Here is a 57671-nt window from a genome sequence, read left to right as displayed (position 1 = left end):
CCAGGAGCTCGCCGAGGGCCGCGAAGCCGACGTTCGTGTAGTGGAACCGCCGACCGGCCCGGAAGCGCTGTCCCACAGGCGATCCCGCGATGGAGCCTGCCAGCGACTCCCAGTCCCCACCGGGCGTGCGCTCCCACCACGGGCCGTTCGTCTCGGCCTGCACCCCGGCCCCGTGCGAGAGCAGCTGGGCGATCGTGGCGCCGCCCAACCGCGAGCCGGGCACGTGGTCCTCGAACCGGTCGAGCAGGTCGAGCCGTCCGGCATCGCGCAGTCGCATGACGGCCACTGCCACGAAGGTCTTCGTGATGGAGCCCATCCGGTACTGCGTGTCGGTGTCGGCCGGCTGCCCGCCGAGGCGCCCGTCGAGCGTGCCGATGGCGTCGGACCACACGAGCGTGCCGTCACGCACGACGCCGGCGGCGACCGAGGGCAGGCGCCCGCGACGCTGCTCGGCCGCGAGCAGGTGGTGGAGGTGGCGGGCGGTCACGGGGTCGATCTCGCCATCGGTGGCCGGGACGTCGGCGTCGCTGCGCGGGTCGGTGCTCACCCGCTCCAGCCTAGGCCGGGGGTCTCTGGCGTGGCGCAGGCCACCCCGGCAGGATGGGACGGCGGCCCCACGGTCGCCCCGCATCGGATATCTTGACATCAAGATTTATTCGGGGATCCGCGAAGACCGGATCTCGGCACGAACAGCAACCCGAACGGAGCACCCGCGTTGGACTCGACAATCATCTACACGCACACGGACGAGGCGCCCGCCCTGGCCACGGCCTCGCTGCTGCCCATCGTCTCGGCCTTCGCCAAGCAGGCCGGCGTCGAGGTCGAGACGCGTGACATCTCACTCTCGGGTCGCATCATCGCCGCGTTCCCCGACGCCCTGAGGCCGGAGCAGCGGATCGGTGACGCCCTGGCCGAGCTCGGCGCGCTCGCCAAGACGCCCGAGGCCAACATCATCAAGCTCCCCAACGTCTCGGCGTCGATCCCGCAGCTCAAGGCCGCCGTCGCCGAGCTCCAGACCGCGGGCTACGCCCTGCCCGACTACCCCGACAACCCGTCCACCGACGAGGAGAAGGCGGCTCGGGCGGCGTACGACAAGATCAAGGGGTCGGCCGTCAACCCCGTTCTGCGCGAAGGCAACTCGGACCGCCGCGCCCCGGCGTCGGTGAAGAGCTACGCGCGCAAGCACCCGCACTCGATGGGCGCCTGGAGCGCCGACTCCAAGACCAACGTCGCGACGATGGGTGCCGACGACTTCCGCCACAACGAGACGTCTGTCGTCCTGCCTGCCGACGACACGCTGCGCGTCGAGCTCGTCGGCGCCGACGGGTCCACCACCGTCCTCAAGGAGTCGATCCCCGTCCTCGCCGGCGAGGTCGTCGACGCGACGTTCATGGATGTCGCGAAGCTGCGTGACTTCCTCTCCGAGCAGGTCGCCCGCGCCAAGGCCAAGGGAGTCCTCTTCTCGGTGCACCTCAAGGCCACGATGATGAAGGTCTCCGATCCGATCATCTTCGGTCACGTCGTGCGCGCCTTCTTCCCCGACGTCTTCGAGACGTATGCCGGCGCGCTGGCCTCCGTGGGCGCGTCCCCCAACGACGGGCTCGGCGCCGTGCTCAAGGCCGTCGAGGGTCTGCCCGCCGACGAGCGCGCCGAGGTCGAGGCCGCCGTCGCCAAGGGCTTCGAGGACGGCCCGGCCATCGCGATGGTCGACTCGAACAAGGGCATCACCAACCTCCACGTGCCGAGCGACGTCATCGTCGACGCATCGATGCCGGCGATGATCCGCACGTCGGGTCACATGTGGGACCGCGAGGGCGGCGAGCAGGACACGCTGGCCGTGCTGCCCGACAGCTCGTACGCCGGCATCTACCAGGTCGTCCTCGACGACTGCCGCGCCAACGGCGCCTACGACCCGTCGACGATGGGCTCGGTCTCCAACGTCGGGCTCATGGCGCAGGCGGCCGAGGAGTACGGCAGCCACGACAAGACGTTCGAGATCCCGGCCGACGGCACCGTGCGCGTCGTCGACTCCTCGGGCGCAGCGCTGCTCGAGCACGCCGTCTCGGCGGGCGACATCTGGCGCGCCTGCCAGACCAAGGACGTGCCGATCCGCGACTGGGTCAAGCTCGCCGTCACGCGTGCCCGCGCCACGGGGACGCCGGCGATCTTCTGGCTCGACGCCGACCGCGCCCACGACGCGAACCTCATCACCAAGGTGAACGAGTACCTCACCGAGCACGACACCGACGGCCTGACGATCGAGATCATGAAGCCGACCGACGCGATCGCCTACTCCCTCGGGCGCATCCGCAAGGGCGAGGACACGATCTCGGTCACCGGCAACGTGCTGCGCGACTACCTCACCGACCTCTTCCCGATCCTCGAGCTCGGCACCTCGGCCAAGATGCTGTCGGTCGTCCCGCTCATCAACGGCGGTGGCCTCTTCGAGACCGGCGCCGGCGGCTCGGCCCCGAAGCACGTGCAGCAGCTCGTCCAGGAGAACTACCTCCGCTGGGACAGCCTCGGCGAGTTCCTCGCCCTGGCCGTCAGCTTCGAGCACCTCGCCGACGTCACCGACAACGCCCGCGCGCGGGTGCTCGGCGAGACCCTCGACCGGGCCACGGGCACGCTCCTCGACGAGAACAAGGGACCGGCGCGCAAGGTCGGCCAGATCGACAACCGCGGCAGCCACGTGTGGCTGGCCCTCTACTGGGCCCAGGAGCTCGCCCGGCAGACCGACGACGCCGCGTTGGCCGAGACGTTCGGCCCCGTGGCCCAGGCCCTCGCCGACAGCATCGGCACGATCTCCCAGGAGCTCGTCGACGCCCAGGGACACTCGGTCGACATCGGCGGCTACTACCGTCCCGACGCGGCCAAGGTCGCTTCGGTCATGCGTCCGTCGAAGACCTTCAACGAGATCATCGACGCGCTCGCCTGACCGCGTCCGCCCGCAGCACGTGCCCACCCGACTCACGGAGTCGGGTGGGCACGTCGCGTATGCCGCCACGCACGTCGGACGCCGGACGATCCGTGAGCACGGGGCCGGCGGAACGACATACTCCACGACGTCGACTGCTGACGAGAACGCTTGTGACAGTTAGCTGTCCGCGTCGCGCAGGGCGTCACTGGCCTCGGTGATGATGGCCTGCATGGCAGCCGCGGCGGCAACACCGTCGCCGGACTGGACCGCCTCGGCGACGTCGCCGTGCAGGCGGACCGCGAGAGGGTTGGGCGTGGCAGGCATGAGGTCGTGGTGGGTGCGGCCCGCGAGCACCTCGCCGACGACGTCGGACAGCGCTGCGAGCATCTCGTTGCCGGAGGCGGCGAGCAGGGTCGAGTGGAAGAGCTGGTCGGCCACGAGGTAGGCCTCGAGGTCGCCCGACTTCGCGTGCACCGCCATCTGCATGACGGCGCCCATGAGCGCCCCGCACTGGTCAGGGGTCGCCCGGGCCGCGGCGAGCTCGGCTGCGACGGGCTCGACTCCTCGACGCACGTCACCGAGACTGAGCAGCTGCTGCTCACGACCCGGCCCGTCGAGGCGCCAGCGGATGACGCGCGGGTCGAAGACGTTCCACGACGTGCTGGGCAGGACGCGCACACCGACGCGCTTGCGGGCCTCGACGAGTCCCATCGAGTCGAGGACGCGGACGGCCTCGCGCACGACGGACCGGGACACCCCGTAGCGCTCGTCGAGCTGGTCGATGCGCAGCACGGTGCCCGGGGCGAGCTCGCCGGTGGCGACCTGTCGGCCGAGGTCGTCGAGCACGCTCGCATGCAGGGCGGGGCGACGGTCCGTGGGCACGGACCCAGCCTGACACACGGCGGTCGTCATCTGGCCCAGCCGGCATTAAAACCGTTTTAATCGTCATCGTCGCTTGATAAGACGCCCTTGTTGCTGCACCCTAGTGCGAGCGACTCGACGAAGACGTCGTTCGAGCCGGACGAAGGAGTCACGGAGACATGCAGCACCACCCACCTCCCCTGGTCGTCGTCATGGGGGTGTCCGGCTCGGGCAAGACCACCGTCGGCGCGGCCCTCGCCCAGCGCCTGCGCGTCCCCTTCGCGGACGCCGACGACTTCCACCCCAAGGCCAACATCGACAAGATGTCGGCCGGCATCCCGCTGACGGACGACGACCGCGGCCCGTGGCTCGCGACCATCGCCGCGTGGCTCGGTGAGCACGCGGAGAGCGGTGGTGTGGCGAGCTGCTCGGCTCTCAAGCGCGCCTACCGCGACGTCCTCGCAGCCGCGGCGCCCCACGTCTTCTTCGTGCACCTGCACGGCGACCCCGACGTCATCGCCGCCCGCGTCGCCGGCCGGCCCGGACACTTCATGCCCACAGCCCTCGTCGAGTCGCAGTTCGCGACGCTCGAGCCCCTCGAGCCGGGCGAGCGCGGAGCCGTCCTCGACGTCGACCAGCCGGTCGACGACCTCGTCGGCCAGTCCCTCACCCTCATCGATCCTCGCGACCCGGAAGCGACCCGCTCATGACCTCCGACCTGCTCTCGATCCTGCCCGTGTCGGCGCTTGCCGCCGACGACCTCCCCGCCATCCCGGCCGGACGGCTGGTCCCCGCGGCCCTGCTCGGCATCGCTGTCCTCGTGGTGCTCATCGTGCGGTTCAAGCTGCACCCGTTCCTGTCCCTGACGCTGGGCTCGCTCACCGTCGGGGCGGTCGCGGGCGTCCCGATGGCCGACGTGCTCGAGAGCTTCACCAAGGGCTTCGGATCGACCGCCGCGGGCGTCGGCATCCTCATCGCCCTCGGCGCGATGTTCGGCAAGCTGCTCGCCGACTCCGGCGGTGCCGACGAGATCGTCGACACGATCATCGGCCGCAGCGGTCCGCGCACCCTGCCGTGGGCGATGGCGGGCGTCGGCGCCCTCATCGGCCTGCCGATGTTCTTCGAGATCGGCCTCGTCCTGCTGATGCCCGTCATCTTCCTCGTCGCGCGCCGCTCGGGACTGTCCCTGGTCCGCGTCGGCATCCCGGCACTCGCCGGCCTGTCGGCCATGCACGGCCTCGTGCCTCCCCACCCGGGCCCGCTCGTGGCGATCGACGCCCTCAAGGCCGACCTCGGAGTCACCCTCGGCCTCGGCATCCTCGTCGCGATCCCGACGATCGCCGTCGCGGGCCCGTGGTTCGCCCGCGTGGCCGCCCGCTGGGTCGACGTCCCCGCGCCCGAGCTCTTCGAGTCGCGTGAGGCCGAGAGCGGACCGCGTCCGTCGTTCCCCGTCACGCTGCTGACCGTCCTGACCCCCGTCGCCCTCATGATGGGCAAGGCGCTCTCCGACATCCTCACCGCCGACGGCACGGCCGTCCGCACCGTCCTCGACTTCCTCGGCACGCCGCTCATCGCTCTGCTCATCGCCGTGATCCTCGCGATGTTCACGCTCGGCCGCGGCGCCGGCATGGGTCTCAAGGAGGTCGGGTCGTCCCTCGAGGCCTCCCTCGGTCCGATCGCCGGCATCCTGCTCATCGTCTCCGCCGGTGGCGGCTTCAAGCAGACCCTCGTCGACACCGGCATCGGCCAGCTCGTCGCCGACTGGATCGCGCAGAGCGGCCTGTCCGTGCTGCTGCTGGCCTGGCTCGTCGCGGTCCTGATCCGCCTCGCGACCGGCTCGGCCACCGTCGCGACCGTCACGGCCTCCGGCATCCTCGCTCCGCTCGCGGCCGGGATGCCCACGGCCCAGGTGTCGCTCATGGTGCTCGCCATCGGCGCCGGCTCGGTCTTCTTCTCCCACGTCAACGACGCCGGCTTCTGGCTCGTCAAGGAGTACTTCGGGCTCAAGGTCGGCCAGACCATCAAGTCGTGGTCCGTCATGGAGACGATCCTGTCGGTGACCGGTCTCGTCCTCGTCCTGCTCCTCGACCTCGTCGTCTAGCCGACTCGGAAGCCCAGCACACCCACCTGAACCGTCGAGAGGCGCAGACCGTGGCCTCTCGACGGTTCAGGGTTGGGCGGGTCAGCGGATGCGGACGCCGCTGATGGCCCTCGCGATGACGAGTCGCTGGATCTCGGACGTGCCCTCGAAGATCGTGTAGATCTTCGCGTCGCGCGACCACCGCTCGACGGGGTGGTCGGTGACGTAGCCGGCCCCACCGAGGATCTGCACCGCCTTGTCGGTCACGGCGACCGCGACCTCACCCGCCTTGAGCTTGCTCATCGAGCCCTCGGCCGCGGTGAACGGCTGGTTCGTGCGCCCCATCCACGACGCCCTCCAGACGAGCAGCCGGGCCGCGTCGATCTCGGTGCGCATGTCGGCGAGCGCGAACGCGATCGCCTGGTTCTCGATGATCGGCCGACCGAAGGCGACGCGGTCCTTGGCGTAGTCGAGGGCGTACTCGTATGCCGCCCTGGCGATCCCGAGCGCCTGCGCACCCACCGTGGGGCGCGAGATCTCGAACGTCCGCATGGCCGCCTGTCCGCTCGACGCCCCTCCCTCGCGGGCCCGGGCGAGGCGCTCGTCGAGCTTGTCCTTGCCGCCGAGCAGGCACGAGCCCGGCACGCGCACGTCGTCGAGGAAGACGTCGGCGGTGTGCGAGGCGCGCAGGCCGAGCTTGCGCAGCTTCTTGGCGCCCTCGAGCCCCTTCGTGCCGGGCGGGACGACGAAGGCGGCCTGCCCGCGCGAGCCGAGGTCGGGGTCGACGACGGCCGTCACGACGTGGACGTTGGCGATGCCGCCGTTGGTGATGTAGGCCTTCTGGCCATTGAGGATCCACTCGTCGGCGGCCTCGTCGTAGCGGGCCCGCGTGCGCATGGCGCCGACGTCGGAGCCGGCCTGCGGCTCGGTCGTCGCGAATGCCCCGAGCTTCGGGTCGTCGGCGTCGCCGTAGCACTGCGGCAGCCACTCGACCATCTGTTCGGGGGTGCCCGAGCCGTAGATCGCGGCCACCGCGAGGGTCGTGCCGAAGATCGACATCCCGATGCCCGCGTCACCCCAGAAGAGCTCCTCGTTGGCGAGGTTGATCGAGATACCGGTCGGGTCGGACCAGCATTGCGCCAGGAACTCGAAGCCGTAGAGGCCGTTCTTGGCCGCCTCCTGGATGACCGGCCAGGGCGTCTCCTCCCTCGCGTCCCACTCGGAGGCGGCCGGGCGCACGACGTCGGCGGCGAAGCCGTGCACCCAGTCGCGCAGCTCGGTCTGGTCGTCGTTCAGGGCGAGCGAGAACTCCACCACGACGTGCCTCAGGCCTTGGGGATGTCGAAGAAGTTCGCGATGTTGGCTGCGAGACCGAGGTCGCCCTTGGCCTTGATCTTGCCGGTCATGAACATCATGACCGGGTTGCCGCTCTTGGTGATGACCTTGGTGAAGTCGACGGGCGACATGGCGAGCGACAGCGTCGAGTCGCCGTCGTGGCCGGGCACCGACGTGCACGTGCCGTCGGCAAAGCGCACGGTCCACTCGTCGGCGCCGCCGTCGGGACGGCCGGTGATGCTCCAGTGCGTCGTCGCGGTCGTCGATCCGGCGCGGTCGGGGCGGAAGAGCTCAGGCATCCGACGGAAGATCGCGTCGACGATCGGGCCGCGGTTGGCGCTCTCCATGACCTCCTTGACGTCCTTGTCGGACATCTCCTTGACGATGCGGATGAACTCGCCGGGCTCGACGGCGGCGAGCTCGTCGGCGGTGGCGGTCGTGAAGTCGATCTCGGGCATCGGGGGTCCCTCCGGAGGAAACGGCATTGTTACCGCGAGTAGGTTACCGGACGGTCACCCGTCGAGGAACCAGCCGGCCACCATCCCGTCGGGACGGCCGGGCTCGATGTAGTGCTCCCACGCGAAGGCCACGGCGAACATCTCGACCGGCATCTGGAGCATCCCCTGGGCGTCGGACTGGCTCGCGTGCGCCTTGAGCGCCGAGCGCTTGACCTCGAGGAACTCGCTGACGTCGCAGGCCCAGTGCAGCTCGCTCTCGAGGCTGCCGAGGGGGTTGCCGTCGTCCATCGGCTGGCTGGGGTCCCACTCCCCCATGTCGAGGCCTGCGGCCATCGCGGCCTGGTGCGAGCGGATCATCGCGTCGCGGTTCATCGAGCCCTCGAGGTAGCGGGGCGTGCCGGCGAGCTCGGCGGCACGCTTCGTCACGGCGTGCACCTTGACGTGGTCGGGGTGGCCGTAGCCGCCGTGCCAGTCGTAGCCGACGACGACGTCGGCCGCCTCCTCGCCCAGGACGGCCGCGAGGCGCTGCGCCGCCTCCTCCGTGTCGGCCCGGGCGAAGCTCTCCTCGTGGTCGTTCTGGGCCCACCCGGTCATGCCGGAGTCGGCGTAGCCGAGGAACTCGACGCGATGGGTGCCGATGACGGCGTTGGAGGCCGCGGCCTCGGCCCGGCGCCGCTCGACGACGGTCTCGCCGTCGGCCAGGTCGTCGGGGGCGTCGCCGTGGTCACCGTTGGTGGCGACGACGAGCACGACGCGGTGGCCCTCGCTGACGGCCCGCGCCATCGAGCCGGCGGACTGCGAGGCCTCGTCGTCGGGGTGGGCGTGGACGAAGACAACGGTTGACATGGGATCAGCCTCTCACCGCGGGCCGACGTTCCCGTCACCAGCGCCACCGGGCGCGACCGGCAGCGTGTAGACGACGTAGCCCTCGAACGTCGCGACCTCGTCGTAGAGCCGGCGGGCGACGGCGTTCGACTCGTGGGTCTGCCAGTAGACGCTGCCACAGCCGTGCTCGCGTGCCCAGTCACGCACGGCCGCGATGAGGGCGCTCGCCACGCCGCGACCACGCACCCCCGGGTCGGTGAAGAGGTCCTCGAGGTAGCAGAGGTCGGGCTCGCTCGAGCTGGGGTGCACGAGGAAGTGGGTGATCCCGACGAGCTCGCCGTCGAGCCATGCCCCGAGCCCGTGCAGTCTTGTGTCAGAGGCGATCTCGCGCCACGCCCGGTCGTATGCCGTCTGGCCGAGCTCGCGCTCGTAGAAGCGGATGTACGCGCGGAAGAGCGTCTCCCACCGGTCCCGGTCGGTGGGTTCCAGACGTCGGGTGTGGATCACGACCCGACGCTAGCGCGACGGCACCGTCCCCGGCAGGGCCACCTCACGGCATACGCGATGAGCCGACTCGAGTGAGCGCCAAACCACACTCGAGTGAGCACGCGGTCACAGACGAGCGAGCGCCCCACCCCACGAAGGTGGGACGGGGCGCTCACTCGAGTGGGACGGAGCGCTCACTCGACGTGGTGGGTCAGGCCTTCTTGGCGGTGGCCTTCTTCGTCGTGCGCGTCGTCGCCTTCTTCGCGGTCTTCTTCGCGGTCTTCTTCACGGCGCGCTTGCGGGTCGTCGGGCCCTTGGCGCGCTTCTCGGCGAGCAGCTCGAAGCCCCGCTCCGGCGTGATCGCCTCGGGGTCGTCGTCCTTGCGCAGCGTCGCGTTGGTCTCACCGTCGGTGACGTACGGACCGAAGCGGCCGTCCTTGACGACGACGGGCTTGCCGCTGACGGGGTCGGCGCCGAGCTCCTTGAGGGGCGGGGCGGCCGCGGCACGACCGCGCTGCTTGGGCTCGGCGTAGATCGCGAGCGCCTCGTCGAGCGTGATGTCGAAGAGCTGCTGCTCGGTCGTCAGCGACCGCGAGTCGGTGCCCTTCTTGAGGTACGGGCCGTACCGACCGTTCTGCGCGGTGATCTCGACACCTTCGGCGTCGGCACCGACGACGCGCGGCAGCGAGAGCAGCTTGAGCGCCGACTCGAGGTCGAGCGTCGCGAGCTCCATGTCCTTGAAGAGCGAGGCCGTGCGCGGCTTGACCTTGGCGGCCTTCTTGGCCTTGGGCTTGTCGGCCGCGGCGGCGTCGTCGTCGTCGATGACCTCGGTGACGTAGGGCCCGTAGCGTCCGGCGCGCGCGATGATCTCGCGGCCGGTCTCGGGGTCCTTGCCGAGCACCTTGCCGTCGTCGGCGGCGACCTCGAGCAGCTCGCGCGCCTTCTCGGGCGTCATCTCGTCGGGCGCGATGTCGTCGGTGATCGTCGCGCGGCGCGGCGTCGACGGCACCTCGGCGCCGTCCGCGACCTCGCCCGTCGCGAGGTCGACGCCCGCGGGCACGAGCTCCTCGACGTAGGGGCCGTAGCGGCCGACGCGCACGACCATGCCGTCGCCGATCGGGATCGTGCTGATCTCCTTGGCGTCGATCTCGCCGAGGTCCTCGACGAGGTTCCGCAGACCGGCGGCCGAGGTGGCCTCCTCGCCGAAGTAGAAGCGCTTGAGCCACGCGACGCGACCCTCGTCGCCGTTGGCGATGCGGTCGAGGTCCTCCTCCATCGAGGCGGTGAACTCGTAGTCGACGAGGTTGCCGAAGTGCTCCTCGAGCAGCCGGGTCACGGCGAAGGCGAGCCACGTCGGCACGAGGGCCTGGCCCTTGGTGAAGACGTAGCCGCGGTCCTGGATCGTGCCGATCGTCGAGGCGTACGTCGAGGGGCGGCCGATGCCGCGCTCCTCCATCGCCTTGACGAGGGTGGCCTCGGTGAAGCGGGCGGGCGGGCTCGTCTCGTGGCCGTCGGCCTCGGCGCGCACGACCTCGAGCGGGACGCCGGCGCTCAGCTTGGGCAGGCGACGCTCCTCGGCGGCGGCGTCGGCGCGGGCGGCGGACTCGTCGTCCCGGCCCTCCTCGTAGGCGGCGAGGAAGCCCTTGAAGGTGATGACGGTGCCGCTCGCGCTGAACTCGACCGACTGGGCGCCCTCGAGCGCCGTGTCGACAGCGAGCTTGACGGTGGCGGTCGAGCCGCGGGCGTCGGCCATCTGCGAGGCGACGGTGCGCTTCCAGATCAGCTCGTAGAGCGCGAACTCCTCGCCGCGCAGCGACCCGGCGACCTGGGCCGGGCTGCGGAAGCGGTCGCCGGCGGGACGGATGGCCTCGTGGGCCTCCTGCGCGTTCTTGACCTTCTTCTCGTAGCGGCGCGGGCTGTCCGGGACGTACTCGGCGCCGTACATGTCGCGGGCCTGGCTGCGCGCGGCGGTCATCGCGGCGTCCGACAGCGTCGTGCTGTCGGTACGCATGTAGGTGATGTAGCCGTTCTCGTAGAGCCGCTGCGCCACGCGCATCGCGTTCTTGGACGACATCCGCAGCTTGCGGGACGCCTCCTGCTGGAGGGTCGAGGTCGTGAACGGGGCCGACGGGCGGCGGGTGTAGGGCTTCTCCTGGACGTCGGTGACGCGCGCTGTGAGGGGCAGGCACGCCTCGGCGATCCGGGTCGCGAGGGCCTCGTCGAGGTGGACGACGCCCTTGCCGGTCAGGCGGCCGTCGTCGGCGAAGTCGCGACCGGTGGCGACGCGGACGCCGTCGACGGACGAGAGGCGGGCCGTGAACTGCTGGCTCGCACTGTCGGGGGTGAAGTCGCCCTCGACGTCCCAGTAGGAGGAGCGGACGAACGCCATGCGCTCACGCTCGCGCTCGACGACCATGCGGGTCGCGACGGACTGGACGCGGCCGGCCGAGAGGCCCTGGCGGACCTTGCGCCACAGGACCGGGCTGACCTCGTAGCCGTAGAGGCGGTCGAGGATGCGGCGGGTCTCCTGGGCGTCGACCATCGCGGTGTCGATCTCGCGGGTGTCGTTGACGGCCCGCTGGATCGCCTCGCGGGTGATCTCGTGGAACACCATGCGCTTGACAGGGACCCGCGGCTTGAGCGCCTCGAGCAGGTGCCACGCGATGGCCTCGCCCTCGCGGTCCTCATCGGTGGCGAGGTAGAGCTCGCTGGCGTCCTTGAGGAGCCGCTTGAGCTCGGCGACCTTCTTCTTCTTGTCCGGGTCGACGACGTAGTACGGCTCGAAGCCGTTGTCGACGTCGACGGCGAACTTGCCGAACGGGCCCTTCTTCATGTCGGCCGGCAGCTCGGAGGGGTTCGGCAGGTCACGGATGTGACCCACGGACGCCTCGACCTCGAAGTCGCCTCCGAGGTAGCCGGCGATGGTCTTCGCCTTGGCGGGCGACTCGACGATGACGAGCTTGCGGCCCTTGCCTGCGGCCATGGTGCACCTTCAACTTCCCGCATCTCACGTGCAGCGGATTCGTCGCTGCCCCGACGTGGACGCGGACCGACCGTAACAGCCCGCGCCGAGTGCGGTCTCACGACATCCACCGGAGAGGGGCGTATGCCGTCCGCCGCAGCCCCGGTCCGCGGGCTCGCTCGGGTGGCGGGTGCGGTCACCTGCCGCGGGTGCGGCGAAAAGGGGCCACCCGGCATACGCCCTCGGGAATGATGACGATCCAACGCTCGTTCCCCATGATAGTTTAGACTTCAACAACTTCGGAAGGAACCGCCATGTCCGCCCCCGTCCTGTACCTCAGCCACGGCGCCCCGCCGCTCGCCGACGACCAGCGCTGGACGGCCGAGCTGGCCGGATGGTCCGCGGACCTGCCGAAGCCCACGAACGTCCTCATGGTCTCCGCCCACTGGGAGGACGCACCGACGACGCTCGGCTCGACGACCGGCGCACCGCTGACCTACGACTTCTGGGGCTTCCCGCAGAAGTACTACGACGTGACCTACGACGCCCCTGCCGCCCCCGGGCTCGCCGACGACGTGACCAGGCTGCTCACGTGGCCGGGCCACCAGGTGCACCGCGACGAGGCGCGCGGCCTCGACCACGGCGCGTACGTCCCGCTCAAGGAGATGTTCCCCGACGCCGACGTGCCGGTGCTCCAGATGTCGATGCCGACGCTCGACCCGCGCGGCCTCTTCGAGATCGGCCGACGCCTCGCACCCCTGCGCGAGCAGGGCACGATGATCGTCGGCTCCGGCTTCACGACCCACAACCTGCGCTGGTTCAACCCGCACGCCGGCGCCGACGGCCTACCCCCGCGCGCCAGCGCCGAGTTCGACCACTGGGCCCAGGAGGCCATGAAGGCCCAGGACGTGGACAGCCTGCTCGACTTCCTCGACAAGGCCCCGGCCGCCCACGAGGCCCACCCCCGCACCGAGCACTTCGCCCCGCTCTTCGTCACCCTCGGCGCCGCCTACGAGTCCGGCGGTCTCGACAACAAGAGCGTCATCGACGGCTTCTGGTTCGGGCTGAGCAAGCGCTCCTGGCAGTTCGACTGAGCCGTCGGAGGCCCCCGGTCGCCGGGGCGGGAACCGGTGGGTAACCCCATCCGTTCTTCGGATGTGGGTGCCCCACGCACGCGGCCGCGGCTCGTAACCTCCCCTGACTCCGAGCCGCGGCCGCTCCCTCTCCGGAGGGGTCGTCCGAGCGACGGAACCCACGCGTTCGCCCACCCGTCGCAGGCGCACGGCACGTAGAGTGGCCGTACGCCCGACGAGCGCGCCGCAGGCGTGATTCGTGCGCCGTCCGCGGTGCCGACGGGCGAGGGACTTCGGTCGCGTCGCCGACGCGGCCGGCACGCGAGGGAAGGACCCGCTCCACATGACTGACCAGCCCGCCGCCCAGGCAGCCGCGCCCGCCCAGGTCGCCCCCCTCGAGCCGCCGCCCGGTGACGCGTTCATCCTCACGGCCCCCGCGCCGACGGCCGCCGTCGCCGAGACCGCCGCGCCGAAGATGGCGCCGGCCGTTCCGGACGCCGCCCTGCCCGGCCTCGACGCCAAGGTCGACACCTACCTCGACTCCCTCACGAAGGCCGCGCCCCGCTCGCCCGAGTGGGAGACCAAGGCCGCCGACGTGCGGATGATGGGCAACGACGAGGTGCGGTTCGCCGCCGAGTCGTCCAACCGGATGCTCCAGATGCCGGTCAAGGCGCTCAACGAGGGCGGCCTGTCCGGCAACTCGAAGGTCGGCAAGACCCTGCTCGACCTCCGGCGCACCGTCGAGGACCTCGACCCGGGCCAGGCCGCGGGCGCCAAGAAGTTCCTCGGCATGATCCCCTTCGGCGACAAGGTCACCGACTACTTCCGCAAGTACCAGTCGGCCCAGAGCCACCTCAACGGCATCCTCCACTCGCTCCAGTCGGGGCAGGACGAGCTCGTCAAGGACAACGTCGCCCTCAACCTCGAGAAGAAGAACCTCTGGGAGTCGATGGGCCGGCTCAACCAGTACGTCTACGTCGCCGAGCGGCTCGACGCCAAGCTCGCCGCACAGGTCGCGACCCTCGAGACGACCGACCCCGAGCGGGCCAAGGCGCTGCGCGAGGACGTCCTCTTCTACGTGCGCCAGAAGCACCAGGACCTGCTGACCCAGCTCGCGGTCTCGATCCAGAACTACCTCGCGATCGACATCATCATCAAGAACAACATCGAGCTCATCAAGGGCGTCGACCGCGCGACCACGACGACCGTCTCGGCCCTGCGCACCGCCGTCATCGTGGCCCAGGCGCTCAACAACCAGCAGCTCGTCCTCGACCAGATCACGGCCCTCAACACGACGACCTCGGGCATCATCGAGCGCACGTCGGAGGCGCTCAAGCAGAACTCCGCCCGCATCCAGGAGCAGTCGGCGAGCGCGACGCTGTCGATCGAGTCGCTGCAGAAGGCCTTCGCCAACATCTACGAGACGATGGACACCATCGACCAGTTCAAGGTGCGGGCGCTCGACAACATGGCCGCGACGATCGGCACCCTCGAGACCGAGGTCGCCAAGTCGCGCACCTACCTCGACCGCGTGTCCAAGCAGGACGCCCGCCGCGCCGAGAACGCCGCTCCCGGGCTGCTCGACCTCGGCTCCGGCCGGTGAGGGTGGCTGCGCCTGGAGGCCCGACCGGGAGCCGGTGACGGGCCCGCGACGCGGGTGAGGTGAGGCGGGATCGCCGTGGCGCGACCCGTGGAGCAGGATGTGCGTGGCCGGCCGACGGTCGGCGCGCGGGACACACCAGAGGGGACAACGCAGTGGGAATCCGGTCGTGGTTCGGGTTGGACAGGCCCGAGGCACCCGAGCCCGTGCGCTCGGGGCCACCGACCACCGAGCAGCTCCTCGGGGCGCTCGACGCCATCGAGGCCCAGGCCCGCGAGGGCAAGGTGCCCGGCGTCGTGCTCTCGCGCCTGCTGCGGGTCACCCGGATCGTGCGCCAGACCCTGCCCCGCCTGTCCAACCTCGGCCTCGGCAGCAGCCAGGGCTTCAGCGTCATGGCCACCGCCACCGACTACCTGCCCGTCGCCATCGGCAACTACCTGCGCCTTCCGCGCGACTGGGCCGACACGCGCCCCATCGCGGCGGGCAAGAGCTCGGTCATGCTCCTCGTCGACCAGCTCGACCTGCTCGGCACGACGATGGACAAGGTCTACGACGCCGTGTGCCGTGCCGACGCCGAGGCGATCATCGTGCACGGGGCGTTCCTCGAGCAGAAGTTCGGCCAGGCGTCGGGCGGTGGCGTGCTGGGTCTCGGTCCGGACCCGGTGCGGGTCGCCCCACCACCCGGCACGGGCTCGTCGGGAACCGCGGACCCGTCCGGTGCCGTCAGCACGTCACCGTCCCCCCACCCGCTGGCCCCGCCGGAGTGATGCATGAACGCCGACCGTGAACGCCGACCCCAGTGCCGACCTGAGTGCGGATCATGACCACTGACGAGTCACGCCTCGCCGAGAGCCTGGAGCAGCTGAGCGACGTCGCCGCAGAGGCAGGACTCGACCCCGCCGCCGCCCGCGACGAGGGGCTGCGGGTCGCGGCCGCGCTGGCCGAGGCCGTGCCCGGGGCGGCCCCAGCCTGGGCCGAGGTCGCGCACCCCGGCCTCACCGACGTCGCCCGCATCAACGAGGCGTTCTTCGACGCCGCCTCGTCCGGGCGTCGCTGGCGCGGCGCCCCGACCGACCTGCTCGACGCCCTCGTCGCCTCCCGGCACTCCCTCGCCGCCGAGTACGCCGAGGCGCTGACCGAGGTGGCCTCGTCCGCCGTCATGCTCGGCACGGCGCCGATCTGGGTCATCGCCAACGCGTCCGCCGCCTCGGGCGCCTACCTCGCCGCGGCGCGCCTCCCCTCGCACGGGCTGCCCGGCTTGCCCGGTGGCCCTCTCGGCGGCGTGCCCGGGATGGGCTTCGGCTCCCCCGACACGATGCGTCCGAACGTCCCCGGTCCGATCGACCCCCGCCTCCTCGAGCTGGTGCTGCCCGGCAGCCCTGGGGCGCAAGGCGACCCAAGCGGAGTCCCCGCCCCCGGCGCGACGGCCACGGCCGCCCCCGCCGATCCGCCGGCCGGACCCGAGCAGGCCGCCGAACCCGAGAAGTCGGTCGAGGAGCTCCTCGCCGAGCTCGACGCGATGATCGGGCTCGCCCGGGTCAAGAAGGAGATCCACCGCCAGGTCGCCCTGCTCAGTGTCGAGAAGATGCGCACCCACGCCGGCCTCAAGGCCCCGAAGATGAGCCGGCACCTCATCTTCGTCGGCAACCCCGGCACCGGGAAGACGACCGTGGCACGGCTCGTCGGTGGCATCTACAAGGCGCTCGGCCTGCTCCCCACCGGCCAGCTCGTCGAGGTCGACCGCAGCGAGCTCGTCGCCGGCTACGTCGGGCAGACCGCGTTGAAGACCGCGGAGGTCTGCGCCAAGGCCACCGGCGGCGTGCTCTTCATCGACGAGGCGTACGCCCTGACCGGCGACCAGTACGCCGAAGAGGCGGTCAACACCCTCGTCAAGGAGATGGAGGACCACCGCGAGGACCTCGTCGTCATCGTCGCCGGCTACCCCGACCCGATGGTCCGCTTCATCGCCCAGAACCCCGGTCTGGCCAGCCGGTTCACGACGACGATCGAGTTCGACGACTACTCCGACGACGAGCTGCTCGACATCCTCGACTCGATCGCCACGGGCTCCGACTACGAGCTGACCACCGAGGCCCACACCCGCGTGCGCCACATCCTGCAGGCCACGCCGCGCACCTCGGCCTTCGGCAACGGCCGCTTCTCGCGCAATCTCTTCGAGCAGGCCGTCGGCCGTCACGCATGGCGGCTCAAGGACGCGACGGAGCCGACGCGCGACGAGCTGCGTCTACTCACCGCAGACGACGTCACCGACCAGCCCGACGACGCACCCGCCGGCGCGCCAGCCGAGCCAGAGGGGGAGGCACCGGTTGCACCGGAGGCGACTCCGGAGGATCCGGCGGCGCTCAGGGCAGACCCTGATGGTCCGGCGGGCACCGATGAGGCAGTCTCGAACGAGCACGACGAGCAGGACGACACGAGCGCGACCGAGCACGAGGACACCGCATGAGCGCACCGACGACGAACATCCCCGTCGCCATCCCGGCGGGTGCGTCGTCCGGCGCGCCCGCGGGCCAGCATCCGCGCACCATCGCCGGCAGCCTGTCCGGCGGCGTCCCCGGCGCCCGGGGCCTCGCGAGCCGGCTGCTCCACGGCACCCCGGGCCGGATGCGCCTCTTCGGCCTCCTCGGCGTCCTCGCTGCGCTCCTGCTCGGCGCGATCAGCGTCAACGCGCTGCTCGCGTCGCAGTCCGCGGTCGAGCGTGCGGCCAACAACAGCGCCCAGGTGGTCCTCGCCCAGTCGATCCACGTCGACCTGCTGCGTGCCGACGCCGTCGCCACCAACGCCTTCCTCGTCGGCGGTCTCGAGTCACCCGAGTCACGCGCCAAGTACGAAGGCGCCATGGGGCGCGTCGCCGCGGGCATCGCCAAGGCAGCCGCCGCCCAGCCCGCCGACGGCAACGCTCTCGGGGTGCTGTCCCAGCGCGTGCAGACCTATGCCGCCCTCGTCGAGCAGGCTCGCTCCAACAACCGACTCGGTCTGCCCGTCGGCGCTCAGTACCTCACCCAGGCGAGCACCGGGCTCCGGGCCGATGCGATCCCCATCATCACGCAGGTGGTCGAGGCCAACGAGGAGCGGGCGACGATGGAGTTCGAGCGCAGCAACTCGAGCGTCCAGCTCCTCGTCGGCGTCGTCTCGCTCATCGGTCTCGTGGCCCTTGCCGTGTGGCTCGCCAGGCGCACGCGCCGTTACCTCAACCCGTCGCTGACCGGGGCGATCGCGCTGCTGCTCGTGGCCCTCTTCGTCACCGCCACCGTCATCACGGGCATCAGCACGGCGACCCGTGACGTGTCCGGCGGCGACTACGAGCGGGCCGTCGCCCTCGCGAACGTGACGACGGCGGCCAACGACGCCCGCGCCAACGAGAGCCTGACCCTCATCAAGCGCGGGTCCGGCGCGGCCAACGAGGCCGCGTGGAAGACCAACCGCACCGCCGTCGACGCCGGCCTCGCGAAGACCGATCATTCCGGCGAGCTGACGCGGTCGTGGCAGGCCTACGTCGACGCCCACGTCAAGGTGCGGACACTCGACAACGGCGGCCATTGGGACGATGCGGTCAAGCTCTCGACGAGCACGGCCGACGGCGGGGCCGCCAACACCTTCGACACCTTCGACGTCGCCGTGACGCAGGCGCGAGACAGCGCCGGCAAGGCCACGGTCACGACGCTCGAGGGGCTCGGCGGCAGCGCACCGCTCGTCGCCGTCGTCGTCGCCCTCGTGGCCCTCGTCGCGTCGTGGCTCATCGTCCGAGGAGTCGGCCAGCGGATCGAGGAGTACCGATGAGCACCATCAGCTCGACGCTGCGGCGCCGCCTCTCCACCCTCGTCGCCGTGGCCGGGCTGGGCGCCCTCGCCGGCTGCTCCGGTGTCACGTACGCCGAGACCCAGCTGCCGACGACCCCGGCACCGAAGCCGTCGAGCAGCGCGCCTGCCGTGGCCGCACCGACGTGCACCAACGCGACGCAGTCCTACGACCCGCTGCCGAGCCTGCCGACCCGTGCCGACATCAGCGACGGCACGATGCGCAAGATCCTCGACAAGGGCTTCATCACCGTCGGGGTCTCGGCCGACACATACCTCTTCGGCGCCCGCAACGCGTTCACCGGCGGCATCGAGGGCTTCGACATCGACATGGCCAGGGCCGTCGCCAAGGCGATCTTCGGCGACGCCTCGAAGGTCCAGCTTCGCGTCATCACGGCCGACGACCGCAAACCCCTGCTCAAGAACCGCGAGATCGACATGGTCGCACGCAACATGTCGATGACGTGCGATCGCTGGAACGACATCGGCTTCTCGGCCGAGTACTACCGGTCCGGCCAGAAAGTCCTCGTCAGCAAGGCCCTGCCCGGCGCCAAGGACCTCACGCTCGCCGACCTCAAGGGCAAGCGGGTGTGTGCCCCGAACGGCACGACCTCCCTGGCCAAGCTGCAGCAGGTCAAGGGGCCGGTCGTCGTGACGGCCGGCACCCACACCGGCTGCCTCGTGCTGCTCCAGCAAGGCAAGGCGGACGCCATCACCGGTGACGACACCGTGCTCGCCGGCCTCGCCGCGCAGGACCCCAACACCGTCATCACGAGCGCCAAGGCGATCACCGTCGAGCCCTACGGCCTCGGCGTCAACAAGGCCGACGTCTACCTCGCGCGCTACCTCAACCGGGTCATCGCCGACCTCGAGGCCGACGGCGAGTGGAAGACGATCTACAACCGCTGGCTCGCAGCGCCGCTCGGGCCCGCGCCCGCACCCCCGACCCCGGTCTACGGACGATGAGCGCAGTGCCGCAGAGCCACCCCGACCCGGGCACCGTCGCACCGACGGCGCCCGGGCGGCTCGGCGTGCCCGTCCAGGCCGGGGAGGCCCAGACCTACCTCAACGCGTTGCGCGAGTGGGTCGCCCAGCGTCGCGCCGACCTCGGCGAGGTCGACCGCGCGGTCCTCAAGCTGTCTCAGGCCGAGCAGGTCGCGATCACCACCGACCTCACCGTGGCGCTGACCTTCTGGAAGGCCGTCAGCGACCGCCTCACCCTCCTCGAGACGACCTTCGACGGAGGCCGCGTCGGTCCCGTCGAGGCCGAGCGGCTCTCGACCCTCATCCACGGACGCCTCGACTCCAACACGACCGAGCACCTCTCGCTGCCGTCGAGCGGCTCGCTCGCGGTCAGCCTTCCGGAGGCGTGCCGGCTGCTCGACTCGCTGACCCGCACCCTCCAGGCACGAGCCTCCCTCGCCCCCGGGGCGGCCGAGGCGACGCAGCGGATCACCGTGGTGCGGGCCGGGATCGAGCGCACCCGCGACCAGATCCCGCTGGTCCCGGCCGGCACGCAGCGGGACGACGCCACCGAGAAGCTCGCGCGGCTCGACCGCCGGATGGACGACCTCGTGGAGCGCGCCCGTCGTGGCGCCGACGTCGGCGGCATCATCGGCCCCCTCGAGATCGACGTGGCCGTGCTCGAGCGCGACCTCATCGTCGCCGCGGCCGAGCGCGCCTCCGCCGCCCGCAGCCGGGTGCGCACCCAGCAGCAGGTCGAGGAGCTCGACGCGCGCGCCGCCGCCATCCGCGCCCTCGAACGCGCCTGCCTCGAGGCGATCACGCCGGCACCGCATCTCGCGATCCCCAACGTCCGCGCGCTGGGACCGGTGCCGCAAGCGGCAGCCGAGCTCACGGCGTACCGCGACAAGCTCGAGCGGGTCTCCCGGGCGCTCGACCTCGCCCACGAGACGTATGCCGCCGGGCTGGCCGAGCGCGACGAGGTCGTCGGCCTCGTGGGTGCCGTCGGTGCCATGGCCGCCGCGGCGACGCTGACTCCCGAGGCGGGAGCCGACGTGGCCGAGCTGCGCCGCCGCCTCGACGAGACGCTCGCCGCCCGCCCGCTGCCGATCTCCCGTGCCCGGGCCCTCGCCGCGGCCTTCTCGGCCTACGTCGACGCGGCCACCCGCCAGCAGCCCCGTGCCGGTCGCGCCGCCCCCCGTCCGTCCGCACCCCGACCCCAGAGGCCCCGCCCATGAACTGCACGCAGCCGGGCTGCACCGGAACGATCGTCGACGGCTACTGCGACGTGTGCGGCATGGCCGCCGGCTCCGCCCCCGCCGCCGCCCTCAGCGCACCTGCACCGGCTGCGGCCGCCGCCGGTCCGTCCATCCCCGAGGGTGGCGCCTGCCAGCAGCCCGGATGCGCGGGCACGATCGACGCGGGCTACTGCAACGTCTGCGGCACCCCGGCCGACCAGCTCGGTGTCGCCGGGTATGCCGCCCCCTCCGCGCCGTCCGCCGCTGCCGCCACGGCCGGCGCCGCCGCGGCGACAGGGGCCACCGGTGGTGTCGGCCCCGAGATCTCCACGCGCTCGGCTGCCTCGAGCAACCTCGCGTCGGCAGCGTTGGGCTCCAAGCGTGCCCGCGAGGCCGGGTCCATCGCCACGCGTCGCACGGGGGGCTCACAGCGCCTGCGCTCGGCCCGCCTCGGTGGCGGCATCACCTCGGTGCGCCCGGCACCCGAGATCGACGCCGAGAAGGCCCTGCTCACCAACCCGTCCGTGCCCGAGAACAAACGCTTCTGCCCGAAGTGCGGCGAGCCCGTCGGCCGCGGCCGCGACGGCAAGCCGGGCCGGACGACCGGCTTCTGCGCCAACTGCCGCCACCCGTTCTCCTTCGACCCCAAGCTCAAGGCAGGCGACCTCGTCGCGGGCCAGTACGAGGTCGCCGGGTGCTTGGCCCACGGTGGCCTCGGCTGGATCTACCTCGCGCGCGACAAGAACGTCTCGGATCGGTGGGTCGTGCTCAAGGGCCTGCTCAACTCGGCCGACCCCGACGCCCTCGCGGCGGCGATCGCCGAGCAGCGCTTCCTCGCGCAGGTGTCGCACCCGAGCATCGTCGAGATCTACAACTTCGTCACGCACGACGACGCCGGCTACATCGTCATGGAGTACGTCGGCGGCACCTCGCTCAAGTCGATCCTCAAGCAGCGCCTCCAGGCCGCCGGGAGGTACGACCCGCTGCCCGTCGACCAGGCCCTCGCCTACATCCTCGAGATCCTGCCGTCGTTCCAGTACCTCCACGACCTCGGGCTCGTCTACTGCGACTTCAAGCCCGACAACATCATCCAGGTCGGCGACGAGGTCAAGCTCATCGACCTCGGTGGCGTGCGCCGCGCCGACGACGACGACTCGGCGATCTTCGGCACGGTCGGCTACCAGGCCCCGGAGGTGGCCGAGCTGGGTGTCTCCGCCGCGTCCGACATCTACACGATCGGGCGCACGCTCGTCGTGCTGACGATGGAGTTCCGTGGCTACCAGACGACCTTCCTCAACACCCTTCCGGCCCAGGACACCGTGCCGGTCTTCCAGCGCTACGACTCGTTCTACCGGCTCGTCGCCAAGGCCTGCGCGCCCAACCGTGACGACCGGTTCGTCTCGGCCGACGAGCTGCGCTCCCAGATGGTCGGGGTTCTCCGTGAGGTCGTCGCCCTCGACCGGGGGTCGGGCGCCGCGGCGACCACCGTCAGCTCGCTGCTCTTCGACGTGCCGACGCCGGGCGTCGAGCCCGACGACTGGCGCAACCTCCCGGCCATGCGCCGCGACCCGCACGACCCGCAGACCGGCTGGCTGACCACGGTCTCCGGCTCACCGGAGGAGCGCCTCGCGACGCTCAAGCGGGCCGCCGTGCGCACGACGGAGGTGCTCCTCGAGCAGGCCCGCACCGCGCTCGACGCCGGCCAGCCCGACGTCGCCGAGTCGACGGCCGGCGAGCTGCTGAGCGCCGACCCCTGGGAGTGGCGGGCGGTGTGGATCCAGGGCCTGGCCGCGCTCGAGCGGGGCGACTCACGAGCCGCGCAGGCCGCGTTCAACGCCGTCTACGGCCAGGTGCCGGGGGAGCTCGCGCCCAAGCTTGCGCTCGCGCAGGCGTCGGAGCAGGCCGGTGACGACGCCGTCGCCGAGAACCTCTACGTCGCGTGCGCGCGCACCGACGCCACGTACGTCCCCATGTCGGCCTTCGGCCTCGCCCGCATCCGGGCCGCGCGGTCCGACGTCGAGGGGGCCGTGGCGGCATACCGGCTCGTCCCGGTCCAGTCGAGCGCCTACCGCACGGCACGGGCGGGCCTCGCCGAGCTGCTGACCAAGGCGAACCGGGGGCTGCCCGACCTCGCCGAGGCACTGCGCACGCTCGACGACACCTCGCTGTCGGCGCGGCGCCGGGCCGAGCTCACGACGCTGATCTACCGTGAAGCGCTCGTCACCGTGGAGAAGAGTGGCAACAAGGCCGATGTCCGCCTCGGTGAGCACAAGGGCACCCCCAACGGCCTGCGTCTCGGGCTCGAGGAGGCCCTGCGCGAGCTGGCCAAGCGCACCCCCGACCTGTCCGAGCGCGTCCCCCTCGTGGACGAGGCCAACGCCATCCGACCCTGGAGCCTCTGGTGACCGACATCCCGACCACGGGAGCAGCAGAGCCCGCTCCGCTGCCCGCTCCCTCGTCCGCGTCCTCGTCCTCGTCCTCGTCCTCGTCCTCTGCCATCGCCTCGCGGGACTGTCCCGCCTGCGGCACGGCCAACCAGGCCGACTCGACCTTCTGCGAGGCGTGCGGCGCCGACCTCGTCGTCGCGGCCCGCGCCTCGAACGGGGACCAGCCGCCGGCCGACGTCTCGGACGGCACCGTGCTCGCCTCGGCGACACCGCAGACCGCGCCCGCCGGCGAGGAGTCCCCGCTCGACGTCGGCTGGACGGGGGCCGTCCCGTCGGCAGCCGTCGCCCCCGTGGCGGACGACCTCACGTGCCACGCCTGCGGCGAGGGGCACATCGTCGACGGCTACTGCGACCACTGCGGCACCCCGCCGCCCAACCCGCGCGACCACCTCGTCGAGTCCCCGACGGCCTGGGTCGGCGGCGTCTGCGACATCGGCAGGCGCCATGCCCGCAACGAGGACGCCATGTCGCTCAGCGCCAGCGAGCCGGCAGGGTCTCGCGCGGTCCTCGTCGTCTGCGACGGCGTCTCGATGGCCACCGACTCGCACATCGCCTCGCTCGCGGCCGCGACGTCCGCCCGGGCGGTCCTCGACCAGCCCTTCCCCAAGGGCGTCGGCACCCCCGACGCCTGGGCGGCCGGCGCCGGGCGCGCGCTGACGAACGCCGTCACCCGCGCCAACGAGGCCGTCGCGGCCTCGGTCGTCGAGGACGTGCCCAACCCGCCGTCGTGCACCTTCGCGGCCGCGGTCGTCGAGGACGACGTCATCGTCGCGGGCAACGTGGGTGACAGCCGCGTCTACTGGCTGCCCGACGACACCGAAGAGCCCGCGCGCCAGCTCGGCCGCGACGACTCCTTCGCCCAGGAGCAGATGGCGGCGGGCGTCCCGAGGCTCGCGGCCGAGACCGGACCGCACGCGCACTCGATCACGCGCTGGCTCGGCAAGGACGCCCCCGACGACCTCACCCCGCACCTGACGACCCTGACGGCGACGTCCGGCTGGCTCATGGTCTGCTCAGACGGGCTGTGGAACTACTGCTCCGAGGCCGAGGCGCTGCGCACCCTGCTGACCGACGCCGCAGCCCGGCTCGACGACGCCACCCCCACGACGGTGGCCCAGGCCCTCGTCGACTTCGCCAACGAGCAGGGTGGACGCGACAACATCACGGTTGCCCTCGCCAGACTGGCTGGGCGAGGATCGAGCACGACGACGACCGAGGTGACCGCAGCGGCGGCGCCGGTGGAAGGGGACCCGACCGATGGCTGACTTCACGGCAGAGGTGTTCCAGAACGAGTTCCTGCCCGACGGGGGCACCGACGTGCACGCGATCGTCCGCGTGACCTCGACCGGCGCCTCGGCAGGTGCGTCGGCCGGTTCCTCGGCCGGGCTGGCCGACCCCGGCTCGGCGGCGGAGGTCATCCTCATCGACACCTCCGGCTCGATGGGCCGCCGCGGCGTCCAGGCTGCCGGCGAGGCCGCCAAGGCAGCCCTCGCCGAGATCGTCGACGGCACGCTCTTCTCGATCGTGTCCGGCAACGGCACGGCGCAGATCGTCTACCCCTACAGCCACCAGGGCGCGCTCGTGCCGATGTCGGCGCACACCCGCGGCGAGGCCAACCGGGCCATCGATGGCCTGCGCGCCAACGGCGGCACGGCGATGGGCACCTGGCTCACCCTCGCCCGGCAGATCTTCGAGACCGTGCCGCACGTGACCAAGCGCCACGCGATCCTGCTCACCGACGGCGTCAACGAGGGCGAGACGCCCCAGTCGCTGCAGGCCGCGGTCCGCAGCAGCGTCGGCGCCTTCCAGTGCGACTGCCGCGGCGTCGGCGACCAGTGGCGCGTCGACGAGGTGCGTGGCATCGCCTCGGCGCTGCTCGGCACCGTCGACCTCATCCCGGCGCCCGAGGAGATGGCCGCCGAGTTCGAGGCCATGATGCGTGCCTCGATGTCCCGGGGCGTCGCCAACTCCGAGCTGCGCGTCTGGGTGCCGCAGGGTGCCGAGCTGCTCTTCGTCAAGCAGGTGTCGCCGACGCTCGAGGACCTCACGTCGCGACGCACGGTCGTCAACCCACTCACCGGCGCCTACCCGACCGGGGCGTGGTCCGACGAGAGCCGCGACTACCACGTGGCCGTCCGCCTCCCGGCTCGGACGCTCGGCCAGGAGCAGCTCGCGGCCCGCGTGCAGTTCTCGCTCGGCGGCGACCCCGTCGCCCAGGCCCTCGTCAAGGCCAAGTGGAGCAACGACGACTCGCTGACGACCCGCATCGACCCCGCGGTCGCCGCCTACACCGGGCAGGCCGAGCTCGCCACCGTCATCCAGGAGGGACTCGCGGCCAAGGCCGCCGGCCAGGACGACGTCGCGACCTCGAAGCTCGGTCGGGCCGTCCAGCTCGCCGACCAGACCGGCAACGAGGAGATGACCTCGCGCCTGCGGAAGGTCGTCGAGATCGACGACGCCGACACCGGGACCGTCCGGCTCAAGAAGGGGGCCTCGAAGATCGACGAGATGTCGCTCGACACGGCGTCGACGAAGACGAGCAGGGTGCGCCGGTGAGCGCTGTCTGCCCCAACGGGCACACGTCCGAGGCCGAGGACTACTGCGACACCTGCGGCTCGCCCATCGACGCGAGCGCCCAGCCGGCGGCAGGCGGCGGTGTCGGGGCCGGTGCCACCGACCCGACGGGCGGCCCGTCCGAGGCGGCGAACGGCGCTGGGACGTCCGGCTCCTCGCTCGACCTCGACCCTCCGGCCCCGGCAGCCCCCGCGACCCCGGCTCCCGCCGACCCGGCTGCACCGGTGGGTCTCGTGTGCCCCAACTGCCAGACGGAGAACCCCGACGGCGCGCTCTTCTGCGAGGCCTGCGGCTACGACTTCACGACCGGCGCGATGCCGCGTGACCCGTCGGCCGGTCCGGGCGACCTCGCCGACACCGAGCCCGACGGTGAGGCCGTCGACCCCGCGGCTGCCGGCTCTGCCGGCGTCGCCGCGGCTGCCGCCCCCGGCGAGCAGGCGTCCACGTCCTTCGAGTGGCTGGCCGAGGTCTGGGTCGACCCGGACTGGTACCAGACCCAGGAGGCCGAGGACCCTTGTCCCTCGCCCGGCCTGCCGACGATCATGCCGCTGCGCCACCGCAGCGTCCTGCTCGGTCGCGTGTCCACGAGCAAGAACACCAACCCCGAGATCGACCTGTCGTCCGACCCGGGCGTCAGCCGTCGACACGCCCAGCTGACCACCGACGGCTCGCGCTGGTTCGTCGAGGACCTAGGCAGCTCCAACGGCACCTTCGTCGGCCCCGCGTCCGGACCGCTCCCCCAGCGCGCCATCGCGGTCGGCCCGAAGACCGAGCTCGGCGACGACGACCGCCTCTACGTCGGCGCGTGGACCCGCGTCGTCGTGCGTCGTGCCACGCCCGACGAGGTCGAGGCCTACGCCTGACGCCTGCCCGCTACTTGAACGTCACATGAACTCTGACGACTTTTCGCCCGGGGGCGCCTAGGGTGGTGCGATGTGAGCGACCGGGCCCTCCACACCGCCGTCGACATCCCGCAGGTCATCGTCGTCACCGGCGTCATGGCTGCGGGCAAGTCGACCGTCTCCCAGCTCCTCGCGGAGCGCTTCACGCGCGCGGTGCACCTGCGCGGTGACGAGTTCCGCCGCGTCGTCGTGCGCGGCCGCGTCGACATGTCGCCGCACGGCGACCCCGAGGCCGAACGACAGCTCGCGCTGCGCCACGCCATCGCGGCCCACTCCGCCAACGAGTACGCCGCGGCCGGCTTCACCGTCGTCGTCCAGGACCTCTTCGTCGGCACGACCCTCCAGCCCTTCCTCGACCGGCTCACGGCGCGACCGCTCAGCCTCGTCATGCTCGCGCCCGACGTCGGCACCGTGATGCAGCGCGAGTCCGAGCGCGTCAAGGTCGGCTACGGCGACCTCTGGTCGATCCGCGACTTCGACCACAAGGTGCGCACCGAGACGCCGCACATCGGCCTCTGGCTCGACAGCTCGCAGCAGACGCCGGACGAGACGGTCGAGGAGATCCTCGCCCGCCTGACCGAGGCGAGGATCGCCTAGGTGTCGGGCCTGACGATCGGTCAGGTCGCCGAGCGCACCGGTGCGGCCACCTCCGCGCTGCGCTACTGGGAGGACCTCGGGCTCATCGCCTCGGTGCGCACGACGGGCAACCAGCGGCGCTACGAGCGGGCCACGATCCGGCGGGTGTCGTTCATCCGGGCGGCCCAACGGGTCGGGCTGTCCCTCGAGGAGATCGGGGCAGCACTGTCCACCCTCCCGGACGCCCGCACCCCCACCGCGTCGGACTGGGCCCGCCTCTCGCGCGCCTGGCGCGGCCGGCTCGACGAGCAGATCCGCCGCATCGAGAAGCTACGCGACCAGCTCGACTCCTGCATCGGCTGCGGCTGCCTCAGCCTGCGCACCTGCGCGCTCAACAACCCGTCCGACGTGCTAGCGGACCACGGCCCCGGGGCCGTCCTCCTCGAGCCCTGAGCCCGTCGCCTGGTCGGACCGAGGGCGTATGCCATCCGCCTGGCGATGACGCCGGCGCCCCGCGGTTCGTCCGGCACGTGCCTCGAGCAGGTTTTGTCGTTCTTGTGCGCATGCTCCTCGTACGCGGGACCATCGAGAGGACACCACGATCGCCGGACGGGACCGAGCGAACAGGGGACACCGTGGAGACGCACATCGGCCGAGATCGTCGCACGCGCCGCGCGCTAGGCACTGCGACGCTGCTGCTCCTGCTGACGCTTGTGGGCGCGTCTGCGTCCAGCGCCCGAGCAGCCCCCCCGACGCCGAGCGACTGCGGTGCTGCCGCGGCACTCGTCAAACAGGGACTACCGCAACGAGCCCTCGAGCTCGCGGTCGGGTGCGTCAAGGAGGCGGCCCTGGCCCGCACCGAGACACAGACCGCCGTGTCACTCGCGACCAAGGCCGAGGAGGAGCTCCTCGCCGGCAAGGTCGACTCGGCGGGCGACTACGCGACCGCCGCACTCGCGCACGACAAGGAGAACGCGGAAGCGGCAGCCGTGCTCACCGATGTCGCTGCCGCAGAGCCGACGGTCGCCCGGCTCCAGCATGAGTGGAACGCGTTCGTCGACGAGCAGCTGTCGCCCCTCGGTGGGCTGCTGCTCGTCGTGCTCACCGTTCCGCTGCTGCTCCTCGTCGTGGCAAGACTGACAGCCCTCGCCGTCCGGGAGTGGCCCGATGCTGACGACCTCCCGAACGACCGTCTCCGCGGCGCCGTCCTTCGCGCCGGATTGGCGCTCATGCTGGCCGCCGCGGTGCTCGCCTCGCTCGCCGTTGCAGACGCGGCCACGCCGCCGACGTCGAGGCTCATGACCTGGACGGTGTTCGGCACCACGATGATCGGGTCGGTCGCCGCCGTGCTGGCGGCCCGACGAGCCGACCAGCGCAAGCTCGACGGCTCCAGCGCGCTTCTGCTGCTCGCGACGCTCACCGGGGGCCTGGCGCTCGTCGGGCTGGCGGTGCGTCTGCTGTGGGGAGACAACCAGCCACCCGCGGTCGAGCTCGCCTCGGTGATCGGTCTCGCCGCGCTGGCCGCAACCCTGTCGGTCTGGTTCACCTCCTGGTGGCTGGCCACCCGGATCCGCCTCAACGTCACCGGTCCCAAGGACGCGGCGGAGATCGGGACGGTCGTCGCCCTGCTCAGCGAGCTCGGCGCGGAGGCGCCGAAGGGACTGGAGGTGCCGCGGGGCGCTGACGTGACGGCTCTCGACGGTGCCTTCTCGACCTTGCCCGACAACCCCGTTCTCAAGGTGCTCAAGGACCTCGTGCGCAGCCTCTCCGGAGTGACGCCGTGGACCGCGACGATCGAGGGCGACTCAAGCGCTCGCGTCGTCACCGTGGTCCGCAACGGTCGCTCAGCGGGCTCGGCGATCATCGATCCGATGGTCCTGGGTCTCGTCGCCGAGTCCCCACCGACCCCTGCCGCAGCGTCGTCAGAGGCGGCATCCGGGGACTCGGACGCGACGCCCGACGGCACCCCGGACGACCCCACCCTGCGGATGGCGGCCGCGTTCGTCCTCGTCACGATGGCCTCCAGCCATCGATCGATCAGGCGCGGCCTGGCGGGGACCTCGTCGTGGAAGAGCCTTGGCTACCACTACATCGGCACCACGCTGCCGCAGACCGGTCGTGACGTCTCACGCTCCGGCGAGCTGCTCGGCCGGGCCCTTTCGGACGACCCGGGCAACCTCGCCGCCGCGCTGGCCTTCCGTCACACCCAGCAGCGGGGCACGGACGACCTGTCGACGTTGCGCGACTACGAGAGCTTCCTCGTCCACTACCGCCGGCGGCTCGTCGGTCTCGAGGGCGAGCTCGACGTCGATGCGCTCGCGCTCCGCGCCGAGTACACGCGCGCGCTCACGCTCGTCAACGCGGCATACGCCCAGCACAACCTCGAGGTGACGGTCCTGCCGTCGCAGGACGACTACCGAGTCACGGCCAAGACGGCGCTCGAGGAGTTCTCGGTCACGGTGGAGCCCGACCCGGCCGACACCGACGGCATCAGCGCGTTCAAGGCCCAGTACCGTGACGACATCAAGGGCTCCCTGAGGCTCATGGGACTGCCGAGGTCCACCGCGGACGCGGAGGGGCCCACGGGGATCTACGGCATCTACAACGAGGCCTGCACGTTCGCGTCCCGCAACGACCTCATGTGGTCAGGCGCACCCGGTCTGGGGTACGACGTCGATGACCTACAGGCCGTGAGGCTGCTGCAGCACGTCGCGTTCGCCGGCAAGCTGAAGGACTGGGCGGAGCATGACCCCCAGCTCACCGCCTTCAAGCTGCGCCCGGCGTACCGGACCGCCTTCCTCAGCCCCCCGCGAACGAACTGGTTCGAGCTGACCACGGTCGAGCCCTTGGCCGACCGCCTCAAGGCCATGGGTTACGGCACGCCCCGGGTCGTCGCCCGCGCCACGGTCGGCAAGCTCTGCGTCGACACCTACGCCCCGCTGGCTGCATGCGCGGCAGTACGCGAGCTCGCCTGTCTCCACGAGGGACTCACGCAACGGTCGGTGGCGCTGAGCACGTGGTCGATCGAGATCCTCGACGACCTCGACCGTCGAGGGATGGCCCGTCTCGCCCTCCTCGCGTCCCTGACGAAGACCGAACGTGCTGCTCTTGCCACCGATGTGGCAAAGAAGGTCGTCCGCGCATGCAGGCCAGCCGCTGACACCGATGCCACCGCTGAGACCGGGCTGGCCAAGCACGTGCGGGCCTGGTTGCGCCGTCCGTACTGACACGGCCGGTGCGGCCACCGGAGACACCTGAACGCCATGGGCCGACGTCCCGAGCGGGTTAGCCCGTTGTTACTGGGAGTTGGGATCGTCGGGTCGTGACCGGACCGCCCGGTCCGCACCCGAACGGAGACCTCCATGCGCACGCTGCCGCTCGGTGGGTCCGGGGCCGCGAGCGACGACGCTGCCGGCACCGGGCCCACCCCCTCGCCAACGGAGCCGGAAGCCGGCCCGGCCCGGCACGAGACCGGAGCTCTGACGTGGTTGGCGAAGGCTCTGCGCGACGCAGGCCTCGTCGTGCACGAGTCCTCGGGCTGGACGACGCGCACGCGTCCGGGCGACTTCGCTCCCCGCGGAGTGCTGCTGCACCACACCGCGGCCTTCGCCACGACGTCCGACCCGCACCCGTCGCTCGACGGCCTCGTCGACGGACGCTCCGGCCACGTCGGGCCGCTGTGCCACGTCCTCGTCGACCGGAACGGCGAGGCCTGGGTCGTCGCCGCCGGACGCGCGAGCCACGCCGGCCGGGCCGACGCGAGCGGCCCGCTGCCCGAGGGAGACGGCGACGCGGTCTACGTCGGCATCGAGGTCGAGTACGCAGCGACCGACCACGAGCCCACGCAGTACGCGACGAATCTGCAGAAGTCGAACGCGATCGTCGCCGCAGCGGCGATCGTCGCTCGCCTGGGTCGAGACCAGCACCACGTGCGTGCCCACCGCGAGACAAGCCCGACCGGCGCCATCGACCCCTACAACTGGGACATGGTCTCGATCCGGGACTCGGTGCGCCAGGCCCTCGAGCGCACCGGACGCTAGTCCTCGCGGGTCGCACGCACGACAGGACGCAGCGCCCGCCCCTCCTCGGGGCGGGCGCTGTCCTGTCAGCCGGCGACCGGCGTCAGTCGCGGATGTTGTTCGCGCGGCGGGCGAGGTAGCCGGCGTAGGTGCTGAGGTTGGCGATGCGGTGGTTCATGTCGCTCGTGGAGTTGGACTCCTCGTAGAGCCAGAACTGGGTGTGGTCGGCGTTGGCCCACTTCTGGAAGAGGACCGTGTGGTTGCCCGGGTCGACGAGGAAGTCGCCGGCCTTGAGGTTGGCCCGCGAGATGCCGAAGCTGTAGGTCGACGTCGCCAGGGCCGAGGTGTTCGGGGCGCTGAGCCCGGTGGGGCCGAGCTTGAGGGCCATCGAGACGAAGCCCGAGCAGTCACGCCGCCAGCTGTAGACGCCGTCGGGCCCCGTGGCCGTGCCGGTCTGGCTGTACTGGACGTTGCGGTCCATCCAGTTCTGGGCCCGGGCGATGACGTCGGCCCGGCTGATGGGGTCGTTGGGGGCCGCGCTGGCCGGCGCGGCGGGTGCCGCGGTGACGGCAGCGGCGATCATCGTCGTGGCCAGGGCCGATCGGAGCATGGTGCGGCGGGACATCGTCGGCATTTCTTCGTCTCCTTATCCGGTGCCGTCGCGAGTCCTTCTCACGATGCGGCTTCAGGTTTCTGATGATGCACAAAATGCCATTCCCGACTAACAATCCGGTAATAGCCGAAATCCCGTCGAGAACGGTCGCGAACGAGCTGGAGAAAGACCTCCACGAAACGTCGTATGCCGCCGGGCGGGGCTCGCCGTGCACGAGCCCACCCAGCGGCATACGCCGTCGGACGCGTCTCCCGCGAGACCCCTGAGCCAGCGGGAGCACCGTTCAGCAGTTGGTGCGGGTGAAGTAGTCGGTCGTGTAGTAGGCCACCCACGTGCTCGTGCCGAACTTGATGCTGACCGGGCTGCCGTCGGCGCGCTGCTCGTAGTGCAGGTGGGACGTGGCCTGGCCACCGGACTTGCCGACGGTGCCGATCGTCGTCGTGTCGGCGACGTTCTGTCCGACGCTGACGTTGATCGAGTTGAGGTGGGCGTAGAGCGTGCTCCAGCCGTTGCCGTGGTCGATGATGATGCGGTTGCCGTAGCCGCTGCCCACGTTTCCGGCCGCGGAGACCCGGCCGCCGGCGCTCGCCTTGACGGCCTTGCCGAGGTCGAAGTCGCCGGACCCCTGGTTGAAGTCGATGGCGCGGTCGGGGTTGTGGCCCTGCCACGTCTGGCCGCGCCACTCCTGCTGGCACGTGAAGGGCACCTTGAGCAGCGGGCGCGTGCCTGCAGCGTCGGCGTTGACGGCGTTGACTGCCGTGCCGGCTCCGACGGCGGCGAGCGTGGCGACGGCGACGGCGGTGCGCTTCATTCGCGTGGACATGTTCATGACATTGACTCCTTCATTTCCTGGCGGTCCCCGGGGGCTGGTTCCGCGACGACTCGACCGGGCGGACGAGAAAGGTGCGGGGGCGTGGGGCGACGGGTTTCGCCCCACCGCCAGACGCGCTCGGGGATGACCGCGCCGTGGCTTGGGATGAATGTCCACGGGGGCGCTAACAATTCGTTAACCCCCTTTTCCGGCACGGTGTCGTGAGGTGAATTCTCGGGGCCTTTCCCGAAGACGACGCCCTCGTGGTGGGCGGCCACGGCCGAGGTCGGGTTCAATGGCCCTGTGCAGTTCCGGGTGCTCGGGCCGGTGGAGGCCCTCGACGACGACGGCGCCCCCATTCGGCTGGGCAGCGGCCGCGAGCGGCTCGTCCTCGCCCTCCTGCTCGTCGGCGCCGACCGGCTCGTGCCCACGGAGCAGCTCATCGACTCCCTGTGGAACGAGCCACCGCCGACGGCCCGCCAGCAGCTGCAGAACCTCATCGCGGGCTTGCGGCGCAGGCTGGCAGCCCACGACCCGGCCCTCGTGACGACCCGGCCCTTCGGCTACGAGCTGCGGATGACGCGGCACGGGCTCGACCTCGCCGACTTCCGCAGCCTCTTCATGCAGGCCCGGGCCCAGCGCGCCGCCGGCGACGAGGACTCGGCCCACACCATCGCCCGCGCCGTCGAGCTCTGGCGGGGCGCGCCGCTCAGCGACGCCGTCCCGGCGAGCTCGGACACCGGCACCGAGGCACTGATCCAGGGGCTGTCCGAGGAGCGGATCGCCGCCGTCGAGCTGCTCCTCGAGTCCCTCGCCGCCGGTGGACGCCACGAGGAGGTCCTCAGCGCAGCCTCGCAGCACCTGCAGGCCGACCCGTGGAACGAGCGGCTGCACGAGCATCGCATCCGGGCGCTCGCGGCCACCGGGCGCCGGCAGGAGGCCAGCGACACCTACCGCCAGGTCCGTCGCCAGTTCCTCGACGAGCTCGGGGTCGAGCCGGGCCGTGCCCTGCGCGAGCTCAACACCCAGATCCTCGGCGGCGCTCCACTGGCGCCCACCCGGCCGCGGCCACGGACCGTGCCGCGCGAGCTGCCGGCGATGACCTGGACCCTCGTCGGACGCGAGCCCATCCTCGGCTCGGTCCTGGCGCAGCTCACCCGGCGTCGCGGGGACGCCCCGGCGTCAGCCCCGCCCGCGATCGTCGTCCTCGCCGGCGTCGGCGGGGTGGGCAAGACGGCCCTCGCCGTGGCCGCCGCCCACCAGCTCGCCGACGCGTTCCCCGACGGGACCCTGCACGCCTCGCTCGGGGCCGGCCCATCGGGCGTCGCCGACGGCCACGAGGTCCTCGGCCGTTTCCTCCGGGCCCTCGGCGTGGAGCACGCGTCGATCCCGGCCGACCCGGACGAGCGGGTCGCGCTCTACCGCAGCACGGTCGACCGCAAGCGCGTGCTCGTCGTGCTCGACGACGCCTCGAGCGAGGCCCAGGTGCGCCGGCTCCTTCCGACGTCCGCCGGGTCGGCAGCCCTCGTCACCTCGCGCAGCAAGCTGGCCGGACTGCCGGGTGTGCACCGGCACACGATCACCCCGCTGCTGCCCGAGGACGCGACGTCGATGCTCGCCGAGCTGTCGGGGGCGCAGGACGTCGACGGTGCCGGGGTCCTCGTCCAGATCGGCACGTTGTGCGGGCACCTGCCGCTCGCCCTCTGCGTCGCGGCCGCGAAGCTCGCGACCAACGAGCACCTCCGGCTGGAGGACCTCCGGGACCGGCTCAGCGACGAGCACGCCCGGCTCGACGAGCTGTCGGTCGGCGACATCGACGTCCGGGCGAGCATCACGACGTCGGTGACGGACCTGTCACCCGCCGCCGGTGTCCTCTTCCGTCGCCTCGCACTGGCCCCCTCTGGCGACTGGCCCGGGTGGGTGGCCGCCCTGCTCCTCGAACGCGGCTCGGCCCCGTCCGGCTCAAGGGTCAGCGGAAGCGTCGGCGGCAGGCCTAGCGCCCCGGACGGTGTCCACGGTGCTGGCCGGGGTGGTCGCGGGGCACGCGCCGGTGGGGCTGCCCGAGCGCTCGACGAGCTCATCGACTGCCACCTCGTCGAGCCGACCGGGCGGGACACGGCGGGGCAGCCGCGCTTCCGCGTGCACAGCCTCGTCGCAGAGCTCGCCGCAGAGGCCCTGGCCGACACCGAGCCGGTCTCGGACTCGGACGCGCTCGCCATCGAGCTGGCCCGGCAGTGGCTCGCCCTCACCGACGTCGCCGACGCCCGGCTGGACCCCGGCGGAGTCCGGGATTCCGACGACCCGGCGGGTCCGACGACCGACGCCGCGGTGCGCGCCGCGTCGGAGTCGCCCGCCGACTGGTTCGAGTCCGAGCGGCTCAACCTCGTAGGCGCCGTCCACGCGGCCGTCGCCCGCGACGACCGCGAGCTCGCGGCACGCATCGCGCTGGCCATCCGCACGTTCCTCACGATCCGGGCCTACGACGACGAGCGCGAGCGGGTGCTGCGCATCGCGCTCGACGACTATCCGGAGGAGGCCGACCAGCGTCTCTCGGCGCAGCTGCTCGCCGCCCTCTTCGGCGTCCTCGCCCAGGAGCACCGCCACGACGAGCTGCCCGATGTCGCGAGACGCTTCCTCGACGCGGCTCGGCGCGTCGGCGACGGACCCCTCGAGCAGCGCGCGCTGTCCCAGCTTGGGTGGGCGGCCATGGTGCGACGGGACTTCGCGGCCTCGCTGGGCTGGTACGAGCAGGCAGCCGAGCTGGCCGTCGCTCGCGATGACCGCGCGGCGCGCACCACCGCCGATGCCCACCGCGGCGTGCTCCTGCGCAACATGGGGCTACCCGCCGAGGGTGACCCGCTCCTGGCCGCGATGGTGGCCGAGTCGCGCGAGCTGGGCTCCCGCCGCTCGACCTGCATCTGGCTCGTCACCCGCGCCGAGGGACTCGTCGACCTCGACCTCTTCGACGAGGCCCAGGCCCTGCTCGACGAGGCCCTCGCGCTGGCCCGCGAGGTGCGCGACGACCTGGGCGAGGCACACTGCCATCTGGCTCTCGCGCGGGTGCACCTCGGTCGTGGAGCGCTCGTCGACGCCACCACGGAGTACGAGTCGGCGCGGCCGCGACTCGACGCCCACGCCCGGTCGGGTGAGGACCTCGACGTCCTGCGCCTGAGGGTCGACCTCGACACCGCGGCGGGACGGTGGCACGACGCCCGCCCTCGGGTGGAGCGACTGGTGGCCGCGCGGCGGGCGGCGGGCGACCCGCTCGAGCTGGCCTGCGACCTGGCTCGCGAGGCCCGGTGCGCCGCGCACCTCGATGCCGCCGAGCCGGCCGACGGAGACCCGGCGAGCGGTGACGACCCCACCCGGACCGAGTGCCGGGCCATCCTCGAGCGGCTCGACCTGGAGCCCGGTGCGCTGCGCCTGCCGGCCCATCTCCGGCACAGACGCCGCCGTTGTTAGCCGTTTGTTGGCGCACCCTCCGTAAGGTCGGTTGCACCAGGAAGGGCCCTCACCCGACGGGCCTCGAGAACCAGGGGAGCCACCTCATGAAGCTTGTCGCTCGCGTCGCCGCCGCCGTCGTCGTCACCGGTCTCTTCGGGATGACGGGTGCCTCCGTGACCGCCCAGGCCGCGCCGCCCAGCTGGTGCGCCTTCCAGAGCGTGGACGGCTCCTGCCACCCCACGCCGCCCCAGACGGCCTGACCCACCCCACCGGGTCTGACGCCGGACGCAACTGCCGCGCCGACCTCGTGGTCGGCGCGGCAGTCGTGTCCGTGCTCGCGGGCCCACGTGGGCCCGTGACGGCTCAGCTCGTGGGACCCCCGTCCGCCGGCACCGCGGAGTCGGGCGTCGGGACGCCGGGTCCGCCGGCCGGGCCGGGCGCACCGGCCCCGACACCCGCCATCTCGGGTATGCCGTCCGGCGCGCCGGGTGCCCCCGCCGTCTCGTCGAGGTCGGCCGCGGCACCCGCGAACTGGGCGGCATACAACGTCGCGTAGGCGCCTCCGGTCGCGAGCAGCTCGGCGTGCGTGCCCTTCTCGACGATGCGTCCGTCCTCCATGACGAGGATGAGGTCGGCGTCGCGGATCGTCGACAGGCGGTGCGCGATGACGAAGCTCGTCCGGTCGGACCGCAGCGCCGCCATGGCGTGCTGGACGAGCAGCTCGGTGCGCGTGTCGACCGAGCTCGTGGCCTCGTCGAGGATGAGCAGCGCCGGGTCGGAGAGGAAGGCGCGGGCGATCGTGACGAGCTGCTTCTCGCCGGCCGAGATGTTGGACGCCTCGTCGTCGAGCACGGTGTCGTAGCCGTCGGGCAGCGAGTGCACGAAGCGGTCGACGTAGGTCGCCTTGGCGGCCGCCATGACCTCCTCGTCGGTGGCACCGGGACGGCCGTACGCGATGTTGTCGCGGATCGTGCCGCCGAAGAGCCACGTGTCCTGCAGCACCATGCCGATGCGCGCGCGCAGGTCGTGGCGGGTCAGGTCGCGGATGTCGACGCCGTCGAGCGTGATGCGTCCGCCGTCGAGCTCGTAGAACCGCATGATGAGGTTGACGAGCGTCGTCTTGCCGGCGCCAGTCGGGCCGACGATGGCCACCGTCTGACCGGGCTGCACCGAGAGGTCGAGGTCCTCGATGAGCGGCTTCTCGGGCGTGTACGAGAAGGCGACCGACTCGAAGGCGACGGCTCCGTGCGGGTCGTCGATGCGCGCCGGTGCGGCGGCGTCAGGCTCCTGCTCGTCGGCGTCGAGCACCTCGAAGACGCGCTCGGCAGAGGCGACACCGGACTGGAGCACGTTGGCCATCGACGCGACCTGCGTCAGCGGCTGCGTGAACTGCCGGGAGTACTGGATGAAGGCCTGGACGTCGCCGAGGCTCATCGTGCCCGACGCGACGCGGAGGCCACCGACGACGGCGATCGCCACGTAGTTGAGGTTCCCGACGAACATCATGACCGGCATGATGATGCCGCTGATGAACTGGGCGCCGAAGGATGCCTCGAAGAGCTCGTCGTTCTTCTGCTTGAAGTTCGCCTGGGTCTCCTTCTGGCGGCCGTAGACCTTGACGAGCCCGTGCCCGGTGAAGGTCTCCTCGACGATGCCGTTGAGCTCGCCGGTGTTGCGCCACTGCTGGATGAAGAGCTTCTGCGAGCGCTTGGCGATGAGGGCCGTCACGACGATCGAGATCGGGATGGAGACGAGCGCGATGAGCGCGAGCTCCCACGAGATCCAGAACATGATGCCGAGCACGGCGATGACCGTGAGCAGCGAGGTGAGCAGCTGCGACATCGTCTGCTGGAGGGACTGGCCGACGTTGTCGATGTCGTTGGTGACGCGGCTCAGCAGCTCACCGCGCGGCTGGTTGTCGAAGTAGGGCAGGGGCAGCCGGTTGAGCTTGGCCTCGACCTCCTGGCGCAGGTCGTACATCGTGCGCTGGAGGACGCCCTGGAGGATCCACCCCTGGAGCCACATGAGCAGCGACGCGGCGACGAAGAGCGCGACGACGAGCAGCAGCACGCTGGCGACGGCGTCGAAGTCGATGCCCACGCCCGGGGTGAAGTCGACGTTGCTCAGCAGGTCGGCATACGTCGTCTGGCCCTGCGCACGCAGGCTGTCGACGACCTGCTCCTTGGTGGTGCCGGGCGGCGCCTCGATGGTGCCGCCGATGGCACCGGCGAAGATGAGGTCGGTCGCGCGCCCGAGGATCTTCGGCCCGATCGAGCTGAGCGCGACGCTCACGACGGCCAGCACGAGGACGACGACGACCTTGACGCGGTGCGGCCGCAGCCGGCCGAGCAGGCGCTTGGCCGACGGGCCGAAGTTGAGCGACTTCTCGCCCGGCTGCCCCATCTGCATGTGGGGCGGGCCGCCCCGGCGTGCAGGTCCGCGGCGGACCTCTGCGGCCTTCTCCTCGGCCGTCTTGACTCCCTCGGCCATCAGGCCGCCTCCTCCGCGCTGCGCTGGGACTCGACGATCTCCTGGTAGGTGACGCAGGAGTCGAGGAGCTGGTCGTGCGTGCCCTGGCCGACGACGCGGCCGTCCTCGAGCACGATGATGTGGTCGGCGTCGACGATGGTCGAGACGCGCTGGGCCACGATGACGACGGTGCTGCCCAACGTGGCCGGCCGCAGGGCCCGGCGCAGGCGTGCGTCGGTCGACAGGTCGAGGGCCGAGAACGAGTCGTCGAACAGGTAGATGTCGGGACGCTTGACGATGGCCCGGGCGATGGCGAGACGCTGGCGCTGGCCGCCCGAGACGTTGGTGCCGCCCTGCGCGATGGCCGAGTCGAGCCCGCCCATCGCCTCGACGAAGTCCTGGCCCTGTGCGATGCGCAGGGCGTCCCACAGCTCGTCGTCGGTGGCATCGGGGTTGCCGTAGCGCAGGTTGGTCGCGACGGTGCCGCTGAAGAGGTACGGCTTCTGCGGGACGAGCCCGATCTTGCTCCACAGGTCGTCGAGCTCGAGGTCACGCACGTCCACGCCACCGACCCGCACCTTGCCCGCGGACGCGTCGAAGAGACGCGGGATCAGGCCGAGGAGCGTCGTCTTGCCGGCACCCGTCGAGCCGATGATGGCCGTCGTGCGACCCGGGTCGGCCCGGAAGCTGACGTCGTGGAGCACGGCCGCCTCGGCTCCCGGGTAGTGGAAGTCGACACCGACGAGCTCGAGGCCCGCGGCGGCGGGCGCCATCCTCAGGGGCTGCACGGACTCGACGACGGACGACTCGGTGTCGAGGACCTCCTGGATGCGGCCGGACGAGACCGCGGCACGCGGGATCATCGTGGCCATGAAGGTCGCCATCATGACGGCCATGAGGATCTGGACGAGGTAGGACAGGAAAGCCGTCAGCTCGCCGATCTGCATGTCGCCGGACGCGATGCGGTGCCCGCCGAACCACATGACGGCCACGGTCGAGAGGTTGAAGATGACCATGACGATCGGGAAGACGAGCGCCATGAGGCGTCCGACCTGGAGGCCGGCGTTGGTCAGCAGGCCGTTGGCCTCGGCGAAGCGGGCCTCCTCGTGCTCCTCGCGGACGAAGGCGCGCACGACGCGGATGCCGGTGATCTGCTCGCGCATGACGCGGTTGACGCCGTCGAGCGAGGTCTGCATCCGCCCGAACCACGGCACCATCCGGGAGATGACGAGGCCGACGACGAGGCCGAGCAGGGGCACTGCGACGGCGACGAGCCAGGACAGCCCGACGTCCTCGCGCAGGGCCATGATGATGCCGCCGACCATCATGATCGGCGTCGTGACGAGCAGGGCGAAGCCCATGAAGACGACCATCTGGACCTGCGTCACGTCGTTGGTGCTGCGCGAGATGAGCGTCGGGGCCCCGAAGCGCGTCACCTCCTGCGCCGAGAAGTCGACGACGGTGCCGAAGACGTTGCCGCGGATGTCGCGGCCCATCCCCATCGCGACGCGGGCCGCGAGGAAGGTGGCGGCGATCGACGCGGCGATCTGCACGAGGCTGACGGCGAGCATGATGCCGCCGTGGCTGATGATGAAGGCCGTGTCGCCCTTGGCGACGCCCTGGTCGATGATCTCGCCGTTGAGGCTCGGCAGGTAGAGCGAGGCCATGGTGCTGACGAGCTGGGCCAGGCAGATGAGCACGATCTGGCCCGAGTAGGGACGCAGGTGACTGCGGAGCAGTCGGATCAGCATGTCGGTGCCTTTCGGTGCGCGACGGGTGGTGTGGTGTCGCTCGGGAACGCTAGGGACTCACGTGGGGTGAGGGTCAACTGGTCTGTCACGGCCGCGACCCCTCGTCGGCGGTGAGCACCTGCGGGTCGCCGCCGAGCTGCGCGTGGAGCTCGGCGATCGACAGGCCGCTCTCTGTGGTGCTCGGCCGCCGCATCAGGCCGAAGAGGACGGTGTCGACGATCTCCTCGGGGGTCAGGACCTGTCCGTCGGCGATGCCGGGGTGGCTGCCCGAGAAGGTGAGCAGCCGGATCCGGTGGACGAGGTCGGCGGCCGGGACGACGAGCCGGTCGTCGTCGTGGACCAGGTGGTGGATGGTCTCGAGGAGGGGCTGGTGGGCGGCGACGTGCTCCTCCTCCTCGTCGGCGTGCCCGCGCAGATGCCGCCCCGCGTCGTAGCAGGCCTGGTGCGGTCCGCGGTTGGGCGGCTGGGTCAGGCCCAGGGCACCCATGAGGCCGAAGACCTCCGTGAAGCGCAGCTGCATGATGCGGGTGAAGTCGACGAGCCGGTCGCGCAGCGACCCCTCGGGGTCGATGGCCGAGATGCGCCGCCGGACGGGGGCGGGGCAGAACGCCGCCTGCACGGCCTCGTTCTCGAGGACCTCCTTGGTCGGGAAGACTCGGAAGATCGTGCCCTCGGCGACGCCCGCCTCCTGGGCGATCTCGCTCGTCGTCGGCTTGCGCCCCTCGCGGTGCGCGAGCCGGACGAAGACCTCGATGAGGGCGTCCCGGCGGTCGTCGGGGTTCATCGGGGCCGCCCGCTGACCGGGTCGCTGGCCCTCCACACGTGTCGACACGCTGTCCATCATGAATGAGTGAGCGCTCACTCACAAGTGGTTTCGGGAACATCACGACACATTTCGCCCCGAACCCGGGTATGCACCCCTCCGGACCCCTCGACCGTCGCGGTTCGCCTGCGTGCGGTCCCACGCCCACCCGTCCCTCTCCTCCCGATCCGAGGTCCGCATGACTGCAACGACGCAGCGCACCGCCACGACCACCAGCTCCCCGGGATTCCTCGACCGTCGTCGCACGGTCGCCCCGCTCGGCTTCAACCGCTGGCTCATCCCTCCGGCCGCCCTCGCGGTGCACCTGTGCATCGGCCAGGTCTACGCGACGAGCGTCTACAAGACCTCCCTCGTCGCACACTTCGACACCTCGCAGACGGCGATCGGCATCATCTTCTCGATCGCCATCGTCATGCTCGGCCTCTCGGCCGCGGTCTTCGGCACGTGGGTCGACCGCAACGGGCCGCGCAAGGCGATGTTCGTCGCGACGGTCTGCTGGGGCACCGGCTTCCTCGTCGGCGCGGCCGGCATCGCCACGAGCCAGCTGTGGCTGCTCTACCTCGGCTACGGCGTCATCGGCGGCATCGGCCTCGGCATCGGCTACATCTCGCCGGTCTCGACGCTCATCAAGTGGTTCCCGGACCGTCCGGGTCTCGCCACCGGGCTCGCGATCATGGGCTTCGGCGGCGGCGCGATGGTCGCGAGCCCGCTCTCGCGCCAGCTGCTGAGCGCCTACGACCCCGGCTACACGCCGTCGGACTCGACGTCGACGGCCGACGGGCACGCCCTGACGCTCCTCTTCGTGACCCTCGGGATCGTCTACGCACTGGTCATGCTCATCGGCGTCTTCAACATCCGCGTCCCGCACCCCGACTGGAAGCCCGAGGGGTGGACCCCGCCGGCGAACGCCGGCGACACCGCCACGCTCGTCACGACCAAGTCGGTCTCCGCAGCGAGCTCGATCCGCACCCCGCAGTTCTGGCTGCTCTGGGTCGTCCTCTTCTGCAACGTCACCGCCGGCATCGGCATCCTCGAGCAGGCCAGCCCGATGATCCAGGACTTCTTCCGCGAGAACGGGTCGTCGGCCGTGACCGTCGCTGCCGCAGGCGGATTCGTCGGCCTGCTCTCGCTCTTCAACATGGCCGGCCGCTTCGTCTGGAGCTCGACGAGCGACGCCATCGGTCGCAAGCCGATGTACATGGTCTACCTCGGCGTCGGCATCCTCGCCTACATCGGCCTCGCGCTCGCGGGGCATGTCGCCATCGGCCTCTTCGTCCTCATCGCCGCGGTGCTCATCTCGTTCTACGGCGGTGGTTTCGCGACGGCGCCCGCCTACCTGCGCGACCTCTTCGGCACCTTCCAGGTCGGCGCCATCCACGGCCGGCTGCTCACGGCCTGGTCGGCCGCCGGTGTCGCGGGCCCGCTCATCATCAACGGCTTCCTCGACGCCCAGGGCAAGCCGGGCACGCTGACGGCCGACGCCTACACGCCGGCGCTGCTGACGATGGTCGGCGTGCTCGCCGTCGGCTTCGTCGCCAACCTCCTCGTGCGCCCGGTCGCCGACCGCTTCCACGAGTCCGACGACGTCGTCGAGGCGGCCAAGCCGGCTCCGGTCGAGGAGGGCGAGGGCTCCTCGCGTCTGCCGGGGACCGCGCGCGTCGTCGCCCTGTGGGCCGTCATCGCCGTCATCCTCGCCTACGGCGTCTTCCAGACGGTCACGACGGCGGCCAAGCTCTTCGCCTGACCGGGCACCACTGACCGAAGCGCGGGATCCCTTGTGGCGGCGGCCTGCTCGTTCAGACGAGCAGGCCGTCTGCCACGAGGTCGCGCACCTGCGGGAGCACCTCCGCACGCACGTCGGCGGCGTCGAGCCCGAGCACCGTCGCGATGGCGTCGAGAGCCGCCCCGGCCGTCAGCTCGCCGTCGGCCACGCCGACGTATGCCGCCAGCAACGTCCCCGCGCGGACGACGCGTCCCAGCCCTCCGCCCTGCCGGACGAGGATGACGCTCGGGTCCTCGGCACCCGGGACCCCGTGCCGCTCCTCCGTCACGTCGGGGGCGCACGACCACGCGACGTCGAGGACGTCCTCGTCGGAGTGCTCGGCGAGCCACGTCCGGGCCCGCAGCCCCGCGTCGACCGCCGGTCCCATCGGGGCGGCGACGGGCCCGTGCGCCTCGTCGAGGGCGCGCCACGTGCCGCGGTCGGCGGCCGGCCGCTGGAGCGTGACGACCCCGAACCCGACGTGCTCGACCCCGCGCGAGGCGAAGTCACGCAGCCACGCGGCATACATCAGCGAGTGGGCCTCGCTGCCGGGCTGGGCACCACCGTCGCGGGCCCACAGCTCGGCGTACTCGGCGGGGTCCTGCGACTCGCGCTGGATGACCCAGGCGTCGAGCGCGACCCCGTCCCGGGCCTGCTCGTCGAGCCAGTCACCCCAGACGTCGCGCCACGTGCGCCCGGCCGGGACCTCCCAGTTGCCGAGGAACTGGGCGACGCCTCCGGGCTCGAGCACCGAGCCGACCTGGCGCACGAGGGAGCGGACGAGGGTGTCACCCGAGCGACCGCCGTCGCGGTACTCGTAGAGCGGCACACCCTCGTCGCGGGGTGTGATGACGAAGGGCGGGTTGCTGACGACGAGCGAGAACTCCTGCCCCGCAACGGGATCGAGCAGATCTCCGGAGAGCAGCTGGACGTCGGGGACCGCACCCACGCCTTCGGAGGCAGCGAGCGCGAGGTTGAAGCCGGCATACGCGAGCGCCCGCTCCGAGATGTCGGTGGCGACGATCGCGCCGACGTGGCCGGTCAGGTGCAGGGCCTGCACGCCGCAGCCGGTGCCGAGGTCGAGCGCGCGGTCGACCGGGCGCCGGACGGTCCACGACGCGAGGGTCGTCGAGGCGCCGCCGATGCCGAGCACGTGGTCGGGACGCAGGGGCCCACCGACCACGAGCTCGGAGAGGTCGGAGGCGACCCACCAGTCGTGGGCGTCGTCGCCGTAGGGGCGCAGGTCGCACGTCGCGACGACGTCGCGCTCGGGCGGCGCCCACCGGTCGGCGGCGAAGCCGGCGCGGCCGCCCTCGAGGCGCACGAGCCCGAGGCGTACCGCCCCCTCGACCCCGAGCGAGGGCAGGGCGGCGCCGAGGGCCGACGCGCGCACGGGTCGACCGAGGGTGAAGAGGCGCACGAGGACGCCGCACGCATCGTCCACCGACGTGGCTGAGGACTCCGTCGCGAGCAGAGCCGGCAGTGGCTGCTCACGGTGCAGGGCCGCGGACGCCACCGGGCCGAGCCGGTCGGCGACGCCGTCGACGGTGAAACGAGCCGCCGAGAGGTCCGCACGCAGCAGCGCGACGAGGGACCGGTCGACGACGGGGGTGTCGTTCAGGACCCCTCGCCCGGCGAGCTCGCCCCGGCCACGCTCGCGGCGAGCGCCGCGTCGAGGGTCGGGTGGATCTCGAAGACCTTGTCGAGACCGGTGATGGAGAAGACCTTGAGGACGCGGTCGTCGGTGCCGACGAGGCGCATCGAACCGCCCCGCGTGCGGGTCAGCTTGAGCCGCCCGACGAGCACCCCCAGCCCCGTCGAGTCGAGGAAGGTCACGTCCGTGAGGTCGACGACGAGCTGCGTGCGCCCGCTCTGGATCTGTTCGTCGAGCTTCTCGCGCACGAGTGGCGCGGTGTAGACGTCGATCTCGCCGCCGAGGTGCACCACGGTCTGCTCGCCGTGGTCGGCTCGAGTGATCGAGAGATCCACCTGTGCCCCTTCCTTGTGCCCACACGTGCACGGCTTCTGGTCGCGGTTGCGCGGGTCCGGTCCTGACGTCGTGCTGACCGTTCCCCATCCGTCACGTTCCCCCCGCGTGACCGACCGCGCAGTAACATGCCCCGCTCGTCGGTTACCGTACCCCGACGGCATACGGTTGCTCCACATGAACGGGGAGTCAGCGCCCGCGGGACCCGTGCCGGAGGACCTCCTGCGCACGCTCGTCGGCGACCATCCCGAGCGTCTCGTGCACGTGCACGAGGTGCCCGCTCGCCGCGCCGTGCTCGGGGAGTGGCCCGAATGGGTCGACCCGACGCTCCTCGGCTCCCTGCTCGCCTCCGGCATCGAGGCGCCCTGGTCGCACCAGGTCGAGGTGGCGCAGGCCGCCCACGCCGGGCGCCACGTCGTCGTCAGCACCGGGACCGCGTCGGGCAAGAGCCTCGGCTACCACCTGCCGATCCTCAGCGACATCATCGCCGGGGCGGGCGCCCCGAACGGCCGCGGCGCCACGGCGCTCTACCTCTCCCCCACCAAGGCGCTCGCCGCCGACCAGCTGAGCCGCATCGACCGGCTCGCGCTGCCCGCGGTGCGCCCCGCGACCTACGACGGCGACACCCCCACCGACGAGCGGCGCTGGATCCGCGACCACGCCAACCTCGTGCTCACCAACCCCGACCTGCTCCACCACTCCCTGCTGCCCGGGCACGAGCGGTGGAGCTCGTTCCTGCGGGCGCTGCGCTACGTCGTCGTCGACGAGTGCCACGTCTACAAGGGTGTCTTCGGCGCCCACATGGCCGCGGTGCTGCGACGGCTGCGGCGGGTCGCCGCGCGCTACCGCTCCGAGCCGACCTTCGTCTTCGCGTCCGCCACCGTGGCCGACCCGGAGGAGCACGCCTCCCGGCTCCTCGGTATGCCGGTGACCCCGGTGACGCGGGACGGCTCGCCGCGCGCGTCGATGACGTTCGCCCTCTGGGAGCCGCCGCTGCTCGTCGACGAGGCCGGGCAGCCGTCTCGGGTCAGCACCATCACCGAGACGGGCGAGCTGCTCGCCGGGTGCGTGCGCGAGCACGTGCAGACGGTGGCGTTCGCGCGGTCGCGGGCCGGCGTCGAGGTCGTCGCGCGGATCGCCAAGGAGCGGGTGCCCGTCACGGACGAGCACCGGGTCGCCGCCTACCGCGGCGGCTACCTCCCGGAGGAGCGACGCGAGCTCGAGCGGTCCCTGCGCGCGAAGGAGCTGCTCGGCCTCGCGGCCACGAACGCCCTCGAGCTCGGCGTCGACGTCAGCGGCCTCGACGCCGTGCTGCTCGCGGGATGGCCGGGCACGCTGTCGTCGCTGTGGCAACAGGCCGGGCGGGCCGGCCGCTCGGGAGAGCGGTCGCTGGCCGTGCTCGTGGCCGCCGACGACCCGCTCGACACGTTCGTCGTGCACCACCCGGAGGCGATCTTCGGCCGCGGCATCGAGGCCACCGTCGTCGACCCTGACAACCCGCACGTGCTCGGGCCCCACCTGGCCGCGGCGGCCGCGGAGCTGCCGGTGACCGAGGCCGACGTCGAGATCTTCGGGCCGCAGACGCGCGTGCTGCTCGACGCGCTCGTCGCCCGCGGCATCCTCAAGAAGCGTCCACGGGGCTGGTTCTGGGGGCGTGAGGACCGGCCCGCCGACCACCTGTCGCTGCGTGGGGCCGGCGAGCCCGTGCGGATCATCGAGACCCGGACCGGGCGCGTCGTCGGCACCGTGGACGACTCGAGCGCGCACTCGCAGGTGCACACCGGCGCCGTGCACCTGCACCAGGGCCAGACGTGGGTGATCACCGAGCTCGACCTCGACGACCACGCCGCCTTCGCGGTGCGCGGTGACCCCGGCTGGACGACCCAGGCGCAGTCGGTCAGCGACTTCCAGATCGTCCACGAGACCGAGCACGAGGAGTGGGGGCCACTCCGGTGCTCGTTCGGCCACGTGACGGTGCGCCACCAGGTCACCTCGTTCCTGCGCCGCCTGCCCGGCGGAGAGGTGCTCGGCGAGCACCCCCTCGACCTGCCGCCGCGGTCGCTCGCGACGAAGGCCGTGTGGTGGACGATGCCGGCCCCGGACCTGGCGGCCGCCGGGGTGGCGGAGGACGGCATACCCGGGGCGGCGCACGCGGCCGAGCACGCCGCCATCGGGATGCTCCCCCTCTTCGCGACGGCCGACCGCTGGGACATCGGCGGCGTCTCGACGGCCCTGCACCCCGACACGGGGCTGCCGACCATCCTCATCTACGACGGGCACCCCGGCGGAGCCGGCTTCGCCGAGCGCGGCTACCGACGGATCCGCCCGTGGCTCAGAGCGACCCGCGACGCCATCGACTCGTGCGAGTGCGCGGAGGGCTGCCCGTCGTGCATCCAGTCGCCCAAGTGCGGCAACGGCAACGAGCCCCTCGACAAACGCGGCGCCGTGGCGCTGCTCGACCTCGTCCTGCGTCACGCGGGCCCGGGGGCCGGGGGCGTCCGGTGACCTGGCCACCGCGTGGACGTGGCCGTCCGGGGCGTCAGGGCCCGTCGCGGTCGTCGCGCCCGTCCGGGCCGTCCGGACCTGCTGATCCACTGGGTCCTCCGGTGGACGCCGGCGCTGGCCCGTGGGTCGGGATCACGAGGGACACCGCCGGCCGGCCCGCCCCGTCGGTCGTCGTGCGCGGGACGCTCCGCCGGGCCGAGGTCGAGATGCAACCGGTCGTGCTGGACGCCGACGACGGGACGACGTGGGAGCTGCTGCTCCCGCCGGGGTGGGCCCTCGACGCCGAGCCGGGCACCCGGGTCACCGTGAGCGGGGACGCCGCCACCGAGGTCGCCACGGTGTCGATGGTGGGGCCCGTGCTGCGCGTGCGCTCCCTGTCGCGCGGCGACTGAGCTCTGCGGCGGAACCCGACGCGTGCGGGCCGGCGAACCGGGCGGACCACACTCTGAGACATAATGCCGAGTTATTTGACCAGTAACGCATCGCTATTCGAAACTCCCATGCAACGGATAGGAAAGCAGCCACCCGTCGACTGCCGACCGACCCGGCCCGCCGCACCCCGCGGCGCGACCCCGATCCGGACCGCACCCCTCAGGAGCCCGACATGCGCCGCCCCTCGATCGCCCTCAGCGCCATCGCCGTCACCGCGACCCTCGGTCTGACCGCGTGTGCCGGTGGCGGGGCCAGCGACACCGCCGCGGGGCCGGGCACCGCCGCCGCCGCCGGCGCCGCGACGAGCACCATCAACCTCTACGCGTATGCCGTCCCGAAGGTGGGCTTCGACGTCGTCATCCCGGCCTTCCAGAAGACGAAGGCCGGCCAGGGCGTGCAGTTCCAGCAGAGCTACGGCGCCTCGGGCGACCAGAGCCGCAAGGTCGCTGCCGGCGCTGAGGCCGACTTCGTCAACTTCTCGGTCGAGCCCGACATCACGCGTCTCGTCGACGCCGGCCTCGTCGACCCGAACTGGAATGCCAACGAGCACCAGGGGATTCCCTTCGGCTCCGTCGTGACGATCGTCGTGCGCAAGGGCAACCCCAAGGGCATCAAGGACTGGGACGACCTGCTCAAGCCCGGCATCGAGGTCGTGACGCCGAACCCGTTCTCGTCGGGCTCGGCCAAGTGGAACCTCCTCGCCCCCTACGCCGCCAAGAGCAACGGCGGCGCCGACAAGGCCGCAGGGCTCGCCTACGTCTCGGCGCTCGTCAAGGACCACGTGAAGGTCCAGCCGAAGTCGGGGCGCGAGGCCACCGAGACCTTCCTGCAGGGCAGCGGCGACGTGCTCCTCAGCTACGAGAACGAGGCCCTCTTCGTCGAGAAGAACGGCGACCCCGTCGAGCACGTGACGCCGCCCACGACGTTCAAGATCGAGAACCCGGCCGCCGTGCTCAAGGGCAGCAAGAACCTCGCCACGGCCACCGCGTTCAACGACTACCTCTACACGCCGGAGGCGCAGAAGCTGCTCGCCGAGGCCGGCTTCCGGCCGGTCGACACCACCGTGGCCCAGGAGTACGCCTCGAAGTTCCCGGCCCCGACGAAGCTCTGGACCATCGCCGACCTCGGTGGCTGGAAGACCGTCGACAGCACGCTCTTCAAGAAGGACGTCGGTGACATCGCCAAGATCTACGACCAGGCGACGCAGTGACGTCTGACACCGACCAGCAGCGCAGGGGCCCGCATCCGGAGACGGAGGCGGCGCCCCTGCCGCCGCGTCCGGGCGCGACCGCGCCGGACGGCATACGTCCTCGGGGCGATGACGCACCCCACGGTGCGGGGTCCGGTGGCGCGGCGCGACGCCCGCGCCGCGGCAAGGGCCTGAGGGGGCTGCGCCGACCGCTCGGCATCGGCATCGTCACGCTGTGGCTCAGCGTCATCGTCCTGCTGCCGCTCGCGGCGCTGACCGTCGCGGCGTTCGACGAGGGCCTGGCCGGGTTCTGGGAGGCGGTGACCGCGCCCGCCGCGCTCGCGTCCCTCCGGGTGACCGTGCTCGTGTCGGCCGTCGTGGCGCTCATCAACGCCGTGCTCGGCACGCTCGTCGCGTGGGTGCTCGTGCGCGACGAGTTCCGCGGCAAACGGTTCGTCAACGCCGTCATCGACCTGCCGTTCGCGCTGCCGACGATCGTCGCCAGCATCGTGCTGCTCTCCCTCTACGGGCCCAACAGCCCCATCGGGGTCGAGCTCAACGCGACGCGCTGGGGGCTCGTCGTGGCGCTGCTCTTCGTCACCCTGCCGTTCGTCGTCCGGTCGGTGCAGCCCGTCCTCATCGAGGCCGACCGCGAGGTCGAGGAGGCTGCGGCCTCGCTCGGAGCCACGACCTGGACGACGTTCCGCCGCATCGTGCTGCCGACCCTCGCTCCGGCGATCCTCAGCGGCACCGGACTCGCCTTCGCCCGCGCGATCGGCGAGTACGGCTCGGTCGTGCTCATCGGCGGCAACATCCCCCGCGAGACCCAGGTGGCCTCGCAGTACATCCAGCAGCAGATCGAGATCGACCGACCGCTCAACGCGGCCGCGGTCTCGGTCGCGCTGCTCGCCATCGCGTTCGTCACGCTGCTGCTGCTGCGCGTCGTGTCGAGCCGCAGCCAGCGGCGCGAGGAGCGTGACGCATGAGGGTCTCCCGGGGCACCCGTCTGTCGCTGCGCGTCGTCGCGCTCGGCTACCTCTTCGTGCTGCTCGCCGTGCCGATCGGCGTCATCCTCTGGCGCACCTTCGAGCCGGGGCTCTCGGAGTTCATCGCCTCGATCTCGACACCGGCAGCGAAGTCGGCGCTCAACCTGTCGCTGCTCATCGTGGCGATCACCGTCCCGGTCAACGTCGTCTTCGGCGTCGCGACCACCCTGGCGCTCGTGCGCGGACGCTTCCGCGGACGAGGGCTGCTGCAGGCCGTGGTCGACCTGCCGTTCGCGGTGTCACCGATCGTCGTCGGCGTCTCGCTCATCATGCTGTGGGGCGCGGGCGGGTGGTTCGGTGCGCTCGACCGGGCCGGCTTCCAGGTCATCTTCGGCATCCCGGGCATGGTGCTCGCGACGATCTTCGTGACGCTGCCGTTCGTCGTGCGCGAGGTGGAGCCGGTGCTCCACGAGATCGGCCAGGAGCAGGAGCAGGCCGCCTCGACGCTCGGGGCCAACGGGTGGCAGACGTTCTGGCGCATCACCCTCCCAGCGATCCGGTGGGGCCTGACCTACGGCGTCGTGCTGACGGTCGCGCGGGCCCTCGGCGAGTTCGGCGCGGTCATCATGGTGAGCTCCGGCTTCCCCGGGGTCTCGCAGACCCTGACGCTCCTCGTGCACTCCCGCTACATCGACGACCACAACACCTACGGCGCGTATGCCGCCGCCACCCTGCTCATGGGCATCGCGCTCGTCGTGCTGCTGCTCATGACCCTGCTCGACCGCAAGAGGAGCGACCGATGATCACCGTGACCAGCGCCCGCAAGGACTACGGCTCGTTCACCGCGCTCGACGACGTGAGCCTCGACATCCCGAGCGGCTCGCTGACCGCGCTGCTCGGGCCGAGCGGCTCCGGCAAGTCGACGCTGCTGCGCGCGATCGCCGGCCTCGAGGAGCTCGACTCCGGCACCGTGACGATCGAGGGCCGCGACGTCACGGACGAGCCGCCGCAGCGGCGCGGGATCGGCTTCGTCTTCCAGCACTACGCCGCGTTCAAGCACATGACCGTGCGCGACAACGTCGCCTTCGGGCTGACGATCCGCAAGCGCCCCAAGGCCGAGACGGCCAAGAAGGTCGACGAGCTGCTCGAGATCGTCGGGCTCGACGGCTTCCAGCACCGCTATCCGGCGCAGCTCTCCGGCGGTCAGCGCCAGCGGATGGCGCTCGCCCGGGCTCTCGCAGTGGACCCGCAGGTGCTGCTGCTCGACGAGCCCTTCGGCGCCCTCGACGCGAAGGTGCGCACCGACCTGCGCCAGTGGCTGCGCCGGCTGCACGACGAGGTGCACGTGACGACGGTGCTCGTGACGCACGACCAGGAGGAGGCGCTCGACGTCGCCGACCGGATCGCCGTGCTCAACAAGGGACGCATCGAGCAGGTCGGCGACCCCGTCACGCTCTACGAGCGCCCCGCCAACGACTTCGTCATGGGCTTCCTCGGCTCGGTCGCGCACCTCGGCGGGCAGCTCGTGCGACCGCACGACATCGCGCTCGAGCGCGACCGCGCGACGGCGCTCGCCCTCGACGCCAAGGTGCCCGACTCCCCCGGGGTCATCGACGCCGTCGTCGAGCGGGTCGTGCCCCTCGGCTTCGAGGTCAGGGTCGACCTGCGGGCCGACTCGGGCGAGCGGTTCGCTGCGCAGATCACCCGGCGCGACGCCGCCGAGCTGCAGCTGCGGGAGGGGGAGACGATCCACGCGCGCGCCGTCGGGCGCTCGAGCGTCGTCGACCACGACCCGGCCCTCGCGATCTGACGCCCGACCGTCCAGCTCCGCTGGACCAACGTGGGACAGATCTCGCACGGGCGCAGACGACGGCATAACGTATGCCGTGAAGCCCCTCTCGTCGCCGAGCGACGCGGGCGGGCAGCTCGGGTCACCGAGTGAACTGAGGCGGCGAGGGGACGACACCTCGCCGCCTCAGTCGCACCCGGTGCGTCGCCCCCCGTCGACTGTCCCCGTCGTCACACCCGCACCGTCGAGTGGCCCCGTCGTCACACCCCGATGCTTCGCCACCCATCGAGTGGTCACGTCCTCACTTCTTGTCGTCCCGCCGCGGTCCCAAACATCGGCGCCACGTCGCCGGTGGGCCCGATTGGCGCGGAGGTCACCGCGGGTGCGGCAGACTGCATGGGTGGACATCTCGGCACGAGTCGACTACGCGGTCCGCGCGATGCTCATCCTCGCCGAGTCGGACGCGGAGGGCTCGGGCCCGATCAGCATCGACAGCCTCTCGACCCGGCAGGAGCTGCCGCGCAAGTTCCTCGAGGCGATCTTCGCCGACCTGCGCCGCGGCAACCTCGTCCTGAGCCGTCGCGGTGCCCGCGGCGGCTACGTGCTCGGGCGGCCGCGTGGGGAGATCAGCGTCGGCGACATCTTCCGCGCCGTCGACGGTCCGCTCGCCGAGGTGCGCGGACTGCGACCGCACGAGACGGAGTACCAAGGTGTCGCCACCCACCTGCCGAGCCTCTGGGTGGCGGTCCGTGCGAGCCTGCGCGAGGTGCTCGACGACACCTCCCTCGAGGACCTCCGCACCGGCGACCTGCCGGACCGGGTGCGTCAGCTGCTCACAGCCCCGGACGCCTGGCAGAACCGCTGACGTCCCACCGTCACTGTTCGACCGTCACTGTTCGGCAGTCAAGTGCTCTGCCGTCATCGTGCCGGACGTCAGCCCCCAACCGTCAGCGTTGGGGACCCGCACGGGCGCGGGCCGTGGCAGGCTCGGGCCACAGCCGGGCCCGGACAGTGACGCGCAGCTCGACGTCTGCCCCCATCGACGAACACGCCTGTGTCGCAGCACCGTTCGCGCGAACCACCTGGTGCGCCACCGCGCACGCCTGAGCCGAGTCCGCACCGTCCTGCATCGCCGATGCGGCGGCCAGGGAGCCGAGGTCGGCGGCCACCCGAGCCCGGTGGCTGGCGACCACCACGGAGGCCACCACGAGACCGCCCATGGTGAGGACCAGCACCACGGCCACGACCGACAGAGCGAGGACGCTCGCCGCGCCACGCTCGCCCTGGGGACGTGTCGGCCCGACCCGCACGATCGGCACGGTCGTCATGACGGCGACTCGACGGGTGTCACGGCTGAGGCGCTGAGCTCCCAGCCGGGCAGCAGCCCCCAGCCGCCGGTGCGGGCGGAGACGACGACCCGGACTCCCCCACCGACGCCGGAGACCTGCACGCGAGCGCCCGTGGGCGCCGTCTCGACGGCGAGGTCACGGACCCGCGCCGGGTCGTCGCCACGGGCCGCCGCTCGTGCGGCGACCCGGGCAGCGTCGACGCACCGGATCTGGTCGACGGCGGCGTTGACCGCGACGAGACAGAAGCCGAGGAGGAGCACGACCGACGGGATGGCGACGGCGAGCTCCGCCGTCACCATCCCGCGCTCCCGACCCGGTGCGGGTCGAGGGCGTCGCGACCTCACCCCGCGATCCCCAGGGCGCTCTGGACGATGCCCGCCAGGGCTCCGCGCACCGCGTCGGACTTGACGACTCCGAGCAGCACGAGCGCGAAGGTGCAGGCCGCCATGATGCCGACGGCGTACTCCGCCGTCGTCATCCCGCGGTCGCGGCGTCCGGAGGTCACCCGGCGACGCGTGAGTCGTCGGATCAGCTGATGGGTCATGGGTTCTCCTCTCCTCGCCCGGGCGGGGTGCCCGGGACGCTGGGTCCCCGGGGGGGATGCTCGGTGCCACGTCAGGCCGCCAGCAGGTCGCCCGCGAGGGCGATGACGAGCGGCGCCACCGTGGTCAGGCAGAACGCCGGGAGCAGCACGAGACCGAGTGGGGCGACGAGGCGGACGCCGACCTTGGCCGCCGAGACCTCGAGGCGTTCGAGCTCAGCGGAGTGCAGGTCGTCCGAGGCAGCGAGCAACATCGCTCCGGGCGGCACGCCTGCCTGGTGGGCGATGGCCACCGCGCGTGCGGCCGGCGACCACGTGGGCCCGACGGAGGCCCAGGCATCGGCGTCGGTCGCTCCCCACCTCAGGGCAGCCGCGACCTGCCGCAGGTCCGTGGACGCGCGCCCGGGCAGCCCGGTGGCCACCGCCTCGAGCACGCCCCACGTGGGCAGGCCCGACCGGTACGCCAGGGCGAGCAGAGCGAGGACAGAGGACACCTCGGCGTCGGTGGCCCGCCTCCCGTCGTCCTTCGTGCTGCCGGACGGGGGCGGCACAGCGCCGCCACGGTTCGCGGCTGGGGAGCGGTCCGTCGAGCCGATGCCGTAGGTGGAACCGGTCGGGTGGGTCGAACCGGTCGGGCGGCTTGCCTTGGTCGAACCGGTGGGATCTGTCGAGCGGGCCGGGTCTGTCGGACTCGACCCGACGGCGATGCTCGGCGTCTCGTGGCCGGCGCCGACGACCGGGTGACCGCGACCGCCGAGCAGGACGAGCACCGCACCGGCAGCGAGGCCGGCTGCCATGACTCCGCGAAGACGCCCGCCGAGGACCACGTCGGTGAGGGCAACGGCTTCGGCGATCGCCTCGACGACGCCAGGATAATCGGCGGCAGGAGCAACGACGAGTGCGCTCATGGCCGCACCGCCCGACGGACCATCCGGGAGCACCAGACCCGACCGACCCAGACGAGAAGCACCCCGGCCATGACGGACACCGTCGCGATCGGAGACCCGAGGTAGAGCGTCGCCGGGTCGATGCCGCAGGCCAGCCCGAAGATCGGGCCCGTCAGCGGCAGGAGGGTCAGGACGGTGACCGTGGCCCGGGGCCCGGCCACGGCGACCGCGACCTTGCCCCGACGGGTGCGAGCGTCGAGGAGCCCACCCACCGCACGGTCGACCGCGGAGGCGAGCGGGGCGCCGGTGGTCTCGGACAGGCGCCAGGCAGCCGCGACGAGTGCCAGCTCAGCGGATGCGCTGCGAGCCGCCCATTCGGCCCAGACCGGCGAGGTCGGCTCGGCGCGGTGGCTCGCGTGGAGAAGGCTGCCGACGAGCCGGTCGATGTCGGCGGCCGGCCGGTCATCGCCGCGTGCGGTGCCGCCGGACGACCACGGTCGGTGGGGAGCCGAGAGGGAGGCCGCGTGCCGGCCGTTGCGCGCGCGGGACCGTTGGTCCTGTCGGGCATGGGCCTGTCGGGCATGGGCCTGTCGGGCCAGCTGGACCCGCTCGGCACCGAGCGTCGAGGTGGCCGCGAGCTCGATGGCGCGGCTCGGCGTCAGGCCCGCCCCGAGGGCCGGACCGATGCCGCGCAGCAGGTCGAGGACGTCGTCGACGAGCGCTCCCGGCCGTCGGCGAAGTCGCCAGCGCCGGTAGAGGTCGACCGGGTCCTGCCGCCACAGGCTTGCTCCACCGTGGCCGGCTGCGAACCCGTCGGTTGCCGAGCCGAGTGCGGCGTGCCGCCCGGGCCCACCACCGTGCCCGCCGGCCAAGCCACCGGAGAGCCCGGCGCCCGCCTCACCTCCGGGAGACTCACCTCCCCAGAGGTCGACCGCGGTCGCCCGAGCGGACATCCCGCTCGGCCACAGGAACACGGCCAGACCGAGCAGGAGCGCGGCCAGCGCCCCGACGGCACCGGCGTTCACGACGCCTCCGCGACCGAGGCCGGGATCGGTGGCGCGGCCGGGGCCGTTGGCCGCGAGACCGGGTCCGGCGGCGGGGCCGATGCCGTCGGCGGGGCCGTCGATGTGGCCGAGGCGGTCCGTGGCGGCGGGGCCGATGCCGTCGGCGGGGTCGAGGTCAGAGCCGGGGGCGCCATCACGGTCGGGCGAACGAGCTCCGACTCCAGCCCGAGCCGGCTGGCGAGCGCCGGCCACGCCGGACCGCATCGGGGCTCGTGACCGGGGCCGTCCCACTCGAGGGCGGGCACGATGCAGGGGTTGCCGTCGCGACGGAAGAGCGCCGCCACCGAGGCGACGCGCCGCCCTCCGTGGTCGCGCGTCACGTGCACGACGACGTCGATGGCAGCCGCCAGCTGGGCCCGGACCGCATCGGGCCCCAGGCTCGCCAGGGCACCGAGCGCCTCGAACCGGGCCACGACGTCGGCCGGGGCGTTGGCGTGGACCGTGCCGCACCCGCCCTCGTGGCCGGTGTTGAGCGCGGCCAGCAGCTCCCGCACCTCGGCCCCCCGGACCTCGCCGACGACGATCCGGTCGGGGCGCATGCGCAGCGCCTGCCGCACGAGCGTCGTCAACGTGACCTCGCCGGCGCCCTCGACGTTGGCCGGTCGGGCCTCGAGCCGGACGAGGTGAGGGTGGTCGACCGTCAGCTCGCGCACGTCCTCGACGACGAGCAGCCGCTCCACCGGGTCGCTGCAGCCGAGCAGTGCCGCCAGGAGGGTGGTCTTGCCGGCTCCCGTGCCGCCCGAGACGACGAACGCGAGCCGCCGAGCGACCACGGCGCGCAGCACGGGCTCCCACTCCGGGGGCATCATCGCGCGACCGCAGAGCTCGGTCAGGGACACCGGATCCCCGGGCGGCACCCGGATCGTGATGTGCGGGCCACCGTCGACGAGCGGCGGCAGCATCGCGTGGAGCCGAGCGCCGGACGGGAGCTGCCCGTCGACCCAGGGACTGGCCTCGTCGAGGCGGCGCCCCGCGATGCCGGCCAGGCGGACGGCAAGACCTCGGGCGTCGTCGGCATCGAGCCGCTCGCCCACCCACTCCATGCCGTGCCCGCGGTCGACCCAGATGCGTCCGTCGCCGTTGACGGCGATGTCGGTGACGCCCGGCTCGGCGAGCCAGGGGTCGAGCGGTCCGGCGCCGAGCACCCGCGAGGCCAGCGCCGACCGGGTCTCGGCGACACGGTGGGCTCCGAGCGCCCCACGCTCCTGGGTGGCCACCTCGGCCACCGCCGCGCCGTCGGGACCGATGCCGTCGCGGACGCGCTGCCACACCGCCGGCGTGAGCGAGCCGCCGGGCCGTGGCTGGACGCTCATGCGGCGACCGCCTGGTCGGTGAGCCGCAGCAGCAGCTCGTCAGCGGCACGCACGACCTCGCCGCGTCCCCGAGCGCCCGGCGGCAGTCCTTCGGCCACCTCGGAGACGAGGCGCCGGTCGTCGCCGACCGTGGCCACGAGCGGCACGTCGAGGCCGTCCATGACGAGGTCCTCGAGGTCGGGCTCGGTGTGGGCACCGCGCAGGACGACCCACGGCTCGATCGGCAGGAGGGGCTGGGCCTCCCACGGCCGCCCGGCGTCACGCAGACGGCGGAGCAGGCCGCGCACGCCGGACACGACGGAGGCAGTGGCCGCGAGCTGCGGCACCTGGGTGCCGGACACGACGACGACCGCGTCGACGAGCAGCCCGACGCGGGCCAGCACGGACGGGTCTCGGGACAGGTCGAGAACCGTCAGGTCATGCGCGTCGGCCAGGCCGGCCACGACGTCGGGCAGGCTCTGCGCCCACCCGTCGTCGGTGTCGTCGAGCGGACCCACCCACCCGGAGCCGCCGCTCCCCGAGAGCACGGGCACCCCGCACGAGACCGGGAGCTCGTCGGCGAGCCCGAGCCCGTCCACGACGCCCGCCACGTCGGCCAGCTCCGGCCAGCGCCACCCCGGCTCCTGCTCGAGGCCGAAGACGACGTCGAGAGACCCTGAGACGCGGTCGAGGTCGACGGCCACGACCGAGCGCCCGGCCGCGGCGGCGCGCACGGCGACCGCAGCCGCGAGGGTCGAGGACCCGACCCCACCAGAGGCCGGCACGAAGGCGATGACGTTTCCCATGCGCCCACCGTCACGCACGGGACGGAGCCCGCCC

49 protein-coding genes (1 of these 49 only partly in view) are annotated in these 57671 nt (G+C 72.1%); 28 read left to right on the top strand and 21 right to left on the bottom strand.

Features of this window, described 5'->3' with window-relative positions; translation table 11 throughout:
• Window positions 1-547 carry the beginning of a serine hydrolase domain-containing protein gene (locus AC1DW8_RS16960; protein ID WP_478095267.1) on the bottom strand. 860 nt of this gene lie to the left of the window's left edge, so only the first 547 of its 1407 coding nucleotides appear in the window; the start codon lies at window positions 545-547; the stop codon falls past the left edge of the window.
• 168 nt (window positions 548-715) lie between these two features.
• Between AC1DW8_RS16960 and AC1DW8_RS16955 the strand changes: the two genes are divergently transcribed.
• On the top strand, window positions 716-2938 hold the full coding sequence (locus AC1DW8_RS16955) for an NADP-dependent isocitrate dehydrogenase (protein WP_478095266.1): 2223 nt from the start codon (window positions 716-718) through the stop codon (window positions 2936-2938).
• 159 nt (window positions 2939-3097) lie between these two features.
• Here AC1DW8_RS16955 and AC1DW8_RS16950 read toward each other — a convergent pair whose 3' ends face one another.
• The gene (locus AC1DW8_RS16950; protein WP_478095265.1) at window positions 3098-3802 is read right to left on the bottom strand and encodes a FadR/GntR family transcriptional regulator; all 705 of its coding nucleotides are present in this window, start codon (window positions 3800-3802) and stop codon (window positions 3098-3100) included.
• 158 nt (window positions 3803-3960) lie between these two features.
• Here AC1DW8_RS16950 and AC1DW8_RS16945 point away from each other — a divergent pair, with 158 nt between their 5' ends.
• Entirely contained in the window at window positions 3961-4491 is a 531-nt protein-coding gene (locus tag AC1DW8_RS16945) for a gluconokinase (protein ID WP_478095264.1), read from the top strand.
• Entirely contained in the window at window positions 4488-5882 is a 1395-nt protein-coding gene (locus AC1DW8_RS16940; RefSeq protein WP_478095263.1) for a GntP family permease, read from the top strand. The genes AC1DW8_RS16945 and AC1DW8_RS16940 overlap by 4 nt, the downstream gene beginning before the upstream one ends.
• Before the next feature lie 81 nt (window positions 5883-5963).
• Here the strand turns inward: AC1DW8_RS16940 and AC1DW8_RS16935 are convergent, their stop codons facing one another.
• The 5 genes from AC1DW8_RS16935 to topA form a co-directional block, all read right to left on the bottom strand.
• Window positions 5964-7175 (bottom strand): acyl-CoA dehydrogenase family protein, encoded by a 1212-nt coding sequence (locus tag AC1DW8_RS16935; protein WP_478095262.1) that lies wholly within the window; start codon window positions 7173-7175, stop codon window positions 5964-5966.
• An 11-nt stretch (window positions 7176-7186) separates the two neighbouring features.
• Window positions 7187-7654: an SCP2 sterol-binding domain-containing protein gene (locus AC1DW8_RS16930; protein ID WP_056773783.1), complete on the bottom strand. Its 468-nt coding sequence runs from the start codon at window positions 7652-7654 to the stop codon at window positions 7187-7189.
• Window positions 7655-7708: 54 nt separating this feature from the next.
• The gene (locus tag AC1DW8_RS16925; RefSeq protein ID WP_056773787.1) at window positions 7709-8500 is read right to left on the bottom strand and encodes a PIG-L deacetylase family protein; all 792 of its coding nucleotides are present in this window, start codon (window positions 8498-8500) and stop codon (window positions 7709-7711) included.
• A gap of 12 nt (window positions 8501-8512) precedes the next feature.
• Window positions 8513-8986, bottom strand: a complete 474-nt coding sequence (locus AC1DW8_RS16920; protein ID WP_478095261.1) for an N-acetyltransferase family protein — start codon at window positions 8984-8986, stop codon at window positions 8513-8515.
• A 190-nt stretch (window positions 8987-9176) separates the two neighbouring features.
• A complete protein-coding gene (gene topA, locus AC1DW8_RS16915) occupies window positions 9177-11948 on the bottom strand; it encodes a type I DNA topoisomerase (RefSeq protein ID WP_478095260.1) in 2772 nt (923 codons plus the stop codon).
• A 293-nt stretch (window positions 11949-12241) separates the two neighbouring features.
• Here topA and AC1DW8_RS16910 point away from each other — a divergent pair, with 293 nt between their 5' ends.
• From AC1DW8_RS16910 to AC1DW8_RS16840, 15 genes are all read left to right on the top strand, one after another.
• On the top strand, window positions 12242-13021 hold the full coding sequence (locus AC1DW8_RS16910; RefSeq protein WP_478095259.1) for a dioxygenase family protein: 780 nt from the start codon (window positions 12242-12244) through the stop codon (window positions 13019-13021).
• 322 nt (window positions 13022-13343) lie between these two features.
• Window positions 13344-14603, top strand: coding sequence for a toxic anion resistance protein (locus tag AC1DW8_RS16905; protein ID WP_478095258.1), 1260 nt, complete (start codon window positions 13344-13346; stop codon window positions 14601-14603).
• A 203-nt stretch (window positions 14604-14806) separates the two neighbouring features.
• Entirely contained in the window at window positions 14807-15367 is a 561-nt protein-coding gene (locus tag AC1DW8_RS16900) for a hypothetical protein (protein ID WP_082619589.1), read from the top strand.
• 53 nt (window positions 15368-15420) lie between these two features.
• A complete protein-coding gene (locus tag AC1DW8_RS16895) occupies window positions 15421-17067 on the top strand; it encodes an AAA family ATPase (protein WP_478095257.1) in 1647 nt (548 codons plus the stop codon).
• A complete protein-coding gene (locus AC1DW8_RS16890; protein ID WP_056773800.1) occupies window positions 17064-18401 on the top strand; it encodes a hypothetical protein in 1338 nt (445 codons plus the stop codon). Before AC1DW8_RS16895 ends, AC1DW8_RS16890 begins: the two co-directional genes overlap by 4 nt.
• On the top strand, window positions 18398-19384 hold the full coding sequence (locus AC1DW8_RS16885) for a glutamate ABC transporter substrate-binding protein (RefSeq protein WP_056773804.1): 987 nt from the start codon (window positions 18398-18400) through the stop codon (window positions 19382-19384). The genes AC1DW8_RS16890 and AC1DW8_RS16885 overlap by 4 nt, the downstream gene beginning before the upstream one ends.
• The gene (locus AC1DW8_RS16880) at window positions 19381-20619 is read left to right on the top strand and encodes a hypothetical protein (RefSeq protein WP_235509565.1); all 1239 of its coding nucleotides are present in this window, start codon (window positions 19381-19383) and stop codon (window positions 20617-20619) included. Before AC1DW8_RS16885 ends, AC1DW8_RS16880 begins: the two co-directional genes overlap by 4 nt.
• Entirely contained in the window at window positions 20616-23024 is a 2409-nt protein-coding gene (locus tag AC1DW8_RS16875) for a serine/threonine-protein kinase (protein WP_056773810.1), read from the top strand. Before AC1DW8_RS16880 ends, AC1DW8_RS16875 begins: the two co-directional genes overlap by 4 nt.
• Window positions 23021-24331 carry a protein phosphatase 2C domain-containing protein gene (locus tag AC1DW8_RS16870; protein ID WP_478095256.1) on the top strand — a complete coding sequence of 437 codons (1311 nt, stop codon included), beginning with the start codon at window positions 23021-23023 and terminating at the stop codon, window positions 24329-24331. The genes AC1DW8_RS16875 and AC1DW8_RS16870 overlap by 4 nt, the downstream gene beginning before the upstream one ends.
• Window positions 24324-25622, top strand: a complete 1299-nt coding sequence (locus AC1DW8_RS16865) for a VWA domain-containing protein (protein WP_478095255.1) — start codon at window positions 24324-24326, stop codon at window positions 25620-25622. Before AC1DW8_RS16870 ends, AC1DW8_RS16865 begins: the two co-directional genes overlap by 8 nt.
• Complete coding sequence (locus tag AC1DW8_RS16860; RefSeq protein ID WP_478095254.1) at window positions 25619-26503, top strand: FHA domain-containing protein; 885 nt, start codon at window positions 25619-25621, stop codon at window positions 26501-26503. Before AC1DW8_RS16865 ends, AC1DW8_RS16860 begins: the two co-directional genes overlap by 4 nt.
• Before the next feature lie 72 nt (window positions 26504-26575).
• Complete coding sequence (locus AC1DW8_RS16855; RefSeq protein ID WP_082619591.1) at window positions 26576-27139, top strand: AAA family ATPase; 564 nt, start codon at window positions 26576-26578, stop codon at window positions 27137-27139.
• The gene (soxR, locus tag AC1DW8_RS16850) at window positions 27140-27571 is read left to right on the top strand and encodes a redox-sensitive transcriptional activator SoxR (RefSeq protein ID WP_056773821.1); all 432 of its coding nucleotides are present in this window, start codon (window positions 27140-27142) and stop codon (window positions 27569-27571) included.
• A 182-nt stretch (window positions 27572-27753) separates the two neighbouring features.
• Window positions 27754-30345, top strand: coding sequence for a hypothetical protein (locus AC1DW8_RS16845; RefSeq protein ID WP_478095253.1), 2592 nt, complete (start codon window positions 27754-27756; stop codon window positions 30343-30345).
• A gap of 135 nt (window positions 30346-30480) precedes the next feature.
• A complete protein-coding gene (locus AC1DW8_RS16840; protein WP_478095252.1) occupies window positions 30481-31158 on the top strand; it encodes a peptidoglycan recognition protein family protein in 678 nt (225 codons plus the stop codon).
• 82 nt (window positions 31159-31240) lie between these two features.
• Here AC1DW8_RS16840 and AC1DW8_RS16835 read toward each other — a convergent pair whose 3' ends face one another.
• Both AC1DW8_RS16835 and AC1DW8_RS16830 read right to left on the bottom strand, forming a co-directional pair.
• Complete coding sequence (locus tag AC1DW8_RS16835) at window positions 31241-31771, bottom strand: NlpC/P60 family protein (protein ID WP_056773829.1); 531 nt, start codon at window positions 31769-31771, stop codon at window positions 31241-31243.
• 262 nt (window positions 31772-32033) lie between these two features.
• Window positions 32034-32579 (bottom strand): murein hydrolase activator EnvC family protein, encoded by a 546-nt coding sequence (locus AC1DW8_RS16830; RefSeq protein WP_082619592.1) that lies wholly within the window; start codon window positions 32577-32579, stop codon window positions 32034-32036.
• Between the two features lie 285 nt (window positions 32580-32864).
• Between AC1DW8_RS16830 and AC1DW8_RS16825 the strand changes: the two genes are divergently transcribed.
• Together AC1DW8_RS16825 and AC1DW8_RS16820 are read left to right on the top strand one after the other, a co-directional pair.
• Window positions 32865-36023, top strand: coding sequence for an AfsR/SARP family transcriptional regulator (locus tag AC1DW8_RS16825; RefSeq protein ID WP_478095251.1), 3159 nt, complete (start codon window positions 32865-32867; stop codon window positions 36021-36023).
• An 86-nt stretch (window positions 36024-36109) separates the two neighbouring features.
• Window positions 36110-36265: a hypothetical protein gene (locus AC1DW8_RS16820; protein ID WP_156415490.1), complete on the top strand. Its 156-nt coding sequence runs from the start codon at window positions 36110-36112 to the stop codon at window positions 36263-36265.
• A 103-nt stretch (window positions 36266-36368) separates the two neighbouring features.
• Here the strand turns inward: AC1DW8_RS16820 and AC1DW8_RS16815 are convergent, their stop codons facing one another.
• From AC1DW8_RS16815 to AC1DW8_RS16805, 3 genes are all read right to left on the bottom strand, one after another.
• Entirely contained in the window at window positions 36369-38495 is a 2127-nt protein-coding gene (locus AC1DW8_RS16815) for an ABC transporter ATP-binding protein (RefSeq protein ID WP_056773837.1), read from the bottom strand.
• Window positions 38495-40225 carry an ABC transporter ATP-binding protein gene (locus AC1DW8_RS16810; RefSeq protein WP_056773840.1) on the bottom strand — a complete coding sequence of 577 codons (1731 nt, stop codon included), beginning with the start codon at window positions 40223-40225 and terminating at the stop codon, window positions 38495-38497. Before AC1DW8_RS16810 ends, AC1DW8_RS16815 begins: the two co-directional genes overlap by 1 nt.
• A gap of 85 nt (window positions 40226-40310) precedes the next feature.
• Window positions 40311-41057 (bottom strand): TetR/AcrR family transcriptional regulator, encoded by a 747-nt coding sequence (locus AC1DW8_RS16805; protein ID WP_235509567.1) that lies wholly within the window; start codon window positions 41055-41057, stop codon window positions 40311-40313.
• A gap of 169 nt (window positions 41058-41226) precedes the next feature.
• Here AC1DW8_RS16805 and AC1DW8_RS16800 point away from each other — a divergent pair, with 169 nt between their 5' ends.
• Complete coding sequence (locus tag AC1DW8_RS16800) at window positions 41227-42792, top strand: OFA family MFS transporter (RefSeq protein WP_478095250.1); 1566 nt, start codon at window positions 41227-41229, stop codon at window positions 42790-42792.
• A gap of 52 nt (window positions 42793-42844) precedes the next feature.
• Here the strand turns inward: AC1DW8_RS16800 and AC1DW8_RS16795 are convergent, their stop codons facing one another.
• On the bottom strand, window positions 42845-44431 hold the full coding sequence (locus AC1DW8_RS16795; RefSeq protein ID WP_478095290.1) for a DUF7059 domain-containing protein: 1587 nt from the start codon (window positions 44429-44431) through the stop codon (window positions 42845-42847).
• Window positions 44428-44799, bottom strand: coding sequence for an anti-sigma factor antagonist (locus AC1DW8_RS16790; protein WP_478095289.1), 372 nt, complete (start codon window positions 44797-44799; stop codon window positions 44428-44430). The genes AC1DW8_RS16795 and AC1DW8_RS16790 overlap by 4 nt, the downstream gene beginning before the upstream one ends.
• A 175-nt stretch (window positions 44800-44974) precedes the next feature.
• On the opposite strand from AC1DW8_RS16790, the gene AC1DW8_RS16785 reads away from it, so the two are divergent.
• From AC1DW8_RS16785 to AC1DW8_RS16755, 7 genes are all read left to right on the top strand, one after another.
• Window positions 44975-47302 (top strand): DEAD/DEAH box helicase, encoded by a 2328-nt coding sequence (locus AC1DW8_RS16785; RefSeq protein ID WP_478095249.1) that lies wholly within the window; start codon window positions 44975-44977, stop codon window positions 47300-47302.
• A 101-nt stretch (window positions 47303-47403) separates the two neighbouring features.
• Window positions 47404-47694 (top strand): hypothetical protein, encoded by a 291-nt coding sequence (locus tag AC1DW8_RS16780; RefSeq protein WP_478095248.1) that lies wholly within the window; start codon window positions 47404-47406, stop codon window positions 47692-47694.
• A 212-nt stretch (window positions 47695-47906) separates the two neighbouring features.
• Window positions 47907-48944 carry a sulfate ABC transporter substrate-binding protein gene (locus AC1DW8_RS16775; RefSeq protein ID WP_478095247.1) on the top strand — a complete coding sequence of 346 codons (1038 nt, stop codon included), beginning with the start codon at window positions 47907-47909 and terminating at the stop codon, window positions 48942-48944.
• On the top strand, window positions 48941-49909 hold the full coding sequence (cysT, locus tag AC1DW8_RS16770) for a sulfate ABC transporter permease subunit CysT (RefSeq protein ID WP_478095246.1): 969 nt from the start codon (window positions 48941-48943) through the stop codon (window positions 49907-49909). Before AC1DW8_RS16775 ends, cysT begins: the two co-directional genes overlap by 4 nt.
• Window positions 49906-50712, top strand: coding sequence for a sulfate ABC transporter permease subunit CysW (gene cysW / locus AC1DW8_RS16765; protein WP_478095245.1), 807 nt, complete (start codon window positions 49906-49908; stop codon window positions 50710-50712). The genes cysT and cysW overlap by 4 nt, the downstream gene beginning before the upstream one ends.
• Window positions 50709-51719, top strand: a complete 1011-nt coding sequence (locus AC1DW8_RS16760) for a sulfate/molybdate ABC transporter ATP-binding protein (RefSeq protein WP_056826519.1) — start codon at window positions 50709-50711, stop codon at window positions 51717-51719. Before cysW ends, AC1DW8_RS16760 begins: the two co-directional genes overlap by 4 nt.
• A gap of 379 nt (window positions 51720-52098) precedes the next feature.
• Window positions 52099-52563, top strand: a complete 465-nt coding sequence (locus AC1DW8_RS16755) for an RrF2 family transcriptional regulator (RefSeq protein ID WP_028785748.1) — start codon at window positions 52099-52101, stop codon at window positions 52561-52563.
• Window positions 52564-52645: 82 nt separating this feature from the next.
• Here the strand turns inward: AC1DW8_RS16755 and AC1DW8_RS16750 are convergent, their stop codons facing one another.
• The 7 genes from AC1DW8_RS16750 to AC1DW8_RS16720 all read right to left on the bottom strand — a co-directional run bounded on the left by AC1DW8_RS16750 (window position 52646) and on the right by AC1DW8_RS16720 (window position 57637).
• Complete coding sequence (locus AC1DW8_RS16750) at window positions 52646-53026, bottom strand: Rv3654c family TadE-like protein (RefSeq protein ID WP_056826520.1); 381 nt, start codon at window positions 53024-53026, stop codon at window positions 52646-52648.
• Window positions 53023-53346 carry a TadE family type IV pilus minor pilin gene (locus AC1DW8_RS16745; protein ID WP_056773860.1) on the bottom strand — a complete coding sequence of 108 codons (324 nt, stop codon included), beginning with the start codon at window positions 53344-53346 and terminating at the stop codon, window positions 53023-53025. Before AC1DW8_RS16745 ends, AC1DW8_RS16750 begins: the two co-directional genes overlap by 4 nt.
• Before the next feature lie 41 nt (window positions 53347-53387).
• Complete coding sequence (locus AC1DW8_RS16740) at window positions 53388-53591, bottom strand: DUF4244 domain-containing protein (RefSeq protein WP_056773863.1); 204 nt, start codon at window positions 53589-53591, stop codon at window positions 53388-53390.
• 71 nt (window positions 53592-53662) lie between these two features.
• Window positions 53663-54496, bottom strand: a complete 834-nt coding sequence (locus tag AC1DW8_RS16735) for a type II secretion system F family protein (RefSeq protein WP_478095244.1) — start codon at window positions 54494-54496, stop codon at window positions 53663-53665.
• Window positions 54493-55500 (bottom strand): type II secretion system F family protein, encoded by a 1008-nt coding sequence (locus AC1DW8_RS16730; protein WP_478095243.1) that lies wholly within the window; start codon window positions 55498-55500, stop codon window positions 54493-54495. Before AC1DW8_RS16730 ends, AC1DW8_RS16735 begins: the two co-directional genes overlap by 4 nt.
• A complete protein-coding gene (locus AC1DW8_RS16725; protein WP_478095242.1) occupies window positions 55497-56852 on the bottom strand; it encodes a TadA family conjugal transfer-associated ATPase in 1356 nt (451 codons plus the stop codon). The genes AC1DW8_RS16730 and AC1DW8_RS16725 overlap by 4 nt, the downstream gene beginning before the upstream one ends.
• Complete coding sequence (locus tag AC1DW8_RS16720; protein WP_478095241.1) at window positions 56849-57637, bottom strand: CpaE-like family protein; 789 nt, start codon at window positions 57635-57637, stop codon at window positions 56849-56851. The genes AC1DW8_RS16725 and AC1DW8_RS16720 overlap by 4 nt, the downstream gene beginning before the upstream one ends.
• Window positions 57638-57671: the final 34 nt, after the last annotated feature.

It is taken from the genome of Terrabacter sp. P2_E3, assembly GCF_056403915.1.
This window is presented reverse-complemented; position numbering and strand designations above follow the sequence as displayed.

Excerpts from the sequence above, each read along its gene's own strand:
- AC1DW8_RS16945 (WP_478095264.1), top strand. The coding sequence starts at position 3,961 with ATGCAGCACCACCCACCTCCCCTGGTCGTCGTCATGGGGGTGTCCGGC.
- AC1DW8_RS16940 (WP_478095263.1), top strand. The coding sequence starts at position 4,488 with ATGACCTCCGACCTGCTCTCGATCCTGCCCGTGTCGGCGCTTGCCGCC.
- AC1DW8_RS16930 (WP_056773783.1), bottom strand. The coding sequence starts at position 7,654 with ATGCCCGAGATCGACTTCACGACCGCCACCGCCGACGAGCTCGCCGCC.
- AC1DW8_RS16925 (WP_056773787.1), bottom strand. The coding sequence starts at position 8,500 with ATGTCAACCGTTGTCTTCGTCCACGCCCACCCCGACGACGAGGCCTCG.
- topA (WP_478095260.1), bottom strand. The coding sequence starts at position 11,948 with ATGGCCGCAGGCAAGGGCCGCAAGCTCGTCATCGTCGAGTCGCCCGCC.
- AC1DW8_RS16910 (WP_478095259.1), top strand. The coding sequence starts at position 12,242 with ATGTCCGCCCCCGTCCTGTACCTCAGCCACGGCGCCCCGCCGCTCGCC.
- AC1DW8_RS16905 (WP_478095258.1), top strand. The coding sequence starts at position 13,344 with ATGACTGACCAGCCCGCCGCCCAGGCAGCCGCGCCCGCCCAGGTCGCC.
- AC1DW8_RS16895 (WP_478095257.1), top strand. The coding sequence starts at position 15,421 with ATGACCACTGACGAGTCACGCCTCGCCGAGAGCCTGGAGCAGCTGAGC.
- AC1DW8_RS16890 (WP_056773800.1), top strand. The coding sequence starts at position 17,064 with ATGAGCGCACCGACGACGAACATCCCCGTCGCCATCCCGGCGGGTGCG.
- AC1DW8_RS16885 (WP_056773804.1), top strand. The coding sequence starts at position 18,398 with ATGAGCACCATCAGCTCGACGCTGCGGCGCCGCCTCTCCACCCTCGTC.
- AC1DW8_RS16880 (WP_235509565.1), top strand. The coding sequence starts at position 19,381 with ATGAGCGCAGTGCCGCAGAGCCACCCCGACCCGGGCACCGTCGCACCG.
- AC1DW8_RS16875 (WP_056773810.1), top strand. The coding sequence starts at position 20,616 with ATGAACTGCACGCAGCCGGGCTGCACCGGAACGATCGTCGACGGCTAC.
- AC1DW8_RS16865 (WP_478095255.1), top strand. The coding sequence starts at position 24,324 with ATGGCTGACTTCACGGCAGAGGTGTTCCAGAACGAGTTCCTGCCCGAC.
- AC1DW8_RS16840 (WP_478095252.1), top strand. The coding sequence starts at position 30,481 with ATGCGCACGCTGCCGCTCGGTGGGTCCGGGGCCGCGAGCGACGACGCT.
- AC1DW8_RS16835 (WP_056773829.1), bottom strand. The coding sequence starts at position 31,771 with ATGCCGACGATGTCCCGCCGCACCATGCTCCGATCGGCCCTGGCCACG.
- AC1DW8_RS16830 (WP_082619592.1), bottom strand. The coding sequence starts at position 32,579 with ATGAACATGTCCACGCGAATGAAGCGCACCGCCGTCGCCGTCGCCACG.
- AC1DW8_RS16820 (WP_156415490.1), top strand. The coding sequence starts at position 36,110 with ATGAAGCTTGTCGCTCGCGTCGCCGCCGCCGTCGTCGTCACCGGTCTC.
- AC1DW8_RS16815 (WP_056773837.1), bottom strand. The coding sequence starts at position 38,495 with ATGGCCGAGGGAGTCAAGACGGCCGAGGAGAAGGCCGCAGAGGTCCGC.
- AC1DW8_RS16810 (WP_056773840.1), bottom strand. The coding sequence starts at position 40,225 with ATGCTGATCCGACTGCTCCGCAGTCACCTGCGTCCCTACTCGGGCCAG.
- AC1DW8_RS16800 (WP_478095250.1), top strand. The coding sequence starts at position 41,227 with ATGACTGCAACGACGCAGCGCACCGCCACGACCACCAGCTCCCCGGGA.
- AC1DW8_RS16785 (WP_478095249.1), top strand. The coding sequence starts at position 44,975 with ATGAACGGGGAGTCAGCGCCCGCGGGACCCGTGCCGGAGGACCTCCTG.
- AC1DW8_RS16775 (WP_478095247.1), top strand. The coding sequence starts at position 47,907 with ATGCGCCGCCCCTCGATCGCCCTCAGCGCCATCGCCGTCACCGCGACC.
- cysW (WP_478095245.1), top strand. The coding sequence starts at position 49,906 with ATGAGGGTCTCCCGGGGCACCCGTCTGTCGCTGCGCGTCGTCGCGCTC.
- AC1DW8_RS16760 (WP_056826519.1), top strand. The coding sequence starts at position 50,709 with ATGATCACCGTGACCAGCGCCCGCAAGGACTACGGCTCGTTCACCGCG.
- AC1DW8_RS16750 (WP_056826520.1), bottom strand. The coding sequence starts at position 53,026 with ATGACGACCGTGCCGATCGTGCGGGTCGGGCCGACACGTCCCCAGGGC.
- AC1DW8_RS16745 (WP_056773860.1), bottom strand. The coding sequence starts at position 53,346 with ATGGTGACGGCGGAGCTCGCCGTCGCCATCCCGTCGGTCGTGCTCCTC.
- AC1DW8_RS16740 (WP_056773863.1), bottom strand. The coding sequence starts at position 53,591 with ATGACCCATCAGCTGATCCGACGACTCACGCGTCGCCGGGTGACCTCC.
- AC1DW8_RS16735 (WP_478095244.1), bottom strand. The coding sequence starts at position 54,496 with ATGAGCGCACTCGTCGTTGCTCCTGCCGCCGATTATCCTGGCGTCGTC.
- AC1DW8_RS16725 (WP_478095242.1), bottom strand. The coding sequence starts at position 56,852 with ATGAGCGTCCAGCCACGGCCCGGCGGCTCGCTCACGCCGGCGGTGTGG.
- AC1DW8_RS16720 (WP_478095241.1), bottom strand. The coding sequence starts at position 57,637 with ATGGGAAACGTCATCGCCTTCGTGCCGGCCTCTGGTGGGGTCGGGTCC.